Consider the following 47,815-nt stretch of genomic DNA (forward strand, 5'->3'; position numbering starts at 1 on the left):
GCCCCTTCCCGAAACGCCTCAATAGCCGGCGGGGCTGATTTCAGCCCCGCCGGCGATTGAGGCGAACCGGGTCCGGGCGGAGCCCGGTTTCGGGAAGGGGCGGGGAGGGGACTGGCTCCGCGCAGCGGAACAGCGGCGGCGGCTACAGCGGCGGAGGAGGGTCCTGGCGGTCACGGTTGGCGGGGCCGCGGCCCGACAGGACCTCCCCGTACGCCTGCATCAGGTCCGGCAGGCGGAGCGTGGCCAGGTCGGCCCGCGACGGCTCCCCCGGGAACCCCGCCAGCCGGAGATCCCGGTACGCGCAGCTCTTCTCGTACAGCGTCCGCAGGAACCGCCCATTGCCGAGCTCGTCGATCCACCCCTGCTCCACCACATGCGCGCTGATGCTCCGCAGCTCCTCCAGCGCCTCCTCGTCCCACCCGTCCCCGTTCGCCTCCGCCAGCACGCCCCCGATCGCGGTCAGCTCGCCCGGCCGGTAGCTCGGGAAGTCCACCCGAGTGGTGAACCGCGACGACAGCCCCGGGTTCGTCGACAGCAGCCGGTCCATCCCGGCCGGGTACCCGGCCAGGATCACCACCAGGTGGTCCCGGTTGTCCTCCGCCCGCTTCAGCAGCACCTGCAGCGCCTCGTCCCCGTACGCGTCGCCCTTGCTGTACCCGGAGTTGGACAGGCTGTACGCCTCGTCCACGAACAGCACCCCGCCGATCGCCGAATCGATCAGCTCGTTGGCCTTGACCGCGGTCTGCCCCAGGAACTCGCCCACCAGGTCGGCCCGCTGCGCCTCCACCAGGTGGTCCCCGCCCAGCAGCCCCAGCGCGTAGAACACCCGCCCCAGGATCCGCGCCACGGTCGTCTTGCCCGTCCCGGAGGGCCCGGAGAACACGAAATGCCGCTTCGGGGGCTGCACCGGCAGCCCCTGCCCGGCCCGCAGCCGGGCCATGTGCAGCTGCGCGGACAGTGCCTTGACCTGCCGTTTCACCGGCTCCAGGCCGACCATCCGCTCCAGCTCCGCGAGCGCCTCGGCCAGCAGTGCCGGATCGGCCGGCCCGGCCGGCAGACCGCCCGGCAGGCTCCCGGGCACATCGCCCGGCAGGCCCTGCGCCGGCAGCGGCACCTTGCGCCGTACGCCGCCGGTGGCCCGGCCGCCCGCACCCGGCGGCCCCCCGAACCGCGGCTCCGGCGGCTCGGGCGGCGACAGCGGGTCGGGCTGGTCCACCTGCCCGTCCGCCGCGATGTCCTGGACCGGGCCGCCGCCCAGCGCGACCGCCGCGAAGTCCCCGCCGCCCTGGGACAGCCCGTGCCCGGCGTACCCCTCGTACCCGGAGCCCGCGTACCCGGCGTACCCGTCGAGGTCCTCGCTGTCCTCGATGGCCGTCAGCCGCGCCGCGGTGTCCATGAACGCCGGATCCACCCGGTGCACCGCCCGGTACAGCGGCAGCGCCGCCGCGCTGCGCCCCGTGCCCTCGTGGGCCCGCGCCAGCCAGTACCGCAGCTCCTTGCGCTGCGGCTGCTCGCTGCGGCAGCGCATCAGCGCCACGGAGAGCATCGGCTCGGCCTGCCCGTACATCTCCAGCCGGACCCGGGCCATCCCGCCGAAGAGTCCCGCCTCGATGCCCAGCAGCGGGTCGTCCACCAACGGCTCGGTGTGCCGGACGAGTTGCTCCCAGTCCTTGACCAGGTAGGCCCGGCAGGCGTGCAGGAACCGCACCTGGGGGTCGGCGTCGACCGGCGGGAGGGCGGCCAGCGCCTGGTCCAGCTCGGGCACGTGCCGGCCGTCGAGCCAGTGCGAGGCGTGGGCGAGCAGCAGGTCCCGTCGGCTCTCCAGTACGGGCTGGACCCACCAGCCCAGCCAGTACCAGGAGTTCAGGGTCCGCCGGTGCCGGGCCCGCTGCTCGCCGAAGCGGTCGCGGTGGGCGTACATGTGCAATAACGCGTTGGTGGTGTCGACCCGCAGCGCATGCAGGCCCAGCCAGGCGTCGGCCATCGAGGGATCGAGCCGGACGGCTGTCCGGAACTCCTCCTCGGCCTGCGGGTAGGCGCCCATGGTGCAGGCGTCCACGCCGCGCAGCCAGGCGAGTTCGGCCGGGGCGTGCGCACTGCCCGGCGTGCCGAAATCCATCACGTCCCCCACAAGCCTGCCCCCGTGGTACGCAGCGACGGCAACCCGTGCGTCAGGCCCGCGAGTTGCCCACTGCGCCGATGAAATCAGGGCTGCATCGTACCTGCGGTTACGCACCTTACGTAGGGTGCGGCGGGCTCGGGTCCGCGGCGCGTCGGCGGCGCGGAAGGTGACTCAGGGTGAAGATCCACCGGGGGTTCTCCCGCCGCGGAGGGGCTGGGGAAGCGGTCCCGGGGCAGAACGAAGCCCCCGATCACGGGGGAACAATCGGGGGCTTCGCGTCCGCTGCGGCCAGGAAAGACCGCGCATTCAGAACGTAAGGCCGGTGCGGGGCCCAGGTCAAGCGGGTCGGTGAAGGCCTGCGCAAGCGGTTTTCCGGTGGGGCTCAGGCCCGGGGGAGTCCGTCACCTTCAGTGACGGAACCGGCCCTTCCAGCGGTCGCTCCCGCCCCGGAAGACCACTCGTATCCCGTACCGCTCTGGTGTACCAGAGTGTCGGCGAAGGGGCGCGAAGGGTCATCCGAGAAGTGCGCGAGCTCCGCGCGCTCCCATCCGTCCCAGAAGTCGGAAAGTTCACGCCCGTCCCGGTTTCGTCCGCGCCCCCAGGACTGCGCGCGCGGCGTCTCCATCCACAGCAGCCGCGCCAGGTGCGGGCGCAGCGCCCGCCGGCCGGCCCCGACGCCCTCCACGAGCAGCACCGGAGCCGGCTCCAGCACGCGCGCGGGGCCGAAGCGGCGCTCGACCCAGTCGTACGGGGCCCAGTGGGCCGGACGCCCGGCGGCGAGCGGCTCCAGCACCTGGGTGCGCAGCCGCTCCGGCCAGGCGAAGAGCTCCTCGTGGGTGGCGACGTCGTCCAGGTGCAGTACCGGAACCCCGCCCAGGGCCTCGGCGAGCCGCCCGGCGAAGGTGCTCTTGCCGGACCCGGCGTGCCCGTCGATGCCGATCAGCCGTACGGGGCCGAGGGACGGGGGCAGGGCGGCGAGCTCGAGGGCGAGCGGTGCGAGGGACCGGTGTGACTCCACCCGGCCAGCCTACGGCCGGACCGCGGATCACCCCCGACACGGCCCGTGGCGTCGACGTCCGGCCGCGGGGAACTGGAAGGGTGGGGGCGGGAAGGCCGACCCGCATCCGCATCCGCACCCGCACCCGCGCACACCGACGTCTGGGGGAGTAGCCATGACCGCACCCACGCCCCGCAGGGCCCTGCTCGCCGTCGCCCTCGCGGCCGCCGCCGCGGCCGCCGTGCCCGGCGGCCGGGTCTGGGCCGCCGGACAGCCGGGCGCAGGGCAGCCGGGCCCCGGAGACCCGGGCGGGCCCGGCCCCGGCGCCTTGACGGGCGGGGCCGACCCGTACGCGGGCGCCGCCGCGGGCGAGGCGCAGGCCGCCGCCGACGAGGCCCAGGCCGCCGCCGACGAGGCCGTGGCCGCCGCTGCAGGCGCGGCCCGCCCGACGGTCGACAACCGGTTCTGGTACTCCGCCGCCCACTGGGGGGCGGGCACCCACCGGGGCACCGCAGTCCTCACCGGCCCCCGCCCCGGACTGCACCTCGCGACCCCGGCCGGCCGCTCCGAGTACGCCGATCCGCACACCGGTCGCAAGGCCACCTGGGAGTACGCCGTCTGGACCTCCCCGGTGCACCGCTCCACCGTCCCCGGGACCGAGGTCATCGCCTCCTGGAACGCCCACACCCCGGCGGGCACCTGGATCCAGGTCGAGCTGCGGGCCACGTACAGCGACGGCGGGGCCTCCCCCTGGTACGTGATGGGCCGCTGGGCCTCCGGTGACGCCGACATCCGCCGCACCTCGGTGAACGGGCAGACCGACGGCCGCTCCACCGTGTGGACCGACACCCTCGCCGTCGACGCCCCCGCCCGGGCGGCCGGCCTGCGGATCAAGGACTGGCAGCTGCGGCTGACCCTGTACCGCAAGCCCGGCTCCGGCATCGGCTCCGGCACCGGCACCGGCCAAGGTCCGACCGTGTGGCTGGCCGGGGCCATGGCCTCCGACGTCCCCGACCGCTTCGAGGTCACCGCCTCCGGCCCCTCCGGCCAGGCGCACGAGCTGCGGGTGCCCCGCTACTCGCAGGAGGTCCACGCAGGCCAGTACCCCGAGTACGACAACGGCGGCGAAGCCTGGTGCAGCCCCACCTCCTCCCAGATGACCATCGAGTACTGGGGCCGCAAGCCCGACCCGAAGGACCTGGCCTGGGTCAGGCCCGGCTACGCCGACCCGCAGGTCTGCCACGCCGCCCGCTCCACCTACGACTACGCCTACAAGGGCTGCGGCAACTGGCCCTTCAACGCCGCCTACGCCGCCACCTACGAGGGGCTCGCCGGCGTCGTCACCCGCCTGACCTCCCTCGGCCAGCTGGAGACCCTCGTCCGGGCCGGCATCCCGGTGATCACCTCGCAGTCCTTCCGCACCGAGGAGCTCACCGGCGCGGGCTACGGCACCTCCGGCCACCTGATGACCGTCATCGGTTTCACCGCCTCCGGCGACGTGGTCGCCAACGACCCGAACTCCCGCGACAACCCCTCCGTCCGCCGGGTCTACAAGCGCCGCGAATGGGAGAACGTGTGGCTGCGCACCAAGCGCCACAACGCCTCGGGCAAGGTCGTCTCCGGCTCGGGCGGCGTCTGCTACCTCTACGCCCCGGCCCGCCCGAGCCTCGCCCAGATCCTCGCCCTCAAGGCGGTCGGTGTCCTCTGAGGCGGGGCGGCGGAAACACCCGTTGACCGGCGAAAGGGATAAGCGCAACATAAAGTCATAAAGGGCACATAAATGTCTTCAGCAGGAGGCGGCCCACCATGACCACTCACAGCATCGAACACCACCCCGACCTCGCCGAGATGCGCTCGCGGTTCGAGCGGGTCACCAGCACGCCGACCGCGCAGGCCGTGGAGGCGCTGGCCCTGATCACGGGCCTGTACGTGGCGGCGTCGCCGTGGATCGCCGGATTCAGCGGCTTCACGTCGCTGGCGGTCAACAACCTGATCGCCGGTCTCGCGTACTGCTTGTGCATGAGCGGACTCGGCTCCGCGTACGAGCGCACCCACGCCATGGCGTGGACGGCGGTCGCCATCGGAGCCTGGACGATCCTGGCCCCGTGGCTCATCGCCGGCAACGTGGACACCACCCGCACCATCGTCAGCAACGTCATCGCGGGCGCCGTCGCCTTGCTGTGCGCCCTGGCCATGGCGGGTATGGCGGGCCGCAACCGCCTGACCACCTGACGTCCGGCACCCCGGGCCCCGACCGCGAGCCGGCCGGGGCCCGGTCGCATGCGCCGCGGGGGGCGGACTTCCCGCCCGCGAGCCGACATGCCGCCGACGTGATACGCGCCACCCATGACCTCTCTACCGCGAAAGCCGCAAACGCTGGCACATTGGACGGCATGACCGCACACAGCGCCGCCCTCATCGCCCGCGCCCGCAACAAGGCCCGTACCGGCGGCCCCCAGGACGATTCCCCTTCCTGGCTGGAGCACGTCCTCGGATGGACGCTGGTGGTCGTCGTCGCCATGTTCGTCACGCAGCTCGGCCTGGTCTGACCCCCCGGGGCTCTTCAATTCCCCTCTCCCAAAGGGAAGTTGCCTGAAACGACCCCCTGCCGGGCCCTGTCGGTGCGCCCGCCCGGGCCCGCGCCGCCGCTCCTCGGGGAGTTCGTCCCGGAGTGTCCGCACCCGCCCGTTCTCGCAGCTCAGGCCGCGAAATCCTGGTGATCTTGCCCCGGTGACGGGAAGCCCCTGATCGGGCATACTCAAGCCGCCGCAGCCGCTGAACAGCCCCTTCCGCAACCCGGGAGGGCAGTATCGGCTGTGAGAGCACCGATCCCCGGCGGCGCGTCCCACACCTCACGCGTCGCCGCCGTGCCCGACCAGGGAGGAGAGCGCCGCCATGAACGACCGCGCCCCGCAGCCGGTGGACCGACAGCTGCCCACCGAGGAGTCCCGGGACCTGCTGGCGCTCGTACGAGACATCGCCCAGCGCGAGATCCGCCCCCAGGCGGCCGAGCAGGAGGACGCCGGGCACTTCCCCCGCGAGATCTTCACCCTGCTCTCCGAGGCCGGCCTGCTGGGACTCCCGTACGACAGCGAGTTCGGCGGCGGCGACCAGCCGTACGAGGTCTACCTCCAGGTCCTGGAAGAGCTCGCCGCGGCCCGCCTGACCGTCGGCCTCGGCGTCAGCGTGCACTCCCTCTCCTGCCACGGCCTGGCCGGCTACGGCACCAAGCAGCAGCAGGCGGCCCACCTCCCCGAGATGCTCGGCGGCGGCCTGCTGGGCGCCTACTGCCTCTCCGAGCCCTCCTCCGGCTCCGACGCCGCCTCGCTGACCACCAAGGCCGCCCGCGACGGCGACGACTGGATCATCACCGGCACCAAGGCCTGGATCACCCACGGCGGCGTCGCCGACTTCTACACCGTCCTCGCCCGCACCGGCGGCGAGGGCCCCAAGGGCATCACCGCCTTCCTCGTCCCCGGCGACGCGGAGGGCCTCTCGGCCGCCGCGCCGGAGAAGAAGATGGGCATGAAGGGCTCGCCCACCGCCCAGCTGCACTTCGACGGCGTCCGGGTCCCCGACGCGCGCCGCATCGGCGAGGAGGGCCAAGGCTTCACCATCGCCCTGGCCGCACTCGACGCCGGCCGCCTCGGGATCGCCGCCTGCGCCATCGGCATCGCGCAGGCCGCCCTGGACGAGGCCCTCTCGTACGCCCTGGGCCGCAAGCAGTTCGGGCACCCCATCGCCGACTTCCAGGGGCTGCGCTTCATGCTCGCCGACATGGCGACCAAGATCGAGGCGGGCCGGTCCCTGTACCTGGCGGCGGCCCGGCTGCGCGACGCGGGCAAGCCGTTCTCCCGGCAGGCGGCCATGGCCAAGCTGTTCTGCACGGACGCGGCCATGGCCGTCACGACCGACGCGGTCCAGGTCCTCGGCGGCTACGGCTACACCGCGGACTTCCCGGTCGAGCGCCTGATGCGCGAGGCCAAGGTGCTGCAGATCGTGGAGGGCACCAACCAGATCCAGCGCATGGTCATCGCCCGACACCTGGCGGGACCCGAGTCGCGCTGATGCCGCCGGTGATCCTCGAGGTGTGCCCGGCCGGCCTGGCCGACGCCGAGCTGAACGAGCTGTTCGCCGCCGCCTGGCCGGGGCACCGGACGGCCCGGTTCGGGCCGGTCCTGGCCCGCAGCACCGCGTGGATCACCGCCCGGCGGGCCGGCCGCCTGGTCGGCTACGTCAACGTCGCGGGCGACGGCGGCGCCCACGCCTTCATCCTGGACACCACCGTCCACCCGGACGAACGCCGCCGCGGCCTCGGCGTCCGCCTGGTCCGCGCCGCCGCCGACGAGGCGCGGACCGCCGGGGCCCACTGGCTCCACGTCGACTACGAGCCCCACCTGGAGCCCTTCTACACCCGCTGCGGCTTCCACCCGACGGCAGCGGGCCTGCTCCAGCTCTAGCCCGTCGCCTCCCGGCCCCACCCTCGGCTGTCAGGGTGGACCTGGACCGCCCCGGCCGCGCCGCACGGCCCGACCGCCGCCCGCCTGTGAACACCCTGGAACGGTGACCGCTCTCAGGCGCCCCGGGCTGCTCCTGCTGCACGCGCTGCTGCTCGGCCTCCTTCTCCTGTGGCTGCCGGGCAGGGATACGGCTCGTGCAGCCGAGGACTCCTCCGCCGACTGCCGCGCTGACCAGCTCCGTGAAGCCAAGGTCGACGCCGCGGCGAAGTTCGACCACCGGGGGCGCGACTACAGCATGCTGACCAGCACGATGGACATCAGGATTCCGGAGGGCTGGGAACAAGCCCCGGATCTCCTCCTGGACACCCATTCGCACGACTACCGTTTCGCACTGAACTGTTTGCTGGGGAAGGTCACAGAAGAATCCTTCTTCGATGATGAGTGGCGATTGAAGCCGGTAACGGTGACGGCCGATGGTAAATCGGTGGTCATTCACTACCAGGCCGTCCAATGGATTCAGGGCCTCGGGGAGTACAGAGTCGGCCCGTGGTACCTGGATGCCGAATGGGCCGAATGGAATATCCGACTGAACCCTCCCGAGAACCTTGTCGACGCGGTATGGGACGTGCGTATCCACCTCGGCGGCCCAGGGGCGATGTCGGCCGCCCCTCCACCGGCTTTCGGAGAAAAGGGCACGACGGTCAGATGGCACAACAGAAATCCGGCAGAACTGCCGGGCGTCATCTTCCGACCCCCTTCCCCCCAGCAATGGAACGCCATCACCGCATCACCCGGACAATTCTGGGAAGCGTTGGGCTACTACAGTGCCTCAGGAGCGTTCTGGTACGTCGCGTCGGGCGTCCTCCTGATCGTTTGTGCCCGAAGGCTTCGGCGGAGCCTCGGAGGGAGTCCGCGCCCGAAGGAGAAAAATGCCATTCGCATACTGATTCTGTGGACGTTCCTGCAGATGGGTCTGGCTCTTGTTGTACTCATGGGGGACAATTTATACCGGTCGTTGGCTCACAGCCTGTCGAAATACGACTATCTGCCAGCGGTTCAGCTGTTTTCCATGATGCTGCTTGGCCTCTCACTCTGCTTCTTCGGAAAAGTGAGAAGACGCCTCCTCGTCGTCGTGTGTACCTTTGTCCTCGGCGTGGCGGCCGCGTATCTGGCATCCGAACTGACCGAGTTCCCCGTGATGCCCACAAGTGATGCCCTGCTCGCCCCTCCGGGTACATGGACCGTACTGATCGCCTACCTGGTGCTGATCTTCGTATGCTGTCTGGGACTCATCTCGGCGGGTCAGCGGCTCCTGTTCGCGGGCGACAGGGCCATGCCCCCGTGGGTCGCGGTATCCGTTTCCCTCGCCGCCGCTGCAATGACCCTCCTATGGTCCTACCTGGCCTTCGAGCGGTACTGGGATCGCAGAAGTTGGCTTGCCGACCCCGACTGGAAGAGTTATGCAGGGCAGTGGTCCAGTGAATACGACGCATGGTGGTGGTGGACCTTCCCCGACGAGTTGCTGAACACGTTGATCGGCTATGTGTCCATCCTCACGTCCGTGGCCGTGGTGGGGGTTCTCCGGGTGTGCAGAGCCGAACAGTACGATGACGACTCGTTCACCCCCAACGATGCGGAGAAGACCCTTTTCGTTGTGTTCTTTGCCCTTGCCGTCGTGCCCGGCAACGCCTGGTACTTCGGGTTCTCCGGTTACCTCCTCACCCTGGCCCTCGGCCTCGGCTCGGCGTGGGGAGTTCTTGCGCTGGGTACGTCCAGGTCCGTGTTGGAGCAACTTTCCGCGGAAAATGCCCCCCTCGGGAAAGTCATTTCGCGAACCTCCAGATCGGACGTGCTGCGCCTGGCGCGACGTTTCCGAGAGCTCCAGTCCCACCTCCAACGGCTCGGTACGGCCAGCCAGTCGGACCGTACCTCGGTGCAGGAGTCGATCGAGCGTGAAATCGACCGATTGGACCAGTGTTTGCCGGAGAGGGTCAGGCCGATCGACCTTCCCTTTGCTTACGGCCCCATGCACTCGTGGTGGGACAACGCCTGCAGGTGTGCGCTCATCGCCTGTTTCATCGGCCTGCCCGCGACCGCGCTGATGTATTGGACAGAAGCGGTCCAGAACGAAACCTGGATCGGGGTCACGCAGAACTCCAGCGGATTCTTGTGGATCGTCTACGAGATCCTCTTCTGGCACATCGGCTGGGTGGCGGGAGGCTTCTTCCTGGGGGCGGTGTGGCGTGATCTTCCTGGCCGCCACGGGCCGACGAAGGCGTTCTGCGTAGCCGTCGCCTTCGCCGTCCCCGTCGCGGCCCACCAGATCGTGACCCAGTCCATCGGGCAGAGCACGCCTGTTGCGCTGCGCTCCATCGCCGCCTTCGCATCGGTGCTGACGTTCACCGGCCTGGCCATGGACATCCAAACGTTCCAGAGCGAGCGGCGCTACTGGCCTACCAACATGAGCCTGGTCGCGTACGTCTACCAGATGCGTATCGCCTCAGTGGCGTTCTTCCTCGCACAGGTCCTGGCGCTCGCCACGATCTGGAAGACCATCCGAGAAGGCGGGCCCACGCCGCCGCCCTCGCGGTAGCCACCGGCTCAGGCGTCCACGGGCCGCCAGGCCGGGCCTGCGCCGTCCCGCTCGATGTGGCCGAAGACCACGTCGGCGAAGTGGACGCCGAAGCCGATCGTGTTCGGCTCCGCCAGTTCGGCGACGAGGCGCGGGCGGTGGTCGGCGGTCGCGGCCTGGTCGTGGTCGAAGCCCGAGGACCACTCGGGGTGGTCGGCCTGGACGGGGGAGTGCATGGCGTCGCCGAAGGCGATCAGGCGCCGGCCGCCCCCGGTGATGACGTACTCGGCGTGCCCGACGGTGTGGCCGGGCGTGATGCGGACCCGGACGCCCGGGAAGATCTCCTGGCCGTCCTTGATCGTGCGGACGCGCGCGGCGAGGGCTGCGACCTGGTCGGCCATGCCCTGTTCCTCCAGGAGGTCCCGCCGGTCCCACTCCTGCTCGGAGATCAGGTACTCCGCTTGGGCGAGGAGCGGCAGGTCAGCGCCCGGGGCGGGGTGGCAGGCCCAGCCGAGGTGGTCGGCGTGGAGGTGGGTGAAGGCCACGGCTTCGATGTCCTCGGGGCGCCGCCCGAGCTCCGCCAGGCCGACCGGCAGCGCGCCGCCCTGGATCGCCTCGAGCGGGCCCTCCGGGAGCTCCAGCGTCTGCGGGCCGAAGCCCGCGTCGATCAGCAGCGCGCGGTCGCCGTGCTCCACCAGCAGGGCGCCGACGCTGCCCACGAGGCGACCGGTGGCGTCCAGGTACTCCGGGTGCTCGGCCCACACCGCACCGGTGGTGTCCGGGAGCAGCTGGAGCGGCCGGAGTCGGACATCGCCGTCCGGTACGTACGACACCTTGAGGTCGCCCAGCCGTATCGACCGGATTCCCGACGGCCGGCGCAGTCGTACGTCCTGCTCCTGAGCCCGGTTCTCGGCCTGGTCCAGCGTCAAGTCAGCCATGGGTGCTCCCTCGTGAGAAGTCATCAGGTGCGTTCGCCGCGATCTTGCGCGGCGACGGCGCCCACCATAGGCAGCAAGTGCATCAAGTTCAAATCATTCAAGCTGTAAATGTTTTGGCTTGACGGAGTTGTTAGGGTGGCGGCATGACGACTTCACCGGAGCCGCAGGTCCTCGCCGAGCGGCAGCTGTGCGGCCTGGTGAACGGGCTGGCGCAGCGCATCGCCGAGCACGTGCGCGACCGCGCCGCCGCCCTGGGCCTCACCGCGTCCCAGGCGACCGCGCTGCGGGAGATGACCGGGCCGATGACCATGCGCGAGCTCTCCGAGCGCATGTGCTGCGAGCCCTCCAACACCACCTTCGTCGTCGACAAGCTGGAGAAGCAGGGCCTGATCGGGCGGCATCCGCACCCCACCGACCGCCGCGCCAAGCACCTCGTGCTCACCTCCGAGGGCGCCGCCCTGCGCGAACGGCTCCTCGGGAGCCTCGCCGAGGGCTCCCCGCTGTCCGGCCTCGACCCGCAGGAGCAGGGCGTCCTTCGCGGCCTGCTGGAGCGAGCCATCACCGGCCTCTGAGCCGGCTCCTGAGCCGGCCCCTGAGCCGGCCCAGGCGTCAGCCGCCGAACAGCGGGCCGCTCGGCCAGATCGGGGAGGTCGCGACCCGGGACCATTCCGGGTCGCCGTGGCCCGGCAGGGTGCGGCCGGCCGCCGCCCAGCGGGCGAGCAGCGCGCGGTAGATCGGCGGGTCCGGCTGCCTGGGCTGAGCCGGTTGCCGAATCGAATGCCGAACCGATTCTTCGTGGTCGTACGGCGCCGGGCGCCGCCGCCGGCCCGTCCGTGGCGCGGGGGTGTCGAGAGCGGTCATACCGCCCCAACGCGCCGCCCGACCCGGGGGTAATCCCATGAGCCGCCCGGGGATCCGTTCGAGATGTCCCCGTCCCCGGCCGCGCCCGCCGCCGGAGCGATGGCCAGGCGTGCCGGGCTGTCAGGAAGTGACAGAACCCTGGCCGGGGAGAGAGTTTCTGACGTACCGTCATATCCGCTGCGACGCAACCTCGTACACCCCGCACTCCCGCGCACACGCACCGCGCCCCCGCGCCCCGCGCCCCCAGGAGATTCGCCATGCCCGCGGACCGCCCCGTACCCCTGGACGAGTACCCCGTCCACCAAGCCCCGCTGTCGATGAAGCACACCGTCAGCGGCGACCGGAACGCCTACGACCGCTGCATCTTCCACGTCTTCGACCACGCCGGCCGCGCCCTCCTCATCCTCGGCCTCGGCGTCTACCCCAACACCGGTGTCATCGACGCCTACGCCACCCTCCGCATCGGCGACGAACTCCTCGCCGTCCGCGCCTCCGACGCCCTCACCGACGACCGCATGAACCTCGCCGTCGGCCCGCTGCGCATCACCGTCGACGAACCGCTCCGCCGTTTCTCCCTGCGCTGCGACCCCGACCCCGCCGACCCCGACGGCCTCTCGTACGACCTCACCTGGACCGCCGAGTTCCCCGCCGTCTGGGAACCGCACCACACCCAGCGCCGCGGCGACCGCCTCATCCTGGAGGGCCGCCGCTTCGTCCAGGCCGGCCACGTCACCGGCACCCTGCGCGCCAAGGGCGAGGAGCTCACCCTCACCCCCGGCGACTGGACCGGCACCCGCGACCGCAGCTGGGGCGTGCGCCCCATCGCCGGCGAGGACGGCGGCCGCGCCGGCGAGGAGCACCGGCCCGAGGGCTTCCACTGGCTCTGGATCCCGGTCCGCTTCCCCGACCGGTTCGTCATGGTCATCGCCCAGGAGGACGCCGACGGCCACCGCACCCTCAACGAGGCCGTCCAGGTCTTCCCCGAGGACAGCGGCCGCCGCGACGTCCAGCTCGGCTGGCCGCACACCGACATCCGCTACCGCCCCGGCACCCGCCACCCCGTCAGCGCCGTCGTCCACCTCACCGACCCGGCCCGCAAACCCCTCGAACTCGGCGTGGAGATCCTCGCCTCCTCCCCGCTCGCCGTCGGCGCCGGCTATCCGCCCGCCACCGACTGGCAGCACGGCACCTGGCAGGGCCGCGGCTGGACCGACCGCCGCACCTACGACCTCTCCGACCCCGCCGCCCACCCCATGGCCGCCTTCGGCGTCACCGACCACGCCGCCCGCTTCACCCTCGACGGGCAGACCGGCCACGGCATCTTCGAGCACGGCACCTTCGGCCGCCACGACCCCAGCGGCTTCACCGACTACGGCTCGGTCGCCCCGTAAAACCGACGCCCCGTGAACACCGCCCGCACCAGCGCCGCCACAAGCACCAGGACAGTCAAGGCCAGACCAGGAAAGGGGCAGGCATGGCAGCACCGGCACCACGTCCCCGCACCTCCACCCGCGCACCCGAGGAACTCGCCCGGCGCCTGACCGCCTGGCTCGACGGCCGCCTCCCCGGCGCACGCGTCACCGGCGTCTCGGTACCCGCCTCCAACGGCATGTCCAGCGAAACCCTGCTCTTCGACATCGACCACCCCGGCGCCCCGGTCCGCGCCTGCGCCCTGCGCCTCGCCGCCGACCCGGCCGCCTACACCGTCTTCCCCACCTACGACATGCCCCGCCAACACCGCGTCATGAGCCTGGTCGCCGCCCGCACCGACCTGCCCGTCCCGCGCGTGCTGTGGCTCGAGGAGGACCCCGGACCCCTCGGCGCCCCGTTCTTCGTCATGGCACGCGCCGAAGGCCGCGTACCGCCCGACGTCATGCCCTACACGTACGAGGGCAACTGGCTGCACGACGCCACCGATGCCGAACGCGCCGCCCTCCAGGAGGCGAGCATCTCCCTCCTCGCCCGCCTGCACGACCAATTCCCGCCGAACGAAGCAGAGTTCCTCCTCCCCGACGGCCCCGGAAGCCCCCTGCGCCGGCACGTCGACGCCCAACGGGCCTACTACGCCTGGGTCGTCGACGGCCTCGCCCGCTCCCCGCTCCTGGAACGCGCCTTCGACCGGCTGGAGGAGCTGTGGCCCGCCGACGAGGGGCCCGCCGTGCTCAACTGGGGCGACGCCCGCATCGGCAACATCGTCTACGACGGCTTCGAACCGGCCGCCGTCCTGGACTGGGAGATGGCCGCCTGCGCCCCGCGCGAGGTCGACCTCGGCTGGACCGTCTACCTCCACCGCTTCTTCCAGGACCTCACCACCGGCTTCGGCCAGCCGGGCCTGCCCGGCTTCCTGCGCCGCGACGACCTCGAGCGGCGCTACGCCGAACTCACCGGGCACACCCCGCGCGACATGGAGTTCCACACCCTGTACGCGGCCCTGCGCCACGGCATCGTGATGCTGCGCATCGCCTACCGGCAGGCGTACTTCGGGGAGGTCGAGATCCCGGCCGACCCGGACGGCCTGATCCTGCACCACGCCACGATCGACGCGATGGTGCGCGGTACGTACTGGTAAGCGGGTGGTCGGGAGTGCGGTCCGGGCCCGAGCGGCCCGGACCGGTGTCAGGCGGCCTGCGCGTGCCCGCTGCGCAGCGCCGGCACCGCCGGCGACAGGAGCCGCATCGGACGCGAGCCGGGCCCGCCCACGTGCGAGAACGGCTGCGTACGCCAGTCCAGGCCCTGGGGCAGCGTCAGCAGCACGACCTCCAGGTCCTGGGACTCCTCCGCGCCCGCGCCCGCGGCCGGCAGGGCCTCGACGGCCGGACGGCCGGTACCCGCACACACGGTGAGCCCGAACGGGTTCCACGGCGTCAGGCAGAGCGCGTGCTCCGGCAGGTACTCCTCGTCCGCGACGAGGGCGATCGACTGGCCGCAGTCGGGGCAGATCGCGTGGTGGATCTCGAAGCCCTCGCCGTCCTCGAGGCCGTCGGCGGCGTCGTCCGCGAAGTCGGACGCGCTCGGATCGAGGGGCTCCGGTTCGGTGCGACCGGCGCGCTTGGTGTTCTGCATGGATGTACTCCCCCTTGGGTGGGCCGGGCGTGGCATGTCCTTGGGCCTCGGCCACAGCAAGCACTTCCCGTCGCGCGGCACGAGTAACCACAACAACCCGGCACAGGAGGGCATACCCTTGTGGCTTTGGTCACATGCCCGCCGCAGGTGCCACTTGTGGGCGGACAGCACTGGGCCTGGGGCGCCCTCGGGCCGTAGGTTGAGCGGCTATGAGCGCTATGGAGGAGCTGGACCGCCAGATCGTGGATCTGCTGGTGCGGGACGGTCGGATGAGCTACACGGACCTCGGCAAGGCCACGGGACTGTCCACGTCGGCGGTGCACCAGCGGGTACGCCGCCTGGAGCAGCGGGGCGTGATCCGCGGCTACGCGGCCGTCGTCGACCCCGAGGCCGTCGGCCTGCCCCTGACGGCCTTCATCTCCGTCAAGCCCTTCGACCCCAGCGCCCCCGACGACATCGCCGACCGGCTGGCCGGCGTACCCGAGATCGAGGCCTGCCACAGCGTCGCCGGCGACGAGAACTACATCCTCAAGGTCCGCGTCGCGACCCCACTCGAACTGGAGGACCTGCTGAGCCGCCTGCGGGCCCTGGCCCACGTCTCGACCCGCACCACGGTGGTCCTCTCCACCCCGTACGAGGCCCGCCCGCCCCGCATCTGACCCCGCGACCGGACCGCCCCGCCCCGGGGCCGGGGGGCGCGGTCGAACCGGCCCCGGCGAACCGGGAGACTGGTGCGCATGACTGACCGCACCGCCCGCTCCGCCGACGCCGCCGGAGCCCCCTCGCCCGCACCGGCCCCCGACCGGACCGTCCTCCTGCGCGGCGGCGAGGTACACAGCCCCGCCGACCCCTTCGCCACCGCGATGGTCGTCGAGCGGGGCCACATCGCCTGGGTCGGCTCCGAAGGCGCCGCCGACGCCTTCGCGCAGGGCGTGGACGAGGTCGTGGACCTCGGCGGTGCGCTCGTCACCCCCGCCTTCACCGACGCGCACGTCCACACCACCTCCGCGGGCCTCGCCCTCACCGGGCTCGACCTCACCGGCGCCGCCTCGCTCGCCGAAGCCCTGGGCCTCGTCCGCGAGTACGCCCGCCGCCGGCCCGCCGACCGCGTGCTGCTCGGCCACGGCTGGGACGCCGCCCGCTGGCCCGAACGCCGGGCCCCCCGACGCGCCGAGCTCGACGAGGCCGCCGACGGCCGCCCGCTCTACCTCAGCCGCATCGACGTCCACTCCGCCGTGGTCACCACCGCCCTGCTGGACCTCGTCCCCGCCGTGGTCGTCCGCGGTGACGAACCCCTGACCCGCGACGACCACCACGCCGTCCGCAAGGCAGCGCTCGCGGCCGTCACCCCCGCCCAGCGCGCCGAGGCCCAGCGGGCCGCCCTCGACCACGCCGCCTCCCTCGGCATCGGCTCCGTCCACGAGTGCGGCGGCCCCGACATCTCCTCCGCCGAGGACTTCGCCGACCTGCTCAACCTCGCGCGCGAGCGGCCCGGCCCGCGCGTCTTCGGCTACTGGGCCGACCGCGACCTGGAGCAGGCCAAGGCCCTCGGCGCCATCGGAGCCGCCGGCGACCTCTTCGCGGACGGCGCCCTCGGCTCCCACACCGCCTGCCTGCACGCCCCGTACACCGACGCCGCCCACACCGGCACCGGCTACCTCGACGCCGCCGAGATCGCCGAGCACGTCGCCGCCTGCACCGAGGCGGGCCTCCAGGCCGGTTTCCACGCCATCGGCGACGCCGCGCTCACCGCCGTCGTCGAGGGCTTCCGCGCCGCCGCCGACCGGGTCGGCCTCGAGCGCGTCCGCGCCGCCCGGCACCGCATCGAGCACGCCGAGATGATGACCGCCGAGACCATCGCCGCCTTCGCGGACCTCGGGCTGACCGCCTCCGTCCAGCCCGCCTTCGACGCGGCCTGGGGCGGCGAGGACGGCATGTACGCCGACCGGCTCGGCGCCGAGCGCGCCCGCACCCTCAACCCCTTCGCCGCCCTGCTCAAGGCCGGTGTGCCGCTCGCCTTCGGCTCCGACGCCCCCGTGACCCCCTTCGACCCCTGGGGCACCGTCCGCGCGGCCGCCTTCCACCGCACCCCCGAGCACCGCATCTCCGTACGCGCCGCCTTCACCGCCCACACGCGCGGCGGCTGGCGGGCCCTCGGCCGCGACGGCGCGGGCGTGCTGGTGCCCGGAGCCCCCGCCGACTACGCGCTGTGGCAGACCGGCGAACTGGTCGTCCAGGCCCCCGACGACCGGGTCGCGCGCTGGTCCACCGACCCCCGCTCCGGCACGCCCGGACTGCCCGACCTGACCCCCGGCCGCGAACTGCCCGTGTGCCTGGCCACGGTCGTCGGGGGCCGGGAGGTTTTCGTACGGCCACAGGGGTGATCCCGCAGGTCCGGGGCTGGGTGGCGGGGGCCGGGCCCGGATAGGTTCGGCCGCGGCCACCACCGGCGCCCGCAGCGGGCGGATCCGTCCGCTGCGCGCGCCCGGGCCCCGGGTACGGAGGAAGGTTTCGCCCGGATGGGGGTCCCCCTGCTCCGAAGGAGCTCGGGGGAGGGTGGCCCGGTGCCGGGGACCCGCGGTCCAGTAGACAACGGTCACGGCCGCCCGCCACGGGCGGGAGCGCGACCGGCCCGAAGGACCGCGGGCCCCGACCACTGTTCTAGAGTCATCCTCTGTGACAGGACGTACGAGAACGCGAAGGCGGACCCAGTGAGCGACGGCGGACAGCGGGGCCACGGACCGCTCGGCACGACCTTGGTCATCATTCCGACCTTCAACGAGGCGGAGAACATCGGGCCGATCGTCGCCCGCGTGCGCGAGGCGGTCCCCGAGGCGCACATCCTGGTCGCGGACGACAACAGCCCCGACGGCACCGGCAAGCTCGCCGACGAGCTGGCGGCCGGCGACGACCACGTGCACGTCCTGCACCGCAAGGGCAAGGAGGGGCTGGGCGCCGCCTACCTGGCGGGCTTCGCCTGGGGCCTGGAGCGCGACTACGGCGTCCTCGTGGAGATGGACGCCGACGGCTCCCACCAGCCCGAGGAGCTGCCCCGGCTGCTCACCGCGCTGGCCGGCGCCGACCTGGTCCTCGGCTCGCGCTGGGTGCCCGGCGGCCGGGTGGTCAACTGGCCCAAGAGCCGCGAGTTCCTCTCGCGCGGCGGCTCCACGTACTCCCGGCTGATGCTCGACGTCCCGATCCGCGACGTCACCGGCGGCTACCGCGCCTTCCGCCGCGAGACCCTGGAGGGGCTCGGCCTGGCCGAGGTGGCCTCCGCCGGGTACTGCTTCCAGGTGGACCTGGCGCGGCGCGCGGTGAAGGCCGGCTACCGCGTCGTGGAGGTGCCGATCACCTTCGTCGAGCGGGAATTCGGCGACAGCAAGATGAGCCGGGACATCGTGGTGGAGGCCCTGTGGCGGGTCACCCAGTGGGGCCTGCAGGCCCACGCGGCCAAGCTGACGGGCCACGACAAGGGCCACGGCAAGGACCACGGCAAGACCCCGGGCCAGGGCGGGAAGTAGGGCGGAAGCAGTCGGGAAGCCCGCAGGGGATGCCCGGCGCCTGGCGGCTGAGGCCGCTTTTACGCCGTCCCGGGCACACTGGATGCCATGACGACCGGCGTTCCCACCTCGACGGCCCCCCGGCGGCGCTCGCCCGCCCGTACGTTCCTGCCCCTGGCGGTCGCCGCCTGGCTGGTCCTGGAGATCTGGCTGCTCGGCCTGGTCGCCGACGCGGGCGGCGCCCTCGCCGTCACCGCGGTGCTCGCGGCCGGGCTGGTGCTGGGCGTGGTCGTCATCAAGCGGGCCGGGCGCCGGGCGTTCCGGAGCCTGACGGACACCTTCCAGCAGGCGCAGCAGGGCCGCCCGCCGACCGGGCGGCAGCCGGCCACCGGCCCCTCCGGCAACGGCATGACCATGCTGGCCGGCCTGCTGCTGATCGTGCCGGGCCTGCTCTCCGACCTCGCCGCCCTGCTGCTGCTCGTCCCGCCCGTGCGGGCGTGGATCGGCCGTCGTACGGCGCGCACCCTGGAGCGGAGGATGGCCGCGGCCCCGTCCGGGAGCTTCGCAGACGCCTTCCAGCAGGCGCGCATCCACTACCCGGACGGCAAGGTCGTCCAGGGCGAGGTCATCCGCGAGGACCAGCCGCAGCGGCCGGAGCCCGATCCCGGCCACCGCCCGCCGCTCGCGCCCTGACCGGCGGGCCAACAAGACAACGGGCCAAAAAGACAAGCCGAGGGCCCCGCCACCAGCAGGTGGCGGGGCCCTCGGCTTGTTCTCTTCGTCCGGCCGTCAGGCGGACTTGCGGCTGTCCCGCGGATGCACGGCGATGTTCATGGCGCCGGAACGAAGGACCGCCAGCCTTTCGGCCAGGACCTCCTCCAGCTCCTCGCGGGTACGCCGCTCCATGAGCATGTCCCAGTGCGTTCGCGCGGGCTTGCCCTTCTTCTCCTCGGGCCCGTCCCCGTCGACCAGGAGTGCCATGGCGCCGCACGCCTTGCACTCCCACTCCGGCGGAATCTCTGCCTCAACCGAGAACGGCATCTCGAATCGATGTCCGTTCTGGCATGCGTACTCCACCGCCTGGCGCGGGGCCAGATCGATGCCGCGGTCCGTCTCGTAGCTGGTAACCACGAGCCGCGTACCGCGGAGAGCTCGCTCACTCATGAATCGTGCCTCCCGGGCTTGTCGCCCACAGGACAGGTGTCGCTGTCGTCGTCATCCGGTCAACGTCCGGTCGGCGGTATAGATTCCCGCTCCGGGTGATGCGTCGCCCGTCGTGCCGCCCCTTGTTGTACCCACCAATGCCCGTTTTGTCACATCTGGCAGCAGATGTCACCCAACGTCTATACTTCTTCAGCGCGCAGTAACGCTCCGCCTGGCAGGCCAAAGGCGTACACTACCGGCCCTTTGCTTCAACGTCGAAATCCGTTCGGAATTCGCATGAAGATCCGGCCCCGGAGCGTGTGCCGGGCGGACGCGGACCGTGTCCTGAAACGTGATCGGCGCGGACGCGGTCAGATGCGCTCGGGAACAGGATTGCCCGCCGCGGCCACCGCGCGCCGCACCGGCACCCGCGCCAGCAGCACGAAACCCAGTGCGAAGAAGACCACCAGCGAGATGATCGCGTCCCGGTAGCTGCCCGTGACCTGGTACGTCAGGCCGAACACCAGCGGCCCGACCCAGCTCAGCCCGCGGTCGCTCATCTCGTACGCGGAGAAGTACTCCGCCTCCTTGCCCGCCGGCACCAGGTGAGAGAACAGCGAACGCGACAGCGCCTGGCTGCCGCCCAGCACCAGCCCGATCATCGAGGCGAGGGCGAAGAACCACACCGGGGTCCGGGCCGGCAGGAAGTACCCGGCCCCCAGCGTCAGCGCCCACGCCGCCAGCGAGCCGAGGATCGTCCGCTTCGCCCCGTACGTCCGGGCCAGCCGGCCCATTGCGAGGGCCCCGCCCACCGCCAGGACCTGCACCAGCAGCACCGCCCCGATCAGCGTGGACTGCTCCAGCTGCAGCTCCTCCGAGCCGTACACCGACGCCTGGGAGATCACGGTCTGCACGCCGTCGTTGTAGATCAGGTACGCCAGCAGGAACGACAGCGTCAGCGGATAGCGCCGCATGTCCTTCAGCGTCGCCACCAGCTGCTTCCAGCCACTCACCGCCGGTTCCGCACCCGGCTCCCGGACGACCGCCCGGTCCCGCAGCCGGCGCAGCGGGATCACCGCGAAGGCCCCCCACCACAGGCCCGCCGAGGCCAGGCAGATCCGCACCGCCGCGCCCTCGGACAGGCCGAACCCGTCGTGGCCCAGGTACAGCGCGAGGTTCGCCACCAGCATCAGCGAGCCCGCGGTGTAGCCGAAGGCCCAGCCCCGCGAGGAGACCGTGTCGCGCTCGTCGGGCGTGGAGATCTGCGGCAGGTAGGCGTTGTAGAGCACCATCGACACCGACAGCGCGGCATTCGCGATGATCAGCAGCAGCCCGCCCAGCAGGTAGCGCTCGCCGCCCAGGAAGAACATTCCGGTCGTCGCCGCGGCGCCCGTGTACGCGGCCACCGCCAGCAGCGGCTTCTTGCGGCCCGTCCGGTCCGCGAGTGCACCCGCCAGCGGCATGACCAGCACCGCGAGGATCACCGACGCCGACACCGAGTACGCGAAGAAGGACCCGGCCCGCACCGGGATCCCCAGCGGGTGCACATAGCCCTCGGCGTCCGCCGCGGCCTTCGCCACGGAGGTCAGGTACGGCCCGAGGAACACCGTGAGCACGCTCGCCGAGTACACCGACACCGCGAAGTCGTAGAAGTACCAGCCGCGCTGCTCCCGCTTGCGTTCAGCAGCCGCCTCCGCGGCCCGTCTGCCGTCCTCGGAACCGGCTTCCGCTTCGTCCGTGGTCTGCGCACTCATCAGTGCCCCCTCGCTGGTCCCCGTACCGCACGGCCCGCGGGCACCCGCGCGCAGCCCCGCAGCCCTAGTCAGGCCCAGGCCCCGCGCCGGTCCAGCACCGTGCGCAAGATGTCGATCCGGTCGGTCATGATGCCATCGACTCCCAGGTCGAGGAGAGCCTCCATGCGTTCCGGTTCGTTCACGGTCCACACGTGCACCTGCAGACCCCGCTCGTGCGCGGCCCGTACGAACCTCCGGTCGACCACCGGGATCCCGCCCTGCCGCTCTGGCACCTGCGCCGCCACCGCCCCGGCGCGCAGCGCCGCCGGGATCGCCCAGGACCGCAGCCGCAGCCCCATCACGCCGCGCACCCCGTAGGAGGTCGCCAGCCGCGGCCCGGCGAGCCGGTGCGCACGGGCCACCCGGCTCTCCGAGAACGAACCCACGCACACCCGGTCCCACAGCCGCGCCCGGGCGATCAGGTTGACCAGCGGGAGCAGCGCCGACTCGGCCTTGACGTCGATGTTCCAGCGGGCGTCGGGGAACTCCTCCAGCAGCTCCTCGAACAGCGGCAGCGGCTCGCCGCCCCCCACCCGGACCCCGCGCAGCTCCTTCCACGCCAGCTCCGCGATCCGGCCCCGGCCGTCGGTGACCCGGTCCAGGGTCGCGTCGTGGAAGGCCACCAGCTTCCCGTCGGCCGTGGCGTGCACATCGGTCTCGAAGTACCGGTAGCCGGCGTCGGCGGCCCGCCGGAAGGCGGCGGCGGTGTTCTCCAGCCCGTCCGCGGCGCCCCCGCGGTGCGCGAAGGGGATGGGGGCCGGGTGGTCCAGATAGGGATGGCGAAGGGGTGCGTGCGTCACGGCGGCAGTATGCCTCCTCCAGGCCTGCACCCCGCGGCCACCCGGTGGCGGCCCGGTGGCCGCACGGTGGCCCCTCGGTGAACGCGCCCGGCCGGCCCGGCCGGGCTGTCGGCGGGGCGGCCGCGGGCCTGTCCGCGGGCCGCCGACAGGCCGCCGGCCGGCTCTGCCCGCCCCTGCCCGCCCCCGCCCCTGGTCCCGCGGCCCCTCCCGTGGCACCCTGAGGCGGCAAGGCCAATCCAATCCCGGGCGCAACCCGCGCCCTCGGGGGCCAATTCGACGAAGGTGGACCGGACGGCATGGCGGAGTGGACCTCGGCGGTGGGCGCCGCACAGCTCGCACGGCTCATCACCTCCCAGCAGGAACGGCCCGGCCTCCCCGGCGCGCGCAAGCTCCCCGCGTACCGGTCGCTGGCCGACGGCATCCGCCTGCTCGTCCTCGAAGGCCGCGTCCCGGTGGCCGCCCGGCTCCCCGCCGAGCGCGAGCTCGCCGTCGCCCTCTCCGTCTCCCGCACCACCGTCGCCGCCGCCTACGAGGCCCTGCGCGGCGAGGGCTTCCTCGAATCCCGCCGCGGCGCCGGCAGCTGGACCTCCGTCCCCGCCGGGAACCCGCTGCCCGCCCGGGGCCTGGAGCCCCTGCCGCCCGAATCCCTCGGCTCCATGATCGACCTCGGCTGCGCCGCCCTCCCGGCCCCCGAGCCCTGGCTCACCAAGGCCGTGCAGGGCGCACTGGAGGAGCTCCCGCCGTACGCCCACACCCACGGCGACTACCCAGCCGGGCTGCCCGCCCTGCGCCGCATGCTCGCCGACCGCTACACCGAGCGCGGCATCGCCACCATGCCCGAGCAGATCATGGTCACCACCGGGGCCATGGGCGCCATGGACGCCATCTGCAGCCTCTTCGCGGGCCGCGGCGAGCGCATCGCCGTCGAATCCCCCTCCTACGCCAACATCCTCCAGCTGATGCGCGCCGCCGGCCTGCGCCTCGTCCCGGTCGCCATGGCCGACGGGCTCGCCGGCTGGGACCTCGGCACCTGGCGCCAGGTGCTGCGCGACGCCGCCCCCCGCCTCGCCTACGTCGTCGCCGACTTCCACAACCCCACCGGCGCCCTCGCCTCCGCCGAGCAGCGCCGGGCCATGGTCGAGGCCGCCCGCTCCGCCGGCACCGTGCTCGTCGTCGACGAGACCATGGCCGAGCTCCAGCTCGACCCCGGCCTGGAGATGCCGAGGCCCGTCTGCTCCTTCGACCCGGCCGGCTCCACCGTGATCACCGTCGGCTCCGCCAGCAAGGCCTTCTGGGCCGGCATGCGGATCGGCTGGGTCCGTGCGGCGCCCGACGTCATCCGCAGCCTGGTCGCGGCCCGCGCCTACGCCGACCTCGGCACGCCCGTGCTGGAGCAGCTCGCCGTGAACTGGCTCATGCGGACCGGCGGCTGGGAGGACGCCGTGGAGATCCGCCGCGGCCAGGCCCGCGAGAACCGCGACGCGCTGGTCGCCGCCGTCCGCCGGGAGCTGCCCGACTGGGAGTTCGAGGTCCCGCAGGGCGGCCTCACCCTGTGGGCCCGGGCCGGCGGGCTCTCCGGCTCGCGGCTGGCCGAGGTCGGGGAGCGGGTCGGCGTACGGGTCCCCTCGGGCCCGCGGTTCGGCGTGGACGGGGCCTTCGAGGGCTACGTCCGCCTCCCGTTCACCGTCGGCGGCCCGGTCGCCGAGGAAGCCGCGGCCCGCCTCGCGGCGGCCGCCCGCCTGGTCGGCACCGGCGCGGGCAGCAGCGGTGCAGAACCCCCGCGCACCTTCGTGGCCTGACCGCGGGCGCTTTTACGGGGCCTCGGCCGGGATCTCCGGCAGCGCGGCGGCGTCGACCGGGGGCCCCTGGGCCGGGGGCTGGGCCTGCAGCGGCTTGCCCATGCCGACCCGCCCCGGGCCGGCCGCGGCCACCGGCGGCCGCCCGGGCAGCAGCTCCAGCACCGCCTGGCGGTGCGCCGGGGGCGCGGCGTCGTCGTACGGGTCCGGGGCCGCGGGCACCTGCAGCCGGTGCACCGGACCCGTCCCGAGCCGCACGTAGCCGCGGCCCGGCGGCACGTGCGCCGTAGGCGTGGTGTGCGGCGGCAGCCCCAGTACCTCCGTGAGCTGCCGGACCGAGGCCGCCCCCAGCGCGACGCGGGCTCGCGCGTGCTGCCGTACCGCATCGTCCAGCAGCTCCAGGTGGTCGAACTGCTCGGCCACCGCCACGGTGATGTGCACCGCGCGCCCGTGCCGCAGCGGCACCTGCAGCCGCACCAGCGGGTCGGGGGAGCCCTCGGCGGCCGCGAGGTGCGCGAGCACGCTGGGCCGGTCCAGGAGGATCCACAGCGGCCGCCGGGTGTCGTCCGGCGCCGGACGGCCCGCCTCCCGCGCCCGGTGGGTCGCGATCAGCCGCCGCTCGGTCTCGTGCGCGGCCCACTCCAGGGTGGCCAGCGCCCCGGCCGGCCCGCTCTCCACGGCGAGCACGCCGCTGCGGCCCGACAGGCAGGCGAACTCCCCGCTGCCCCCGCCCTCCACCACCAGTACGTCGCCCCCGTGCGCCAGCGCCTGCAGTGCGATCGAGCGCAGCAGCGTCGAGGCCCCGCTGCCAGGCTGGCCCACCGCCAGCAGGTGCGGCTCGGTGGAGCGCGGCCCGGTGCGCCAGATCACCGGCGGCACGTCCCGCGGCTCGCCGTCCTCCAGGACGGGCAGCGTGCGCCGTACCCCGTCCGCGTCGGTGAAGCCGAGCACGGTCTCCCCGGGCGAGGTGACGAACGGCTGCACGGCGATCCCGGTCGGGAGGGCGGCCAGCACCCTCAGGACGAGCTCGTTGCCCTCCTCGTCCCAGTCGAAGTGGTACTCCCGGCCGCGCCCGGACTTCGCGTGCAGCAGGGCCTCGATCCGGGCCCGCGAGGCCGCCTCGCCGTCGGTGAAGTAGGCCGGGTAGCGGATGCACAGCCGCGTGATGCGGCCCGTGCCGTCGAACGCGTACCCGCTGAAGGCCCGGGCCCAGTCCCCGCCGTGGACGAAGAGCGGATTGGGATCCTCCGGGATCGAGAAGTACGGCACGAGCGCCTCGTACAGCGCGCCCAGCCGCTGGGCCTCGGCGGGAGTGGGTCCCGCCTTGACCGGGGCGCGCTCGCGGCCCTGCCACGCGGCCGCCGCCATCAGGGTGCTGAGCGTGAGCAGGGGCCCATACGGGACGAGCGCGACCACGAGGACGCAGGCGGCGCCGAGGAACAGCGCGGGACCGCGCTTGTCCTTGGGGGTACCGGCCCACCGGCGCCGCCCCGCCGCGGCCAGGAGGCGCAGGCCGCGCCCGATGACCAGCAGCGGATGGAGGACGTCCGTGGCGTGGTCGGCTGCCGCGCGGGCAAGCTCGCGCCCCCGGGCCGGCGACGGGATGCCGCTGAGGAGGATGCGGGGGAGCGGGCGCCGGGCCACGGGCGTCTCCTGGAGTCGGGGTGGGGCGGGAGGGGCGGGCGGCTAGAGCTTGATCCCGCCGAGCAGGCTCGCGAGGCTCGCCGTGCTCGCCGTGATGCTGGGGGCGATGGCGGAACCCGCGAGGAAGAAGCCGAACAGCGCGCAGGTGAAGGCGTGCGACAGCTTCATTCCGTCCTTCTTGAAGAACAGGAAGGCGATGATGCCGAGCAGGACGACGCCCGAGATGGACAGGATCATGAGTTCTCCTGGTGAGTGGGGACAGTCACCATCAGTTGTCCCAGGCTCACAGGAAGTATCAATGCGATAAAAGGTGCGTACGGGTGAATTCCGCTCCGTTTCACTTGACCGGCCCACGCCGGCTGGCGGAGCCGCCGCACACCGGCATCGCCCCCGGCTCCGGCCGGCCGGCGCACCGGCTCCCGACCCGCCGCGTCCCACCTGCGCCGATCGGGCCCCAACCGGCATCCTTGCCTCGACCTGCACCCCGTATGTGCAGGTCCGGGCGCTACTCTGGCGATTCACCCGTACGGACGCAGCCCGTGCACACCCCTGCCCTCCAGTCCTGTGAAAGGCGGCACGAACGATGAGCGAGCACCAGCCCACCGGAAACGGCTCCCCCGGCTCCCACGACGCCCCCGAGACTCCCGAGGCCCCCGCGACTCCCGAGGCTGCCGAGGCGCCCGAGGCACCCGACGAGGACGTCATCGAGCTCGCCACCAAGATCTTCGACCTCGCCCGCCAGGGCGAGACCGCGACGCTCGCCGCCTACCTCGACGCCGGGGTCCCGGCCAACCTCACCAACGACCGCGGCGACACCCTCGTCATGCTGGCCGCCTACCACGGCCACGCCGACACCGTCACCGCCCTGCTCCAGCGGGGCGCCGAGGCCGACCGCGCCAACGACCGCGGCCAGACCCCGCTGGCCGGAGCCGTCTTCAAGGGCGAGGAAGCCGTCATCCGCGCCCTGCTCGCCGCGGGCGCCGACCCGCACGCCGGCACCCCGTCCGCCGTGGACACGGCCCGCATGTTCGCCAAGGCCGAACTGCTGGAGCTGTTCGGGGCCAACTAGGGCAAGCAGTCGGAGCCAAACATTCCGGTTTTGGCCGTGACCTGGCATGCTCCGATCGGCCACCGACCTCACGGGTTGGTCACGGCGGCCGTAAATGTGGTCGCGGCGCACAAACCGGCTGGGTCATCATGGCGTCGGATTCGATTCGCGACCACGGCGGACGGGCAGGAGGGGGCAGGACGCGAAGGGTGTCCGAGCCCACCTGCTGCCGAGAACCGGCCGCCCTGGCCGCGAAGCACCGACGAGAGTGAGAAGGCAATGGTCTACATCGAGCGGAACACGACGGCGAACGTCCTCACATGCTGTTACGCGGCCCTGTGAACCCTGATTCCCGGTTGCGTCCCCAGCTTGATTTGAGGCCATTCCCATGTTCGAACCAGTCATAGCGCCAAGCGGCACCCTGCTCGGGCTCCTCCAGCGGGGCCGCGGCGACGGCACCCTGCACGCCCTCGCGGCCCCCCGGGCCGAGGCCCTCGCGGCCCTCAACCAATGCGTGCTCCGTGACCCGCGCCAGGACTGGCAGGTAGAGAACCGCTCCCTGTACTACGCCCGCCTGTACCTGGACCTCGACGGACCGCTGGGCGAGATCGAAAGCCACCTCTTCAGCGCCGACGACCTCGTCGACGACTGCGAACACCGGACCGGCCTCGCCCTGTCCGTCCTGGGCCACCTCGCCTCGTACGGCCGCGACGACGCGCTCATCCTGCTGCGCAGGTACGCCGCCGCCGGAGCCAACTGGGCCTGGGCCCTCGACGAGCTCGCCCTGCGCGACGACGACGAGGGACTGCTGTCCCTCGCCGCACCCGTCCTCGCCCGCTTCCCCGCCACCGCGGAGGGCGAGGCGCGGCTGGCCGCCGCCGTCCGCGACGCCTACGAGCCCCGGCCCTGGTGCCTGTGGGAGGAGACCGCCGAGCACGGCGAGCGCCTCGCCGCAGCCCGCCGCCAGGGCTCCTTCGACCGCTGGCAGCGACAGCTCACCCCCAACGGGCCCCGGCCCGGCTGGGGCGTCCAGGCCGTCTTCGACTGGGCCGCCGACGGCTTGCGCCGCGGCACCCCGCTGCACGTGCCCGCCGCGCGCTGTCTGGCCGCCGTCGCCTCCCCCGAGGACCGCGGCACCATCCTCGCCGCGGCCGCCGGAGCCCACGGGGACGCCGCCCGCGCCACCGCCCTGCACCACCTGGTCCTCGCCGAACCCGAGAACCCGGCCGTCCTCGACCTCATCGAAGCCGCCGCGGACGAAGCCGCCGTCGCCGCCTACGAGCGCATGTGCGGCCCCGCCGCCGTCGACCGCGCCCGCAGCTGGGCCCACCGCCCCGACGCCCTCGGCGAAGCAGCCGCCGCGCTCCTCGCCGCCCACGGCGGGGCCGAGGACACCGGGCTCGTCCTGGGCGCCCTGCGCTCCACCGTCCGCGGCTCCGGCCCGGACTCCCCGCGCCTGTTCGCCCTCGTCGACGGGGCCGGCCGGCTCTCCATCGGCTGCGCGGCACCGGTGCTGCGCCACATCTACCGCGAGACGGCCTCGTCCCACCTGCGCGGCCGCGCGGCCCGCGCCCTGGCGGGCACGGACCCGACGTTCGCGGCGGGCTTCGCGGTGGAGTGCCTCTGGGACTGCGAGGAGACCACGCGCGAGGTCGCGGCCCGCCACGCCGAAACCGCCGACGCCCGCGTGACCCCGCGCCTGCGCCGCCTGGCCACGGACCCGGCGGAGGAGGAAGACGTCCAGTCGGCGGTCCGCAGCCGCATCACCCCCGAATCAGCGGTGTAGGGGCGGGGGCGGGTCGGCCGGGTCGGCGGGGCGAAGGGACGGGAGCAGCCCGGCCCGCGGCGCCACGGGAACCGGCGGCCGACGAGTGCCACACCCGCGGCCGAGGCCGGACGGTTCGCCGGGAGCGGATCGGGCGATCCCCGACGACCGCGCCCGGCCACCGGGCCGGCAGCAGCGGCGGGCACCGGTGCGCGGGACGGGCCCGGCCTGCCGGGCGGGGCCCGGGGCCACTCCCTGACCCTCCCGTGCCTGCCCCTGTTCCTACGAGGCACCGCCCAGCAGCCCTCCAACCCGCCCCCAGGGGGGCCTCAGCCGCCGCCCCTACCGCCGTCCCGCCGCCCGGACGAACCGCAGCGGCGTTCCCGGGCGGGCCTGGGCCGCTGCGTCCAGGGCCGGGCCCTGCGGGACCACGCCGACCACCGGGTAGCCGCCCGTGACGGGGTGGTCCGCGAGGAAGACCACCGGCATGCCGTCCGGCGGGACCTGTACCGCGCCCAGGACCATCCCCTCGCTCGGGAGCTCCCCGGACCGGGCGCGGGCCAGCGGCGGTCCGGCCTCGGTGCGCAGTCCGATCCGGTTCGACGCCGGGGACACCCGGTACACCGAACGCCACAGCGCGGCGAGCGAAGCCGGCTCGAACCAGTCCGCCCGCGGCCCCGGCCCCAGCGGGAGCACCAGCTCGGCCGGAGCCCCCGGCACCCGCAGCGCGTCCGCCCCGCGGACCGGGCCCGGTCCGGCCGGGCCGACCGGCAGCACCGTCCCCGCCACCGGTACGGCCGGGCCCAGCCCGGACAGCAGGTCCGTGGAGCGACTGCCCAGCACCGGCGGCACGCCCAGGCCTCCCCGGACGGCGACGTAGCTGCGCACCCCCGACTCCGCCCGGCCGACCTCCAGCACCGCCCCCGCCGGGACCCGGACCGGCGCTCCCCAGGCCGCCGGGCGACCGGAGATCCGTACCGCACACGGCGCACCGGTGACGGCCGCGGTCACCGCGCTCCCGGCCGGGCCCAGCACCCGCAGCCCGACCCCGTCCACGGTGGTCTCCAGCGCGGCCGTGTCCGGGGGGTTGCCCAGGAGCCGGTTGGCCAGGGCGTACGCTCCCGCGTCCAGGGCGCCGGACCGGGGTACGCCCAGGTGCGCGTACCCGGGCCGGCCCAGGTCCTGGACCGTGGTCAGCGCACCCGGCCGGACCACCTCCAGCGTCACCGCAGCCACAGAGCCCCCGCTCATCCCGCCACCTCCTCGAACCGCACCCGTACCCCCGGCGCGAACAGCGCCGCCGGCTCGCGCTGCGGGTCCCACAGCACCGCCTCCGTGGTCCCGATCAGCTGCCAGCCGCCGGGGGAGGAGCGCGGATACACCCCGGCGTACTCGCCCGCCAGCGCCAGCGAGCCCGCAGGGACGGCCGTCCGGGGCGTGGCCCGGCGCGGCAGGTGGAAGCGCTCCGCCAGCCCGGTCAGGTACCCGAACCCGGGAGCGAACCCGCAGAACGCCACCCGGAACACCACCGAGCCGACGACCTCCGCCACCTCCCGCTCGGCCGTGCCCCACAGCCGGGCCACCTCCGCGAGGTCCGGCCCGTCGTACCGCACCGGGACGGTGACCAGCGGCCCCTGCGTCTCCTCGAGCGGCGGCACCTCCCAGCGCACGATCCGCTCGGCCAGCGCCGCAGGCTCCCGTACGCCGTCCAGCAGCACCGTCCGCGCGGCCGGCACCACATCGCGTACGCCCCCGCCCGCCGCACCGCCCAGCTTGCCCGCCGGACCCCCCAGCTCGCCCGCCGCGCGCCGGCGCAGCACCTCCGCGTGGAGGGCGGCCACCTCGGCCGCCGAGTCCAGCTCGACCAGCACCGCCTCGCCGCCCACCACCACGGCCCTCACGCGAAGGCCTCCACGCGCACGCCCGCCTCCACCAGCGCCCCGCGCACCCGCAGCGCGAGCCCCGCCGCACCCGGGGTGTCCCCGTGCAGGCACAGCGACCGGGCCGCCACCGCGACCCGCGAGCCGTCCGCGGCCGTCACGGCGCCCTCGGCCGCCATCGCCACCGCCCGCGCGACCACCGCGTCAGGGTCGTGGACCACCGCCCCGGGCTCGCCGCGCGGCACCAGCGTCCCGGCAGCGGTGTACGCCCGGTCCGCGAAGGCCTCCGGTACGGGGGTCAGCCCGGCCGCCTCCGCGGCGGCCAGCAGCAGCGACCCGGGCAGGCCCAGCACCGGCAGGCCACCGCCCCCGGCCGCGGCCGCCGCCATGCGGATGCCGGCCACCACCGCGCCCGCCTGGTCGGCGTCGTACACGGTGCGGTTGTACAGCGCACCGTGCGGTTTCACGTACGACACCCTGGAGCCGGCCGCACGGGCGAAGACCTCCAGCGCCCCGATCTGGTACGCCACCTCGTCCGCGAGCTCGCCCGCCGGCACGTCCATCGCGCGCCGCCCGAAGCCTGCCAGATCGCGGTACGACACCTGCGCGCCGATCCGCACGCCCCGCTGCGCGGCCAGCTCGCAGACCCGCCGCATGATGGAGGGGTCCCCGGCGTGGAAGCCGCAGGCGACGTTGGCGCTCGTGACGACGGACAGCAGGGCCTCGTCGTCGGTCAGCGTCCAGCGCCCGAAACCCTCACCCAGGTCGGCGTTGAGATCGATCAGAGGTGTGATCATGGAAGCCATGGCGTGAGCGTAGAACAACGCGCACCGCGCGGTGGGCGCCCGCCCGCCGCCCCCGGACCGATCCGGCCGAACCATGCCGTTTGGGATGTTGTCCGTGTCAGCGCCTAATCTTTGTCCGTGACTCTCCCTGCCCCGGCGAAGCCCATCCCCTCCCCGGCGCCGGGCCCGGCCGCCGACGAGGGCCTGGCCCGGCGGCTGCGCGCGCTCGCCTGCACCGCCCCGCTGCACGACCTCGACGTCCGCAAGGCCAACCTCGCCGGCGAGTACGGGATCTACGCGATGGCGGAGGTCGCGCTCGCCGCGATCGACCTGGTCACGCTGAACATGGACTTCGACACCGGCGCCGACCACGAGCAGATAGTGGCCCGGCTGCTGCCGCGCGTCGCCGCCCAGGCCCCGCACCGGCCCACCGCCGAGCACGAGCGGGTGGCCCGCTGGGTGCTGGAGAACCTGATCAACGTCGGCAGCGTCGACCGCGGCTTCCGCGCGATCTACGGCACCTTCGGCCCCGACGGCGTCTACGTCCGCCGCGACTACGACTTCAAGCTGATCGAGGAGGTCCCCGGCTACGGCGGCGCCGTCTACCTCCGCACGACGGACGAGGCCGTCAACGTCCTGGTCGGCGCCCTCGACACCGACGTCACCAGCGCCCAGATCGCCGCCGAGGTCAAGCTGGAGGTCCTCGTCAGCCGGGGCCGCCTCGCGGACGCCCAGCTCGCCGCCGAGCAGGCCCGCTACCGCACCGTGCAGTACGCCGAGACCCTGCGCCGCACTCTCGACGCCACCCGGCGCAACGTGCGCGCCGTGGACTGGCTCCAGTCCGTGCCCGACATGATCGAGGAGGCCCTCGACCACGTCGCCGACCGCTACCGGCACGAGAACGCGATCCTCACCAACATCCGCAAGGCCCGCGACGAGGCGGAGGAGCCCGAGAACAAGCGGCGCGCCGCCGAGCTCGTCGACATCGTCAAGGACTGCATCCGCCGCCACACCCAGCTGCAGTCCCGGCTGCTCGACGCCGGACCGCTGTTCCGCGCCGAGCAGGACCGCCAGGCCTTCGCCGCGCCCGCACCCCGCTCCGGCATCGACCTGTACGGACAGCTGGTCGCCCCCGTCCTGCCGCTGCCCGTCGCCGACGCCACGCGCGTCACCGACGCCTTCTTCGCCCGCGGCACCGGCCTGCGCACGCCCGTCTCCGTACGGGTCGCGGACCTGGTGGAGATACTGCTCACCCCGCCGGTGGAGCGCGAGCACCTCGGCGCCGAGATGCCCGAGCCCGACCTCATCGCCACCCCCGACGACAGCCGCTTCAGCGAGGAGCAGCTCGCCGCCGCGATGGAGCTGCTGGACCTGCCGCACGACGCCCCGCGCCGCCTGTCCGGACTGCTCGCCGAGGCCCGGCGCAGCGACCCGGACCTGCCGTACCTGGTGGCCCTGCTGGCCGTCCACGCGGCCAGCCCGGCCGTCGGCACCGCCTACCGGCAGGGCGAGGAGCGGCTGCTGTTCGCCGTGGACGACGGTACGCAGCTCGACGACCCCGAGTTCGGCGGCGCCGACCTGATCGTGGGCACCGCCCTGCTGGACGCGGCCGCCATGACCGCGGACCGCACGGAGGCGGCATGACACCCCCGCAGACCCTGTCGGGTCCGCCGGTCACGTCGGCCCTGTCGGGTCCGCCGGTCACGTCGGCCCTGTCGGGTCCGCCGGTCACGTCGGCCCTGTCGGGTCCGCCGGTCCTGTCGGTCCCGTCGGCCCTGTCGGTCCCGCGGACCCCGCCGGCCCGGCACCGCCCGCGGCCGGAAGCCGGTGCCGCCGCCCCGCACCACCCCGTCCCCGTGAGCGCGCCCGTCCCGGCAGCCGCACCGTACGAGAGGCAGTACCCGTGAGCGACCACCACGCCGAGCACCCCGCGTGGAGCGAGCCCGACGCGCCGTCGGCTCCGGCCCCGGCCGGCTCACACGTGACCCCCGCCGACGCCGCGGACGCGGCCCGGCTCGTCGCGTTCGGCCTGCAGCCCAAGCTGCTGCCCGCCCGCGACGCCGAGTACGCCGAGCTGCTGCGCCGCTACCGCGAGGACCCCGCCTTCGGCCGCCTCGCCGACGCCGTCGCCACCGGCCTCGGCCTCGTCGTCCTGGAGGTCTCGCCGCGCGCCGGCATGGCCGTCGCCGCCGGCGAGGACTCCGTCTTCGCCGTCCGCATGGGCGACTACGCCCGCCGCACCACCGCCGACTCCGGCGACCGCTTCCTGCACGGCCTCGCCCACCTCGCCGTTGCCGCCCTCGCCTTCCCGCGCCCCGAGGACCTCGCCGACGACGGCTACATCGGCCGCGTCACCGTCAACGGCGTCGACGCATTCGTCCGCCAGGCCTGCCGCCGCCTGGAGGAGCGGGCCGAGGAGCTCGGCGAGAACACCGACCCGGCCAGCGACGCCCCCGGTCTCGAAGCCGCCTGGCGCGTCTATGCCCGCCGCAGCGCGACCGGCGCCACCAAGGACGCCCGCCGCCTCGCCGGCTCCACCACCGGCATCGTCGGCAAGGCCACCGCCTTCCTCACCGACTCCGGCTTCCTCCAGCGGACCGGGGACGACGCCGGCGGCACCTACCGCACCACCCCCCGCTACCAGCTCCAGGTCCGCGACATGGCGGGCAGCGCGGCCATGGCCGAGCTCCTGGAGCTCGGCGTGGTCCCCGTCAGCGACGGCACCGCCAGCCTCCTCCCGCCGCCCGAGGGCGACGACCTGGAGCTCGCGCCCGACGCCGGCCTCCCCTTCCACGCCTGAGCCCCCCGGGCCCGTCCCCCACGCGCCCGAGACCCCGCCTCCCGTACCACCCACCAGACACCACGAGAGCCCGCCGCCATGTACGAGCTGTCCCGGATCCGCCTCTACTCCATCGGGCCCGCCGGCGCACGCTACGCCGACACCGTGCTCGACCTGCGCGGAGTCGGAGAGCCGGTGCCCCACCCGGCGCCCACCCAGGCGGAGTTCTTCGAGGACGAGCCCACCGGCCCGCCGCGCCGCCCCGCGCCCGCCGGCGTCCTCTTCCTGGAGAACGGCGGCGGCAAGTCCGTCCTGCTCAAGCTGATCTTCTCGGTCATGCTCCCAGGCCACCGCAACACCCTCGGCGGGGCCAGCTCGGGCGTCCTGCGCAAGTTCCTGCTCGCCGACGACTGCGGCCACGTCGCCCTGGAGTGGCAGCACACCCAGACCGGCGAGTGCGTCGTCGTCGGCAAGGTCAGCGAATGGCGCGGCCGCCAGGTCTCCAACGACCCGCGCAAGTTCGCCGAGGCCTGGTACTCCTTCCGCCCGGGCCCCGGTCTGAGCCTCGACAACCTCCCCGTCGCCGAGGCGACCGCCGTGCGCCCGCCCGTCGAGGGCGCCTCCGGCGCGCAGGGCCGGCGCCGCACCATGAAGGGCTTCCGCGACGCCCTCACCGAGGCGGGCAAGGCCTACCCGCACCTCGAGGTGTACTTCGAGGAGATCCACGACCGCTGGAACGAGCACCTGACCGAGCTCGGCCTCGACCCCGAACTCTTCCGCTACCAGCGCGAGATGAACGCCGACGAGGGCGAGGCCGCCGGCCTCTTCGCGGTCAAGAAGGACTCCGACTTCACCGACCTGCTGCTGCGCGCCGTCACCGACACCCGCGACACCGACGGCCTCGCCGACCTCGTGCACGGCTTCGGCAACAAGCTCGGCCGCCGCGCCGAGCTCATGGCCGAACGCGACTTCACCGCCGGCTCGGTGGACCTCCTGAACAGGATCGTCGAGGCCGCCGCGACCCGCTCCCGGCTCCGCGACGTCCACGCCGGGGCCGAGCGCCGCACCCGCACCCTCGTCCGCCGGCTCTCCGCCCGCGCCGCCGAGGAGCGCGGCCGGGCCGCCGAGCTCGCCCAGCGCGTCACCGGTGCGGCCCACGCCGTCACGGCCGCCGAGTCCGCCCGCGAGCGCAGCGCCGCCGTCTCCGCCGAACTCGCCTACCGGCACGCCTCCCTGGCCCTGACCGTCGCCGACAAGGCCGCCGCCGCGCAGCGCCGCGAACTCCTCGAGGCCCGCACCCTGCACGCCGCCTGGCAGGCCGCCGAGATCGTGCTGCGCCACCGGGCCGCCGCCGACCGCTCCGCCCGGGTCGCCGCCGCGATCCTGGAGGCCGAACGGGACGCCGCCCCGGCCCTAGCCGCCCGCGCCACGGCCGCCGCCGCCCTCGTACGCGCCCTGCACACCGCCGCCGAGAACGGCGAGAACCTGGCCAACGAGGAGGAGGAACGCTCCGCCGCCCTCCAGGCCGCGGGCGAGGCCGCCCACCGCGACGCCACCGCCGCCGCGACCGCCGCCCAGCGCGCCCGCAGCGAAGCCGAGCACCTGCGCGCCCGGCTCGCCGAAGTCCAGCAGGAGACCGCCGAGGCCGTCCGCGCCGGCTGGCTCGACGACTCCGCGCCCGACGCCGACCCCGCGCGCGCCGCCCTCGCCGCCAGCGACGCCGAGACCGCCGCCGTGGCCGCCTGGGACGAGGCCCGCGAGGCCGCCCGCGCCGCCACCGACACCGCCCGGGAGGCCGCCGCCGCGGAATCCCGGGCCGAACTCACCGCCGCCCGCGCCGCGGACGCGGCCGACGCCGCCGAAGCCGCCCACGCCGCGGAGCAGCAGGCCGCCGCCTCGCTGGCCGCATCCCCCCGCCTGGCCGCCCTCCTGGGCCTCCCCTCGGCCCCGGGCCAGGCCGCTGCCTCGGCCTCCGACCCGGCCCGCGTCCCGCACCCGCGCGCCGAGGGCGGCACCGCCACTGGCGCCCCCGCGCCCGAAGCCCCTGCCGGCGCACTGACCGCCGAGGACCTCGACCGCGGCGCCGACGAGCTGCGCACGCTGCTCACCGACGCGGTCGCCTCCGCCGAACGCCAGCTCTTCGACCTGCGCACCGCCGCCGCCGACGACGCCCGCATCCTCGGCGCCCTCGGCGACGGCGGGCTCCTGCCGCCCGGCCCCGATGTCCTCGCCACCGTCGAGTACCTCGGCGAGCACGGCATCCCGGCCCTGCCCGGCTGGCGCTACCTCGCCCAGTCCGTCGACCCCGCCGACCACGCCGCCGTCCTCGCGGCCCGCCCGGAACTCGTCGACGGCGTCGTCATCACCGACCCCGACACCCACTCCCGCGCCCGCGAGGTCCTCAGCGGCGCCGCCCTGCTGCCCCGCTCCACCGTCGCCGTCGGCACCGCCGCCGCCCTCCTCGCCCCCCTGCCCCCGGCCGACGGCCCCGCCGACCCGGGCGCCTCCGGCATCTTCATCGTCCCGCCGAACCCGGCCATGCACGACGAGCACGCCGCCGACGAGGAGCGCCAGGCGCTGCGCACCCGCGCCACCGCCCGCGACACCGAGATCCGCGAGCTGGCCGCCCGCCTCGCCGGGGACCGCGAACTCGCCGCCCGCCTCGCCTCCTGGCGCACCGGCTGCCCGCCCGGCCGCCTCGCCGAGCTGGCCCGGCAGGCCGAGGCCGCCCGCGCCTTCGCCGAGGAGGCCGACGCCGAGCTCGCCGAGGCCCGCACCGCCCGCGCCGAGGCCGACGAGGCCGCCGCCGACGCCACCCGCGTCCGCGACGAGCGCCAGGACACCGCCCAGCGCGCCCGCCGCGCCGCCGACGCCCTCGCCGGCCTCGCCTTCCGCCTGCGCGAACGCGCCGGCTGGCAGGCCAAGGTCCGCGAACTCGCCGACGAGGCCGCCGAGTCCGAGGCCCGCGCCGAGATCTGCCTGGACCGCGCCCGCGCCGCCGACGAGGACCGCCGCGCCGCCCAGCGCGCCGCCGACGACGCCCGCCGCACCGCCCGCGCCCTGCGCGCCGAGCGCGCCGAGATCGCCGGCGCCCCCGAGGCCCTCCCAGAGGACGACGCCGCCGCGGCCGGCCACCGCCCGCTGCCCGACCTCCGCGAGGCCTACCGGGCCGCCTCCCAGCTCTACGAGAAGGTCGGCGTCGGCGCCGACCTGCGCGCCGACCAGGCCCGCGCCGAGGGCGAGGAGAGCGCCGCCCTCGCCGAGCTCGACCGCCTCACCAACAAGGTCCGCACCCGCGCCGCCCAGCTCCTGGAAGGCACCGACGGAGCCGACGGCCCCTCCCGCCAGGCCGCCGCCGCCCGCGCCGAGGCCCTCGTGCAGATGCTGGAGACCCGCGCCTCCGCCGCCAGCGAGCAGCTCGGCCGGCTGCGCGGCGAGGCCGAACGCCACGCCCCCGCCGAGGGCGAGGCCCACACCGACCTGCCCGAGGAGCTCGTCCCCGAGGACGTCGACCACGCGCAGGGCCTCCTGCGCACCGCCACCGCCCAGCTCGCCGCCCACACCGCGGCCGTCGAGACCGCCCGGGCCGCCCACGCCGACCTGCTGCGCGCCCACCGCACCGCCGAGGACGGCGCCGGCGGCTTCGACGAGACCGCCGCCCTGCTGCGGGACCTCCTGCGCGATCACGCCCCGCAGGACGAGGAGCAGGAGCCGGCCCCCTACCCGGGCACCCTGGAGGAGGCCCGGCAGTCCGCCGCCGAGACCCGCCGCTCCCTGCGCGGCTGCGCCGCCGACCTCTCCGGCGCCGAGGCCGCCGTCCGCGAGGCGAGCGACATCCTGGTCCGCCACGCCAACGCCACCCGCTACGAGCAGGTACGCACCCCCGCGCGCCAGCAGATCCGCGAACTGCCCGCCTCCGCGCTGCCCGAGCACGCTGCGGCCTGGGCGGCGGCCTTCGCGCCCCGCCTGCGCGTCCTCACCGACGAGCTCGCCCAGCTGGAGCGCAATCGCGACAGCATCGTCGACCGGCTGCGCGGACTGGTCGAATCCGCCCTGGCCACCCTGCGCTCCGCCCAGCGCCTCTCCCGCCTGCCCGAGGGCCTCGGCGAATGGTCGGGCCAGGAGTTCCTGCGCATCCGCTTCGAGGAGCCCGACCAGGCCACCCTCACCGAACGCCTCGGCGAGGTCATCGACGACGCCACCCGCACCGCCGTGAAGAAGAACGGCGGCTCCTCCTTCGGCGAGGGCCGGCGCGACGGGATGTCCCTGCTGCTGCGCGGCGTCCAGGCGGCCCTGGAGCCCAAGGGGGTCTCGGTGGAGATCCTCAAGCCCGATGCCGTGCTGCGCGCCGAGCGCGTCCCCGTCGGCCAGATGGGCGACGTCTTCTCCGGCGGGCAGCTGCTGACCGCCGCGATCGCCCTCTACTGCACGATGGCGGCCCTGCGCAGCAACGACCGCGGCCGCGACAAGCACCGCCACGCGGGCACGCTGTTCCTCGACAACCCCATCGGGCGCGCCAACGCCACGTACCTGCTGGAGCTCCAGCGGGCCGTCTCGGACGCCCTCGGCGTCCAGCTCCTCTACACCACGGGCCTGTTCGACACCACGGCACTGGCCGAGTTCCCGCTGGTGATCCGGCTGCGCAACGACGCCGACCTGCGGGCGGGCCTGAAGTACATCAGCGTCGAGGAGCACCTGCGCCCCGGTCTGCCCCAGCAGACCGCCGAGGGCGAGACGATCCACGGCGAGATCACGGCCACCCGCATGTTCCGCCGGTCCACCGCGACCGCCTGATCCGTCCCCGCGCGGCCCGTCCCCGCCCGGCCCGTCCCCGGGCAGCCCGTCATCCCCGGGCAGTCCGTCCCCGGGCCGCGCGGGCGGGTCAGCCGCGGCCGGAGCCGGCCCGGTAGCGCCCGTCCGCGCCCGCCGGGGCCGCGGGCCACACGGCCGGCCGGCCGCCGGGGCCGCTCGCACCGCCCCGCGGTATGCGGCCCGCCCGGCCGTCCGCCGCGGTCCGGGCCTCCCGGCGGGCCCGCCGGGTCTCGCGGCGCAGGCTGCGCGCGGTGCTGCTCGGCTCCGACACCACCCCGTTGCGCTGGTTCCACATCTGCCGGGTGATCAGTACGTCCAGCACGCCCCACGTGGCCACCACGGTTCCCGCTATGGCGCCGAGCCCCATCGGGAAGGCGAGCCAGGAGCCGGTGAGCATCAGGAAGAAGGTGATCGTCGCCTCCGTCAGCATGACGGCGACGATCAGCACCGCCCGCACCGCCGACTCCCGCACCGGATCCGGCAGCCGGCGCCGCCGGGCCGGCTCCTCCTGCCACAGCGACCGCCGCCCCACACCCCCGGCCCCCGCACCCGGCTGCACGCCCCCGCCCGCAAGCAGGCCCGCGCCCGCCCCCGAGCCCGCGCCCGCCTCCACCTCCGCTTCCGCGCCGACGTCCCCGTACATCCCCGTCACACCCACGGCACGCTCCCTCCCCTCCGCACTGCCGGACATGTCTACCCGTCTACCCGGCCGCACCCGGCCAAACGACTCCGCCCGACGAATCCCCTCGAACAGGTAGACGTGCGACGGCGCCGAGAGATTCCCGTGAGATTCCCGCAATGCGGACTCCTCCCGCATTCCGTCCATCGCGGAACGAAGAATTCCAGCCATCCATCCCGTTGCGGGGACCGAGGCCCCACGGAGTGTCATCTGCCACATAACGGGCTGCACTTGACCGGATGTATCGGACAACTCGTGATCTTCGCCAGGGCCTCAGGCCGAAAACGTCCGGACACGCCTTCGAAGCCGCTCCGTGGCAGTAGTAGGCTCACGCCGTTTAAATGACGGAACACCAACCCCGGGCAAAGGGGTTGAGCTGGGGGAGGCTGGGGAGGCCATGCGCTTTCGCGGGAAGTCCATCCGCCGGAAGATCGTGGCGCTGCTGCTCGTGCCGCTCGTCTCCCTCACCGCCCTGTGGGGCTTCGCCACCGTCATCACCGGCCGCGAAGCCGTCCAACTCCTCGACGTCGCCTACGTCATCGACAAGGTCGGCTATCCCATCGAGGACGTCGTCCGCGTCATCCAGAAGGAACGCCGCCAGACCCTCGTCGTCCTCGGCGACCCCCGCGCCTCCACCGCCACCACCGAACTCACCAAGCGCCGCACCGCCACCGACGAGCTCGTCGACAAGATCAGCAAGAGCGCCAAGGACCCCGAGGTCGTCGAGGAGCTCAGCCCCGCCGCCGCCCAGCGCCTGAACTCCATCCTCGACGCCTTCCACGGCATCGGCGCCCTGCGCCGCTCCGTCGACCAGAGCACCCTGGACCCCAACCAGGCGCTCGAGCTCTACAGCCGGCTCGTCGACCCCTGCTACGAGTTCCTGATGAACCTCCACGCCCTCGAGAACGTGGAGATGGACAAGCAGGGCCGCGCCCTCGTCGGCATCACCCGCGCCCGCGAAACCCTCTCCCGCGAGGACGCCGTCATCGCCGCGGCCCTCGCCGCCCGCAACGTGAGCGCCACCGACATCCGGCACGTCTCCGACTTCGCCGCCAACCGCACCCTGCTCTACGAGTTCAACCTCGCCATCCTCCCCGGCGCCGACCGCGACCTCTTCGAGCAGTACTGGAACGGCCCCGACACCAAGCCCCTGCGCGACGCGGAGGAACGCTTCCTCACCGGCGGCCCCGGCAAGAACCCCCGCGCCCTCACCGCCGCCCAGTGGGACGAGGCCGCGAACAAGGTCCTCGACGACCTCGCCACCATGGGCACCGCCGCCGGCGACCGCTACCAGAAGCGCGTCGAACCCGTCGCCATGGACGTCCTCCTCCAGGCCGCCGTCGCCGGCATCCTCGGCTTCATCGCCCTCGCCGTCTCCCTCGTGATGTCCGTCCGCATCGGCCGCGACCTCGTCCGGGACCTCTCCCGCCTGCGCAAGGAGGCCCACGAGGTCTCCGGCGTCCGCCTGCCCGCCGTCATGCGCCGCCTCGCCGCCGGCGAACACGTCGACGTCGAGACCGAAGCCCCCCGCCTGGAGTACGAGAAGGACGAGGTCGGCCAGGTCGGCCAGGCCCTCAACACCCTCCAGCGCGCCGCCGTCGAAGCCGCCGTCAAGCAGGCCGAACTCCGCAAGGGCGTCTCCGAGGTCTTCGTCAACCTCGCCCGCCGCAACCAAGTCCTGCTGCACCGGCAGCTCACCCTCCTCGACACCATGGAGCGCCGCACCGAGGACGCCGAGGAGCTCGCCGACCTCTTCCGCCTCGACCACATGACCACCCGCATGCGCCGCCACGCCGAAGGCCTCGTGATCCTCTCCGGCGCAGCCCCCTCCCGGCAGTGGCGCAGGCCCGTGCAGCTGATGGACGTCGTCCGCGCCGCCGTCGCCGAGGTCGAGGACTACGAGCGCATCGAGGTACGCCGCCTGCCCCGCCTCGGCATCGCCGGCCCCGCCGTTGCCGACGTCACCCACCTCGTCGCCGAACTCCTCGAGAACGCCACCGTCTTCTCGCCCCCGCACACCGCCGTCCAGGTCCACGGCGAGCGCGTCGCCAACGGGTTCACCCTCGAGATCCACGACCGCGGACTCGGCATGAACCCCGAGGCCCTCCTCGACGCGAACCTCCGACTCGCAGAGACCCCCGAGTTCGAGCTCTCCGACACCGACCGCCTCGGTCTCTTCGTCGTCAGCCGCCTCGCCCAGCGCCACGGCATCAAGGTCGTCCTCCAGCCCAGCCCGTACGGAGGCACCACCGCCGTGGTGTTCCTGCCGGCCGCCCTGCTCACCGAAGCCCCCGACACCCACGGCGCCGGCGCCCGCCCCGCCGACGGCGGCAAGCACGGCAGAAACGTCACCGCCGGCCGGCGCCCCGCCCACACCGCCTCCGCCGCCGTGCACCGCAGCCCCGCCGGCAAGCCCCTGCCCGCCGGCGGCGGCCGGCGCGGCCCGGTCGAACTCGAGGCCCCGCTGGGCCTCCTCGGCCTCGACGGCCTGGACGAGCCCACCACCCTGGACGAGCTCGGCACCGGCATCGCAGGCCTCACCGGCGTCGGCGGCCGCCCCGCCATGGCCACGCTCGACGACGAGACCCCGCCCCACGGGACCCCGCGCAGCGCCCTGCTGGGGCTGCGCCCCGCCGACCTGTCGCACCCCGAGCGCAAGGGCGCCCGGGACCGCGAGCGGGAGCCCCTGGCCCCGACCGGCCCCGTCCGGCTGGAGAGCCACCGCGCCGACGCGGCGGTCCGCAGCTCCCGCCCCGAGGCCGCCCGCGGCTCCGGGCCCGTGCCGCTCCCGCGCCGGCGCCCCACCCCGACGCTGGTCGCCGAGCACGGCCGCCGGGTGGAGCCCCGCCCCGTCTCGGTGGTCCCGCAGCCGGCGCCCGAGACCGCGGCGGACCTCCGGCCGCCGACCACCACCGGCCCCGGGGGGCTGCCCAAGCGCGTCCGCCAGGCCAGTCTGGCGCCCCAGCTGAAGGCCACCCGGGCGCCGGCGCCCGGCGAAGCCGCGCCCGACCCGGTGACCGAGCGCGACGCCGAGGACGTACGCCTGCGCATGTCCGCGCTCCAGCGGGGCTGGACGGCGGGCCGCAAGCAGCAGGACCGGCAGGAGCGGCTGGAGCGGCCGGAGCGCCAGGACCGGCAAGAGCAGCAGCAGGCAGACCAGGCAGACCAGGCAGACCAGGCAGACCAGGCTCAGCAGCCCGACCAGGCACAGAAGCCACAGCACGCACAGCAGTCCGAGCCCGCGGTGGGCACCAGCGCCGCCCCGGGTCCCGCGAGCGGGAACGAGAACGAGGGGGACGGTCGATGACCGCACCGCACACCGGCAACGACACCCGGAGCCGCGGCTCCGGCCAGCTCAACTGGCTCCTCGACGAGCTCGTCGACCGGGTCGGCAGCATCCGCAAGGCGGTGGTCCTCTCCGGCGACGGCCTGCCCACCGGCAGCTCCAAGGACCTGACCCGCGAGGACAGCGAGCACCTGGCCGCCGTGGCCTCCGGCTTCCACAGCCTGGCCAAGGGCGTCGGCCGCCACTTCGACTCCGGCAGCGTCCGCCAGACCGTGGTCGAGCTCGACGAGGCCTTCCTCTTCGTGATGGCCGCCGGCGACGGAAGCTGCCTGGCCGTGCTGTCCGATGCCGACTCCGACGTCGGCCAGGTCGCGTACGAGATGACCCTGATGGTCAAGCGGGTGGGCGACCACCTGTCGACCGCGCCGCGCTCCGGGCCAGCCGGAGGGTGAGTCGTACCGCATGAGCGAATCAGGCCAGGAGCTCCAGGACACCCAGGACAGCCAGGACAGTCGGGACGGGGACGGCCAGGACGGCCGGTACGAGCCGCAGCCCGCGCACCCGCACTGGTTCGACGACGAGGCGGGTCCCGTCGTACGCCCGTACGCCATGACCCGCGGCCGGACCAGCCACGCCGGTCGGCACCGGCTCGACCTGATCGCACTCGTCATCGCCGAGCCGGCGGCCGACGACCCCGTCTGGGACATGACCCTGTCCCCGGAACACGCCCACATCCTCGACCTGTGCCGCCGGCGGGCGCAGTCGGTCGCCGAGCTGGCGGCGGAACTCGACCTCGCGGTCGGGGTCGTACGGGTCCTGATCGGGGACCTGGCGGATGAGGAACTGGTCCACGTGACCCGGCCGGTGCCGCCGGCCGAACTGCCCGATGAATCCATTCTGCGTGAGGTGATCGATGGCCTTCGGGCGCTCTAGCCGCACCGGTGCCATGCACGCCGTGTCGCCGGTCGAGCCGCTTACCCTGAAGATCCTCGTCGCGGGAGGCTTCGGGGTGGGCAAGACCACCCTGGTCGGCGCAGTGAGCGAGATCAGACCGCTGCGGACCGAGGAATCGCTCTCCGAGCCCGGCATCGGCATCGACGACACCGGGGGAGTCGAGGGCAAGAGCACCACCACCGTGGCCATGGACTTCGGGCGCATCACCCTGCGCGAGGACCTGGTGCTGTACCTCTTCGGCACCCCGGGGCAGGACCGCTTCTGGTTCCTGTGGGACGAGCTGGCCCAGGGCGCCCTCGGCGCCGTGGTCCTCGCCGACACCCGCCGGCTGGCCGACTGCTTCGCCGCCGTCGACTACTTCGAGCGCCGCGAGATCCCCTTCGTGGTCGCCGTGAACTGCTTCGACGGGGCGGAACGCCACCCCGTGGTGACCGTACGGGAGGCACTCGACCTCGACGCCGAGGTGCCGGTGCTGCTGTGCGACGCCCGCGACCGGGAATCGGTCAAGGACGTCCTGGTGGGGGTCGTCGAGCACGCGATGTCCCTGGCCCGCGCCCGCCGGCAGAGCCTGACGGCGGGGACGTGAGCGGGTGGCCTGACCCGGTGGTGTGACGGGAGGCGGCCCGTACCCCCGCCGACTGGGGTACGGGCCGCGGCTCTCATGGGGGGATCCAGGGCCTCGGTCGCGGCGTCGGGCGCGGCGCGAGACTGTGGAGCGAGTGTGAACCTGTGGCCGGGGGCCGTCAAGCGTTCGCGCAACAGCACCTGTTCGGGGGCCGGCTGTCCTTCGACGTCCGTTGCGGGAGCGTCACGCCGGGCTGCCCCGAGCGCCCCGAGCGCCCCGAGCGCCCCGAGCGCCCCGAGCGCCCCGGGCGCCCCGGGCGTACGCGCCGCCGCCGCAGCGCTTCCTCACCCCCGCACGGCGACCACCGCCGAGCCGTGCCCGAACAGCCCCTGGTTCGCGGTGATTCCGGCCCGCGCCCCCCGCACCTGCCGCGCTCCGGCCGTACCCCGCAGCTGCCAGGTCAGCTCGCACACCTGCGCGATCGCCTGGGCGGGCACCGCCTCCCCGAAGGCGGCCAGCCCGCCGCTGGGGTTCACCGGGATCCGGCCGCCGAGCGCGGTCGCCCCCTCCCGTACGAGCTTGGCCGCCTCGCCCGCGCCGCACAGGCCGATGTCCTCGTACCACTCCAGCTCCAGCGCGGTCGACAGGTCGTAGACCTCGGCCAGCGAGAGGTCCTCCGGTCCGAGCCCGGCCTCCTCGTAGGCGGCGCGGGCGATGGAGGCCCGGAAGGACTCGGTCCGGGACGGTCCGGGCTGGGTCGCCATGCCCGTCCGTGAATCGGTGGCGATGTCCGGCAGGTCGAGCACCGTACGCGGATACGTCGGCGTCACCGTCGACACCGCCCGGATCCGCACCGGGTCCGCCACCCCGCGCGAGCGCGCGAACTCCATGCTGCTCAGCACCAGCGCCGCCCCTCCGTCCGAGGTGGCACAGATGTCGAGCAGCCGCAGCGGATCCGCCACCACCGCCGAAGCCGCGACCTCCTCCGCGGTCACCGCCGACCGGTAGCGGGCCAGCGGATTCAGCGCGCCGGCCGCCGCGTTCTTCACCTTGACCAGCGCGAAGTCCTCCGGGGTGTCCCCGTACACGGCCATCCGCCGCCGCGCGTACAGCGCGAAGTACGCGGGGTTCGTCGCCCCCAGCACCCGGAACCGCAGCCAGTCCGGATCGTCCGGCCGGTCCCCGCCTGCCGGGGCGAAGAACCCCTTGGGCGCGGCGTCCGCCCCGACCACCAGCACGACGTCGGCCAGCCCCGCCAGGATCTGCGCACGGGCGGTCCCGATCGCCTGGGCTCCGGAGGCGCAGGCCGCGTATACGCTGGTCACCCGCGCGCCCTGCCAGCCGAGGGCCTGGGCGAAGGTCGCGCCGGCGACGTAGCCCGGGTACCCCGAGCGCACGGTGTCCGCGCCGACCACGGACTGCACGTCGGTCCAGTCCAGCCCGGCGTCGGCGAGCGCGGCCTTGGCGGCCGCCCGCCCGTACTCGACGAAACTCCGGCCCCACTTGCCCCAGGGGTGCATGCCGGCTCCCAGGACGGCGACGTCGGTGTTCACGACAGGCCTCCGGCGGGGGCGGGGGTGGGGGTGGGGGTTGGAGTGGGCGTGGGCGTGGGCGTGGGGGATTGCGCGTTACCCTTTGACGCCACCGGGCGGAAGTGCCATGTGGTCCATGTGGTGTCGGCCGTCTCGTTGAGTACCCCGCCGACCACCTCGACCTCCATCCCGACGGCGAGATCGGCCACGGTGATCCCGGGCGCCGCCTGCCCGAGCACCACCATCCCCTCCGCCGGGAGCTCCACGGCGACCAGGGTGTACGGCTCCCACGGCGCGTCCGGTTCCGACACGTACGGCGCGGGCGGCCGGTACCGCCCGTCGGTGTACGACCACACCCGGCCGCGGGGGGACAGCGGAACCTCCTCCAGCCGGCCGTTTCCGGCGCAGTGGGGGTTGCGGCAGTACGCGTCCTCGCGGGGGAAGAACACCGCGGCGCAGGCGGAGCAACGGGTGCCGAGCAGGCGGAAGCCACCCTCCGGGCCGTCTGCGTCTACGGTGAACCACCCGCTCACGACGGGCTTACGTGTGCGGTCCAAGCGGTCCAAGCGGTCCAAGCGTTCCAAGGCCCCTCCCGAGCAGCGGTATCTGACGATCCGTCAGAAGTCTGCCGTGTGGGTGGGCCTGTGGGTAGGGGGCTGTGAGTCGGGGCTCAAGGCCGGGTGGATCCCACGGCCACCGGGAAGTCGAAGTAGGTGTCGGGGAAAGCCTCCGGCTTGTACGTGAAATGCCACCACTCCTCGGGCAGGTTCACGAAACCCTCGGCCCCCAGCACCCGCACCAGCAACTGCCGGCTGGCCCGCGCCGCACCCGTGATCCGCGGATCGTCCGTGTGCGAGATCGGATCGAACCGGTCGAACGCCGTCCCCATGTCGACGGAACGCCGAAACGGCAGCCGCACCAGCGTCACGTCCACCGTGCTCCCGCGGCTGTGACCGGACTTCTCCGCGATGTACCCCTCCGGAATCAGCCGCGACTTGTCGACGTCCGGGTAGAACTCCGCCTTCGTCCGCTGATCGTCCGGATCCGCAGCCCACCGCACGAACCGGTCCACGGCACGCTGCGGCCGGTAGCAGTCGTAGACCAGCAGCGAATACCCGCGCCGCAGCAGCACTCGCTGCGCCCGCCGCAACGCCTCGGCCGCGGGCCGGGCCAGCAGGCAGACGGGCTCCTCGTACCCGTCCACGACCCCGCCCGTGAAGTTGTGCTCGCCCGCGTACCGGATGTCCTGCCCGATACTCGGATCCACATCCGCCAGAGCCGTGAACCCGGGCGCCGCCGACCCGCCCAGCAGCAGCGCCGCACACCCTGCAACCACCGTCATCCGCATGCGCCTTGGCATACCATCGCGGCATGCCGGCACACGTGAGGGACTCGCACTGCTCCACCTGCGGAGGACTGTTCGACACCACCGACTGGCCCCGTACGTGCGGCTCCTGCGGCGCGGTCACCTACCGCAACCCGCTCCCGGTCGCCGTCACCCTGCTCCCCGTCGAGGACGAGGCCGGCACGGGGCTCGTGGTGATCACCCGCACCATCGAGCCGGCCCTGGGCGGAATCGCCCTGCCGGGCGGCTTCATGGACTTCGGCGAGGACTGGCGGGACGCGGTCGTACGGGAACTGCGCGAGGAGACGGGCATCCACGCCCCGGCGGCCGAGGTCACCCTGGCCGACGCGATGAGCTCCCCGGCGGGCCACCTGCTCCTCTTCGGCCTCCTGCCGACGCGCCCGCTGGCCTCCCTGCCCCCGTCGGCCGCCACGGACGAGACCACGGGCTGGCACGTCCTGCACGGCCCGGCAGAACTCGCGTTCCCCCTGCACACGAGGGCTGTGGCGGGGTGGTTCGCGGGGCTGTACGGGTGAGGGACGGGGCGGATCTGTTGGGCGGTGCCTCGTGGGAACGGGGTCACGGTGGGGCGGGGTCGGGCGGTGTCCGGGGGCTTCCCGGCCGCCCATTGTCCTTTCGGTGCGGGCCGGCGCGTCAAGGGCGCTCCCTGCGGTCGCGTCGCTGCGCGATGGCCTT

Annotated in this window: 40 protein-coding genes and 1 pseudogene; 25 read left to right on the forward strand and 16 right to left on the reverse strand. The window is 74.0% G+C overall.

Features of this window, described 5'->3' with window-relative positions; translation table 11 throughout:
- Window positions 1-142: 142 nt before the first annotated feature.
- Entirely contained in the window at window positions 143-2,119 is a 1,977-nt protein-coding gene (locus ABZ924_RS24765; RefSeq protein WP_361913711.1) for an AAA family ATPase, read from the reverse strand.
- A gap of 385 nt (window positions 2,120-2,504) precedes the next feature.
- Window positions 2,505-3,140 (reverse strand): hypothetical protein, encoded by a 636-nt coding sequence (locus tag ABZ924_RS24770; RefSeq protein WP_361913714.1) that lies wholly within the window; start codon window positions 3,138-3,140, stop codon window positions 2,505-2,507.
- A 154-nt stretch (window positions 3,141-3,294) separates the two neighbouring features.
- Between ABZ924_RS24770 and ABZ924_RS24775 the strand changes: the two genes are divergently transcribed.
- The 6 genes from ABZ924_RS24775 to ABZ924_RS24800 all read left to right on the forward strand — a co-directional run bounded on the left by ABZ924_RS24775 (window position 3,295) and on the right by ABZ924_RS24800 (window position 10,172).
- Complete coding sequence (locus ABZ924_RS24775; RefSeq protein WP_361913717.1) at window positions 3,295-4,827, forward strand: peptidase C39 family protein; 1,533 nt, start codon at window positions 3,295-3,297, stop codon at window positions 4,825-4,827.
- Between the two features lie 98 nt (window positions 4,828-4,925).
- On the forward strand, window positions 4,926-5,351 hold the full coding sequence (locus ABZ924_RS24780; RefSeq protein WP_361913720.1) for an SPW repeat protein: 426 nt from the start codon (window positions 4,926-4,928) through the stop codon (window positions 5,349-5,351).
- A gap of 161 nt (window positions 5,352-5,512) precedes the next feature.
- A complete protein-coding gene (locus ABZ924_RS24785) occupies window positions 5,513-5,668 on the forward strand; it encodes an SCO1431 family membrane protein (protein ID WP_361913723.1) in 156 nt (51 codons plus the stop codon).
- A 346-nt stretch (window positions 5,669-6,014) separates the two neighbouring features.
- Window positions 6,015-7,187 (forward strand): acyl-CoA dehydrogenase family protein, encoded by a 1,173-nt coding sequence (locus ABZ924_RS24790; protein WP_361913726.1) that lies wholly within the window; start codon window positions 6,015-6,017, stop codon window positions 7,185-7,187.
- A complete protein-coding gene (locus ABZ924_RS24795; protein ID WP_361913729.1) occupies window positions 7,187-7,579 on the forward strand; it encodes a GNAT family N-acetyltransferase in 393 nt (130 codons plus the stop codon). The genes ABZ924_RS24790 and ABZ924_RS24795 overlap by 1 nt, the downstream gene beginning before the upstream one ends.
- Window positions 7,580-7,682: 103 nt before the next feature.
- Window positions 7,683-10,172 (forward strand): DUF6185 family protein, encoded by a 2,490-nt coding sequence (locus tag ABZ924_RS24800; protein ID WP_361913732.1) that lies wholly within the window; start codon window positions 7,683-7,685, stop codon window positions 10,170-10,172.
- Between the two features lie 8 nt (window positions 10,173-10,180).
- Here ABZ924_RS24800 and ABZ924_RS24805 read toward each other — a convergent pair whose 3' ends face one another.
- Complete coding sequence (locus tag ABZ924_RS24805) at window positions 10,181-11,089, reverse strand: MBL fold metallo-hydrolase (protein WP_361913735.1); 909 nt, start codon at window positions 11,087-11,089, stop codon at window positions 10,181-10,183.
- A gap of 143 nt (window positions 11,090-11,232) precedes the next feature.
- Between ABZ924_RS24805 and ABZ924_RS24810 the strand changes: the two genes are divergently transcribed.
- The 3 genes from ABZ924_RS24810 (at window position 11,233) to ABZ924_RS24820 (ending at window position 14,519) form a co-directional block, all read left to right on the forward strand.
- A complete protein-coding gene (locus ABZ924_RS24810; RefSeq protein WP_361913738.1) occupies window positions 11,233-11,661 on the forward strand; it encodes a MarR family transcriptional regulator in 429 nt (142 codons plus the stop codon).
- A 546-nt stretch (window positions 11,662-12,207) separates the two neighbouring features.
- Window positions 12,208-13,341 (forward strand): hypothetical protein, encoded by a 1,134-nt coding sequence (locus ABZ924_RS24815; protein ID WP_361913741.1) that lies wholly within the window; start codon window positions 12,208-12,210, stop codon window positions 13,339-13,341.
- Between the two features lie 83 nt (window positions 13,342-13,424).
- The gene (locus tag ABZ924_RS24820) at window positions 13,425-14,519 is read left to right on the forward strand and encodes a phosphotransferase family protein (RefSeq protein WP_361913744.1); all 1,095 of its coding nucleotides are present in this window, start codon (window positions 13,425-13,427) and stop codon (window positions 14,517-14,519) included.
- 47 nt (window positions 14,520-14,566) lie between these two features.
- Here ABZ924_RS24820 and ABZ924_RS24825 read toward each other — a convergent pair whose 3' ends face one another.
- On the reverse strand, window positions 14,567-15,013 hold the full coding sequence (locus tag ABZ924_RS24825; RefSeq protein WP_361913747.1) for a hypothetical protein: 447 nt from the start codon (window positions 15,011-15,013) through the stop codon (window positions 14,567-14,569).
- Between the two features lie 218 nt (window positions 15,014-15,231).
- Here ABZ924_RS24825 and ABZ924_RS24830 point away from each other — a divergent pair, with 218 nt between their 5' ends.
- The 4 genes from ABZ924_RS24830 (at window position 15,232) to fxsA (ending at window position 19,206) form a co-directional block, all read left to right on the forward strand.
- Window positions 15,232-15,672, forward strand: coding sequence for an Lrp/AsnC family transcriptional regulator (locus tag ABZ924_RS24830; RefSeq protein ID WP_361913816.1), 441 nt, complete (start codon window positions 15,232-15,234; stop codon window positions 15,670-15,672).
- A gap of 78 nt (window positions 15,673-15,750) precedes the next feature.
- Window positions 15,751-17,397, forward strand: coding sequence for an amidohydrolase (locus ABZ924_RS24835; RefSeq protein ID WP_361913750.1), 1,647 nt, complete (start codon window positions 15,751-15,753; stop codon window positions 17,395-17,397).
- A gap of 327 nt (window positions 17,398-17,724) precedes the next feature.
- Entirely contained in the window at window positions 17,725-18,534 is an 810-nt protein-coding gene (locus ABZ924_RS24840) for a polyprenol monophosphomannose synthase (RefSeq protein WP_361913753.1), read from the forward strand.
- Between the two features lie 87 nt (window positions 18,535-18,621).
- Window positions 18,622-19,206, forward strand: a complete 585-nt coding sequence (gene fxsA / locus ABZ924_RS24845) for an FxsA family membrane protein (RefSeq protein WP_361913756.1) — start codon at window positions 18,622-18,624, stop codon at window positions 19,204-19,206.
- A gap of 96 nt (window positions 19,207-19,302) precedes the next feature.
- Here fxsA and ABZ924_RS24850 read toward each other — a convergent pair whose 3' ends face one another.
- The 3 genes from ABZ924_RS24850 to ABZ924_RS24860 form a co-directional block, all read right to left on the reverse strand.
- Window positions 19,303-19,677 (reverse strand): RNA polymerase-binding protein RbpA, encoded by a 375-nt coding sequence (locus ABZ924_RS24850; RefSeq protein ID WP_007262928.1) that lies wholly within the window; start codon window positions 19,675-19,677, stop codon window positions 19,303-19,305.
- Between the two features lie 350 nt (window positions 19,678-20,027).
- A complete protein-coding gene (locus tag ABZ924_RS24855) occupies window positions 20,028-21,410 on the reverse strand; it encodes an MFS transporter (protein ID WP_361913759.1) in 1,383 nt (460 codons plus the stop codon).
- Window positions 21,411-21,478: 68 nt separating this feature from the next.
- Entirely contained in the window at window positions 21,479-22,249 is a 771-nt protein-coding gene (locus tag ABZ924_RS24860) for a glycerophosphodiester phosphodiesterase (RefSeq protein WP_361913762.1), read from the reverse strand.
- Window positions 22,250-22,545: 296 nt separating this feature from the next.
- On the opposite strand from ABZ924_RS24860, the gene ABZ924_RS24865 reads away from it, so the two are divergent.
- Complete coding sequence (locus ABZ924_RS24865) at window positions 22,546-24,048, forward strand: PLP-dependent aminotransferase family protein (RefSeq protein ID WP_361913765.1); 1,503 nt, start codon at window positions 22,546-22,548, stop codon at window positions 24,046-24,048.
- A gap of 12 nt (window positions 24,049-24,060) precedes the next feature.
- On the opposite strand, the gene ABZ924_RS24870 is transcribed toward ABZ924_RS24865, so the two are convergent.
- On the reverse strand, window positions 24,061-25,689 hold the full coding sequence (locus ABZ924_RS24870; RefSeq protein WP_361913768.1) for a hypothetical protein: 1,629 nt from the start codon (window positions 25,687-25,689) through the stop codon (window positions 24,061-24,063).
- Between the two features lie 42 nt (window positions 25,690-25,731).
- Complete coding sequence (locus tag ABZ924_RS24875; protein ID WP_361913771.1) at window positions 25,732-25,926, reverse strand: hypothetical protein; 195 nt, start codon at window positions 25,924-25,926, stop codon at window positions 25,732-25,734.
- Window positions 25,927-26,272: 346 nt separating this feature from the next.
- Between ABZ924_RS24875 and ABZ924_RS24880 the strand changes: the two genes are divergently transcribed.
- Together ABZ924_RS24880 and ABZ924_RS24885 are read left to right on the forward strand one after the other, a co-directional pair.
- Window positions 26,273-26,758, forward strand: a complete 486-nt coding sequence (locus ABZ924_RS24880) for an ankyrin repeat domain-containing protein (RefSeq protein WP_361913774.1) — start codon at window positions 26,273-26,275, stop codon at window positions 26,756-26,758.
- A 367-nt stretch (window positions 26,759-27,125) separates the two neighbouring features.
- The gene (locus tag ABZ924_RS24885; protein ID WP_361913777.1) at window positions 27,126-28,523 is read left to right on the forward strand and encodes a HEAT repeat domain-containing protein; all 1,398 of its coding nucleotides are present in this window, start codon (window positions 27,126-27,128) and stop codon (window positions 28,521-28,523) included.
- Between the two features lie 321 nt (window positions 28,524-28,844).
- On the opposite strand, the gene ABZ924_RS24890 is transcribed toward ABZ924_RS24885, so the two are convergent.
- The 3 genes from ABZ924_RS24890 to ABZ924_RS24900 are packed head-to-tail and all read right to left on the reverse strand — an operon-like array spanning window position 28,845 to window position 31,179.
- Entirely contained in the window at window positions 28,845-29,753 is a 909-nt protein-coding gene (locus ABZ924_RS24890) for a biotin-dependent carboxyltransferase family protein (protein WP_361913780.1), read from the reverse strand.
- Complete coding sequence (locus tag ABZ924_RS24895; protein ID WP_361913783.1) at window positions 29,750-30,403, reverse strand: allophanate hydrolase subunit 1; 654 nt, start codon at window positions 30,401-30,403, stop codon at window positions 29,750-29,752. The genes ABZ924_RS24890 and ABZ924_RS24895 overlap by 4 nt, the downstream gene beginning before the upstream one ends.
- Window positions 30,400-31,179 carry a 5-oxoprolinase subunit PxpA gene (locus ABZ924_RS24900; protein WP_361913819.1) on the reverse strand — a complete coding sequence of 260 codons (780 nt, stop codon included), beginning with the start codon at window positions 31,177-31,179 and terminating at the stop codon, window positions 30,400-30,402. Before ABZ924_RS24900 ends, ABZ924_RS24895 begins: the two co-directional genes overlap by 4 nt.
- 126 nt (window positions 31,180-31,305) lie before the next feature.
- Here ABZ924_RS24900 and ABZ924_RS24905 point away from each other — a divergent pair, with 126 nt between their 5' ends.
- The 4 genes from ABZ924_RS24905 (at window position 31,306) to ABZ924_RS24920 (ending at window position 38,740) form a co-directional block, all read left to right on the forward strand.
- A complete protein-coding gene (locus tag ABZ924_RS24905) occupies window positions 31,306-32,811 on the forward strand; it encodes a hypothetical protein (protein WP_361913786.1) in 1,506 nt (501 codons plus the stop codon).
- Window positions 32,808-33,074, forward strand: a complete 267-nt coding sequence (locus tag ABZ924_RS24910) for a hypothetical protein (RefSeq protein WP_361913789.1) — start codon at window positions 32,808-32,810, stop codon at window positions 33,072-33,074. Before ABZ924_RS24905 ends, ABZ924_RS24910 begins: the two co-directional genes overlap by 4 nt.
- Window positions 33,071-33,967, forward strand: coding sequence for a hypothetical protein (locus ABZ924_RS24915; protein WP_361913791.1), 897 nt, complete (start codon window positions 33,071-33,073; stop codon window positions 33,965-33,967). Before ABZ924_RS24910 ends, ABZ924_RS24915 begins: the two co-directional genes overlap by 4 nt.
- Window positions 33,968-34,045: 78 nt before the next feature.
- Window positions 34,046-38,740: a hypothetical protein gene (locus ABZ924_RS24920; RefSeq protein ID WP_361913794.1), complete on the forward strand. Its 4,695-nt coding sequence runs from the start codon at window positions 34,046-34,048 to the stop codon at window positions 38,738-38,740.
- Between the two features lie 88 nt (window positions 38,741-38,828).
- On the opposite strand, the gene ABZ924_RS24925 is transcribed toward ABZ924_RS24920, so the two are convergent.
- Entirely contained in the window at window positions 38,829-39,416 is a 588-nt protein-coding gene (locus ABZ924_RS24925; RefSeq protein ID WP_361913797.1) for a hypothetical protein, read from the reverse strand.
- 418 nt (window positions 39,417-39,834) lie between these two features.
- Here ABZ924_RS24925 and ABZ924_RS24930 point away from each other — a divergent pair, with 418 nt between their 5' ends.
- From ABZ924_RS24930 to ABZ924_RS24945, 4 genes are read left to right on the forward strand one after another with little or no spacing between them, the layout of a single operon-like run.
- Window positions 39,835-42,744, forward strand: coding sequence for a nitrate- and nitrite sensing domain-containing protein (locus tag ABZ924_RS24930; protein ID WP_361913800.1), 2,910 nt, complete (start codon window positions 39,835-39,837; stop codon window positions 42,742-42,744).
- Entirely contained in the window at window positions 42,741-43,175 is a 435-nt protein-coding gene (locus tag ABZ924_RS24935; protein ID WP_361913803.1) for a roadblock/LC7 domain-containing protein, read from the forward strand. Before ABZ924_RS24930 ends, ABZ924_RS24935 begins: the two co-directional genes overlap by 4 nt.
- A gap of 10 nt (window positions 43,176-43,185) precedes the next feature.
- Window positions 43,186-43,656, forward strand: coding sequence for a DUF742 domain-containing protein (locus ABZ924_RS24940; protein WP_361913805.1), 471 nt, complete (start codon window positions 43,186-43,188; stop codon window positions 43,654-43,656).
- On the forward strand, window positions 43,637-44,263 hold the full coding sequence (locus ABZ924_RS24945) for an ATP/GTP-binding protein (protein ID WP_361913807.1): 627 nt from the start codon (window positions 43,637-43,639) through the stop codon (window positions 44,261-44,263). Before ABZ924_RS24940 ends, ABZ924_RS24945 begins: the two co-directional genes overlap by 20 nt.
- 323 nt (window positions 44,264-44,586) lie before the next feature.
- Here the strand turns inward: ABZ924_RS24945 and ABZ924_RS24950 are convergent, their stop codons facing one another.
- From ABZ924_RS24950 to ABZ924_RS24960, 3 genes and pseudogenes are all read right to left on the reverse strand, one after another.
- Complete coding sequence (locus ABZ924_RS24950) at window positions 44,587-45,795, reverse strand: lipid-transfer protein (RefSeq protein WP_361913808.1); 1,209 nt, start codon at window positions 45,793-45,795, stop codon at window positions 44,587-44,589.
- 89 nt (window positions 45,796-45,884) lie between these two features.
- Window positions 45,885-46,331 (reverse strand): annotated as a pseudogene (locus ABZ924_RS24955) (zinc ribbon domain-containing protein); the annotation flags it as partial.
- Between the two features lie 113 nt (window positions 46,332-46,444).
- The gene (locus tag ABZ924_RS24960; protein ID WP_361913811.1) at window positions 46,445-47,116 is read right to left on the reverse strand and encodes a M15 family metallopeptidase; all 672 of its coding nucleotides are present in this window, start codon (window positions 47,114-47,116) and stop codon (window positions 46,445-46,447) included.
- A 29-nt stretch (window positions 47,117-47,145) separates the two neighbouring features.
- Here ABZ924_RS24960 and ABZ924_RS24965 point away from each other — a divergent pair, with 29 nt between their 5' ends.
- Window positions 47,146-47,655, forward strand: coding sequence for an NUDIX domain-containing protein (locus ABZ924_RS24965; protein WP_361913814.1), 510 nt, complete (start codon window positions 47,146-47,148; stop codon window positions 47,653-47,655).
- Window positions 47,656-47,815: the final 160 nt, after the last annotated feature.

The organism is Streptomyces sp. NPDC046876 (assembly GCF_040645035.1).
Lineage (GTDB): Bacteria > Actinomycetota > Actinomycetes > Streptomycetales > Streptomycetaceae > Streptomyces.

Coding starts and splice junctions, on each gene's coding strand:
- ABZ924_RS24785 (WP_361913723.1), top strand. CDS start 5,513: ATGACCGCACACAGCGCCGCCCTCATCGCCCGCGCCCGCAACAAGGCC.
- ABZ924_RS24810 (WP_361913738.1), top strand. CDS start 11,233: ATGACGACTTCACCGGAGCCGCAGGTCCTCGCCGAGCGGCAGCTGTGC.
- ABZ924_RS24940 (WP_361913805.1), top strand. CDS start 43,186: ATGAGCGAATCAGGCCAGGAGCTCCAGGACACCCAGGACAGCCAGGAC.
- ABZ924_RS24965 (WP_361913814.1), top strand. CDS start 47,146: ATGCCGGCACACGTGAGGGACTCGCACTGCTCCACCTGCGGAGGACTG.
- ABZ924_RS24775 (WP_361913717.1), top strand. CDS start 3,295: ATGACCGCACCCACGCCCCGCAGGGCCCTGCTCGCCGTCGCCCTCGCG.
- ABZ924_RS24930 (WP_361913800.1), top strand. CDS start 39,835: ATGCGCTTTCGCGGGAAGTCCATCCGCCGGAAGATCGTGGCGCTGCTG.
- ABZ924_RS24825 (WP_361913747.1), bottom strand. CDS start 15,013: ATGCAGAACACCAAGCGCGCCGGTCGCACCGAACCGGAGCCCCTCGAT.
- ABZ924_RS24875 (WP_361913771.1), bottom strand. CDS start 25,926: ATGATCCTGTCCATCTCGGGCGTCGTCCTGCTCGGCATCATCGCCTTC.
- ABZ924_RS24890 (WP_361913780.1), bottom strand. CDS start 29,753: ATGAGCGGGGGCTCTGTGGCTGCGGTGACGCTGGAGGTGGTCCGGCCG.
- ABZ924_RS24920 (WP_361913794.1), top strand. CDS start 34,046: ATGTACGAGCTGTCCCGGATCCGCCTCTACTCCATCGGGCCCGCCGGC.
- ABZ924_RS24765 (WP_361913711.1), bottom strand. CDS start 2,119: ATGGATTTCGGCACGCCGGGCAGTGCGCACGCCCCGGCCGAACTCGCC.
- ABZ924_RS24865 (WP_361913765.1), top strand. CDS start 22,546: ATGGCGGAGTGGACCTCGGCGGTGGGCGCCGCACAGCTCGCACGGCTC.
- ABZ924_RS24805 (WP_361913735.1), bottom strand. CDS start 11,089: ATGGCTGACTTGACGCTGGACCAGGCCGAGAACCGGGCTCAGGAGCAG.
- ABZ924_RS24780 (WP_361913720.1), top strand. CDS start 4,926: ATGACCACTCACAGCATCGAACACCACCCCGACCTCGCCGAGATGCGC.
- ABZ924_RS24850 (WP_007262928.1), bottom strand. CDS start 19,677: ATGAGTGAGCGAGCTCTCCGCGGTACGCGGCTCGTGGTTACCAGCTAC.
- ABZ924_RS24935 (WP_361913803.1), top strand. CDS start 42,741: ATGACCGCACCGCACACCGGCAACGACACCCGGAGCCGCGGCTCCGGC.
- ABZ924_RS24910 (WP_361913789.1), top strand. CDS start 32,808: ATGACACCCCCGCAGACCCTGTCGGGTCCGCCGGTCACGTCGGCCCTG.
- ABZ924_RS24960 (WP_361913811.1), bottom strand. CDS start 47,116: ATGACGGTGGTTGCAGGGTGTGCGGCGCTGCTGCTGGGCGGGTCGGCG.
- ABZ924_RS24830 (WP_361913816.1), top strand. CDS start 15,232: ATGGAGGAGCTGGACCGCCAGATCGTGGATCTGCTGGTGCGGGACGGT.
- ABZ924_RS24795 (WP_361913729.1), top strand. CDS start 7,187: ATGCCGCCGGTGATCCTCGAGGTGTGCCCGGCCGGCCTGGCCGACGCC.
- ABZ924_RS24900 (WP_361913819.1), bottom strand. CDS start 31,179: ATGATCACACCTCTGATCGATCTCAACGCCGACCTGGGTGAGGGTTTC.
- ABZ924_RS24880 (WP_361913774.1), top strand. CDS start 26,273: ATGAGCGAGCACCAGCCCACCGGAAACGGCTCCCCCGGCTCCCACGAC.
- ABZ924_RS24815 (WP_361913741.1), top strand. CDS start 12,208: ATGCCCGCGGACCGCCCCGTACCCCTGGACGAGTACCCCGTCCACCAA.
- ABZ924_RS24945 (WP_361913807.1), top strand. CDS start 43,637: ATGGCCTTCGGGCGCTCTAGCCGCACCGGTGCCATGCACGCCGTGTCG.
- ABZ924_RS24820 (WP_361913744.1), top strand. CDS start 13,425: ATGGCAGCACCGGCACCACGTCCCCGCACCTCCACCCGCGCACCCGAG.
- ABZ924_RS24835 (WP_361913750.1), top strand. CDS start 15,751: ATGACTGACCGCACCGCCCGCTCCGCCGACGCCGCCGGAGCCCCCTCG.
- fxsA (WP_361913756.1), top strand. CDS start 18,622: ATGACGACCGGCGTTCCCACCTCGACGGCCCCCCGGCGGCGCTCGCCC.
- ABZ924_RS24790 (WP_361913726.1), top strand. CDS start 6,015: ATGAACGACCGCGCCCCGCAGCCGGTGGACCGACAGCTGCCCACCGAG.
- ABZ924_RS24855 (WP_361913759.1), bottom strand. CDS start 21,410: ATGAGTGCGCAGACCACGGACGAAGCGGAAGCCGGTTCCGAGGACGGC.
- ABZ924_RS24885 (WP_361913777.1), top strand. CDS start 27,126: ATGTTCGAACCAGTCATAGCGCCAAGCGGCACCCTGCTCGGGCTCCTC.